Here is a 57,671-nt window from a genome sequence, read left to right as displayed (position 1 = left end):
TGGGTAAGAAAAAAGCCTCGGAAATGGAGAAGCAGAAGGAGTTTTTCCTTCACGGCGACGGAAAGACCATTCCGGGTGCAAAGAAAATGGGCTTCGATATGGCTATGGCCGAAGACCTGTTCGACAAACTGGCAAAGTTCGCCGGATACGGCTTCAACAAGTCGCACTCAGCGGCATACGCAATGGTCTCCTATCAGACCGCATATCTGAAAGCCAACTTCCCTGTGGAATACATGGCGGCCATCCTTTCATGCGAAATTGACAAGGGTGAAAAGATAGTAACCTTCACCGAAGAGTGCAAAAGCATGGGGATAGAGGTGCATCCGCCGGATATCAACAGATCCGGAGCATCGTTCGTCATCGACGGCAACACAATCCGGTTCGGTCTGGGAGCCATTAAAAACGTAGGCATGCACGCCATCGAAGCGGCACTTCAGGTGCGGGAAGAGGGCGGCGAGTTCAAAAACATATACGATTACTGCGCAAGGGTCGACCTGCGCCTGAGCAATAAAAAGGTGCTGGAATCACTGGTTAAGGCCGGAGCTTTCGACAGCACAGGCAAAAACCGCAGACAGAACCTTCAGGTGCTCGAAAAAGCTCTGGAAGAGGGACAGCGCAAGCAGAAAATGGAGCAGCAGGGGATAATCTCTCTGGAGTCCTTCCTTGAGGACGAGACCGAGAACGGGGAGCAGAGCTACTACTTTCCCGATGTGACCGAGATGCCCGAAAACGAGCTTCTTAAGATGGAGAAGGAGGTTCTGGATTTCTATATCTCAAACCACCCTCTCGCCGTCTACAACAATATACTTAAAACCTTCGCAGTTCCTCTGGCGGATGTGAAGACCCCTGATGCGTCCGGCGCATACGTTGTGGGCGGACTGGTGAAGGCAATAAAGAATATTTTCACCAAAAAAGGCGACAAGATGGCGTTCGTCACCATTGAGGATATGGACGGCGAGCTTGATGTAGTCGTATTCCCGAAGGTGTACGAGCAGGTCATAAGACATCTTGTGGCGGACAAGATCATAATCGTGGCGGGTAACGTCAACCACAAGGACGAGGAGATAACCATTCTGGCGGATGCCATTATGGATGTTCCTGAGGCCGTGGAAAAACTTACCGAGCGGGTGACGGTGAAGCTCACCAGTCTGGGCATGACCACAGAGATAATCAGTAAGCTGAAAACCATAATCAGAACCCACAAAGGGGACGTTCCGGTGTCGTTCTATCTGGAAAGACCCAAGACCTACGGTGTGTTCATCAACGCCGGAGAGGATTATAAGGTGAAGCCGGATTTCGATTTCTACAAGGAGATCGACGACCTCATCGGCAAGGGCAGATACGAGATCAAAGCGAAAGCATACGAACATAAAGAGCAGAAACCAAGTTTCTTTAAGAAACGCACGGGGGATTCGTGAGAAAAGCACTTACAATAGCAGGTTCGGATTCAGGCGGCGGAGCGGGCATTCAGGCGGATATCAAATCCATGAGCGCGAACGGCGTGTTCGCCATGAGCGTTATCACTGCGGTGACTGCTCAGAACACCACAGGCGTTCAGGGATATGTGGATATCCCGCTGGAATACATTGAAATGCAGATAGATTCCATCGTCACCGACTTAAGACCCGATGCCCTGAAAACCGGAATGCTCTCAAACCCCGACACTGTGGCTCTGGTGGCATACAAAATTGCGAAATATCATCTGGAAAAGGTCGTTGTCGACCCTGTTATGGTTGCAAAGGGCGGTTCGCCCCTTCTTCAGCAGGAGGCGGTGAACAACATGAAAAACCTGCTGTTCCCTCTGGCGGACATAATCACGCCTAACATTCCCGAGGCTGAATACATAACCGGAAAAAAGATTGTCAGCGGAGCGGACATGAAGGATGTGTGTCTGGAGCTGGCTGATTACGGAGTGCGCAGCGTTCTTTTGAAGGGCGGACATCTGGGCGGCGAAGAGGCCACAGACCTGTTCTTTGACGGAACGGATTTTCACACATTCACTTCAAAACGCATAGCTACTAAAAACACCCACGGCACAGGATGCACCATGGCCAGCGCAATTGCCGCCGGAATGGCAAAGGGGCTTTCGGTCTACGACAGTGTCGATGCGGCAAAAAAATATATACAGAAAGCCATTGAGGGTGCGGACGCACTGAAGATAGGTTCAGGTCACGGGCCGGTGGATCATTTCTGGATGATGCGGTAGAAAACTATCTGCCGAGGCGTTCCGCACATTTGCGGAGCGTCAGGGTAAGATCTTCCTTAACAACGGGCTTTTTGAGATATTCGAAAATGCCTATCTCCGCTGCCTTGTCAATGTAGGGTTTTTCATTGAATGCAGTGGTAATGACTATCACTGCTGAGGGGTTTTCATCGAGTATCCTTCTGGACATCTCTATTCCGTCCATAACAGGCATCTGAATGTCTGTTATGATTATGTCGGGTCGGTGTTCTCTGTACATCTCAAGGCCTTCTGCGCCGTCCTTTGCGGAGTAGATGGTGTCGAAACGTCTCTTCAGAAAACGCATAAGGCTCTCTCTGACGCTTGTGTCATCCTCAACATGCATCACAGAAAGATTCTTCAATAACTCAACGTCTTTGTTGTATTCTTCGTTCATGTTTCCCCTTGCTCCGTATATTTTATACCTACAAAATAAATCCCGCAATTAAAAATAAATTGTTCATCATCAGGAAAATCCAAAAACAAGTGGAAATTATGTACTTAAATTTATATATTTCCGAAAGACACATACAAACGGAGGTTTTCAAAATGAGTGACTGCAACTCAAACAGCTCCTGTTCTTCCTGCTCCTCGGCGGCGGGATGCAACACGGACGAGAAAAAACAGCATGCCAGAAAGCGGCTTGATGACAGGCTGTCGAAGATTAAATACAAGATAATGGTAATGAGCGGCAAGGGCGGTGTGGGTAAATCCACAGTAAGCGTGAGCCTCGCTTCCGCTCTGCATTCTCTGGGCTACAGCGTGGGTATCCTTGATGCCGACATCCACGGACCCAACATCCCCAAAATGTTCGGTCTGGCTCAGAAGGGTGTTCAGTCCGGCGAGAACGGACTCGTTCCCTTTGAGGCAGTGGACGGCCTTAAAGTCATGTCCGTCGGCTTCCTTCTGGAGAACGACAGCGATGCGATAATCTGGCGTGCACCCGTTAAACACGGAATGATCGAACAGTTCATCTCAGACGTTGACTGGGGCGATCTTGACTTCATCATTATCGACCTGCCCCCCGGCACAGGCGACGAGCCTCTCAGCGTTGCGCACACCATCGGTGCTGTTGACGGCGCTGTGATAGTTACAACTCCTCAGGAAGTTGCACTGCTTGATTCCAGAAAATCCGTGACCTTTGCCCATAAGCTGAAAATCCCGGTGCTGGGAATCGTGGAGAACATGAGCGGACTTGTCTGCCCCCATTGCAGCGGCACTGTCGACCTGTTCAAAACAGGTGGCGGCGAGCGCATGGCAACGGAGATGGAGGTTAATTTCCTCGGCAGAGTGCCCATAGACCCCATGGTGGTCATTCAGGGAGACACCGGAAAGCCTTATGTGCTTGAGGTGAAAGACACCCCCACGGCAAACGCTTTCAAAGAGATAGCTCTCAACGTTGCCAAACAGACAATAGCGAAATAACAGTGTCATCCTGAGCGAATGCGAAGGATCTGAAACTGAGATTCTTCATTGCATTCAGAATGACAGTATCTGATCTATAATTCTGAGGCCGCCCTGTGGCGGCCTCTTCTCTTTCCCTCTTGCCGTTTCCCCTTTCTCATTATATCCTTATCCAGCAGGTGAAATATGGGATACAGAACACTGAAACACTGTCTGGACGACCTTGAAAGACACGGACAGCTCAAAAGAATAGATGCTGAGATAGACCCCTGTCTTGAGATGGGAGTCATTCAGAGAAAAGTTTATGAAGCGGGCGGCCCCGCACTGCTCTTTACCAACGTAAAGGGATGCAGATTTCCCATGGCCGGAAACATATTCGGAACAATGGAGCGCACCAGGTTCATATTCAGAGACACTCTTGCGTCCATCGAAGCTATGGTTAAGGCAAAGACCGACCCCGCATATCTGTTCAGAAATCCTTCGAAACTGCTGAAACTTCCGGCGGCCGGGCTGAATATTCTGCCTAAGACGGTGAGCAGTGCGCCTGTTATGAAAAACCGCATCGCTCTGAAAGACCTGCCTCAGCTTGTGGGCTGGCAGAAGGACGGCGGGGCGTTCATAACCCTTCCGCAGGTCTATTCCGAATCACCCGTCAAGGGCGGGTTCAGAAACAGCAACCTCGGCATGTACCGTGTACAGATATCCGGCAACGACTATGCGCCGGATGAGGCAGGACTGCACTATCAGCTCCACAGAGGGCTTGGGATACATCACACCGAGGCACTGGCCAAAGGTGAGAGGCTTTATGTCAACGTCTTCATCGGCGGTGCGCCCTCAATGACAATTGCCGCTGTTATGCCTCTTCCTGAAGGCATGCCCGAAATATCTTTTGCGGGAGCACTGGGCGGACATCGCATACCTTTTTTCAGACCGGAGCAGGGCACAGCTGTCTATGCTGAGGCGGACTTTGTTATCTGCGGATACATAGACGGAACTCTGAAACCCGAAGGACCTTTCGGCGACCATGTGGGCTATTACAGCCTTAAACACGATTTTCCCGTGATGAAGGTCACCGGAGTTTTCCACAGGGACGGAGCGATTTTCCCCTTCACCACCGTGGGCAGACCTCCGCAGGAAGATACCAGCTTCGGCAATTTCATCCACGAGCTCACAGGCGAGCTTATCCCTGACGTTCTGCCGGGCGTGAAGGCTGTTCATGCGGTAGACCCCGCTGGGGTGCACCCTCTGCTGTTCGCCATCGGCTCGGAACGCTACACTCCGTACCAGAAGCAGGACGAACCGAAAGAGATACTCACTCAGGCCAACGCTATTCTGGGGCAGGGTCAGCTCTCCCTTGCGAAATATCTTTTTATTACGAACCATGCGGATAATCCCGCACTGGATATACATGACGCTGAAGAATTTTTTACCCATGTACTTGAGCGGGCTGACTGGCGCAGAGACCTGCATTTCCAGACCTCTGTGACCATAGATACGCTGGATTATACGGGGCACGGCCTGAACAAAGGGTCGAAGCTCACCGTGGCAGCCTGCGGAGAGAAAAAACGCACACTGCCCGACAGACTGCCTGAGAATATAAACCTGCCTGACGGTTTTGATGCTCCGAGGGTTGTCATGAACGGTGTTCTTGCCGTCCGTGCGCCGAAACACACTGCCCCCAGAGGGGAGTACGATCCTGCGATGATAAGATTCTGCGAATCTTTTGAGGCGGATAACCCTGTGAACGGTTTTCCGCTGATTGTGCTTGTGGACGACAGTGATTTTACGGCGGCAAATATAAATAATTTCCTCTGGGTAACGTTCACCCGCTCCAACCCGGCAACCGATGTCTACGGCATAGGGGCATTCACACATGCCAAACATTTCGGGTGTACAGGTTCAATGGTCATCGATGCCAGAGTGAAGGCATACCATCCCGAAGCGATGGAGATGGACGAAGAAGTAATTAAGAAGGTCGAAAACATGGCCGTCAGGGGCGGTGCACTTGAAGGGTTTTTCTGATATCAGTTTTGAGGTAAAGTTGCGGGGGGCGAATTCTCCGGGAATATTATGTAAAAAATAACGCCGTCCGGTGTGTTTTCGGCGTGCAGAGTACCGTTGAAATGGTTTTCGATGATAGTGCGTGACATATAAAGCCCTATACCGGAACCGTGCTTTTCCTGTTTTGTCGTAAAATAAGCCACAAAAATCTTTTTCAGGATATCCTCAGGGATTGCCGGCCCGTTGTTAAAGATTGATAAATAGTAGTTATTATCTTTTTTGTCGATATTGATGACTATCCTTCTTGCATCATTTTCAACGCTTAAAAGAGCATCTTTCGCATTGTTAATAATATTCAGAAGAACCTGTCTCAGCTCTGACATGAAACCGAAATACATATCGCTCGGGTCATCAGGGTTATTTTCGTAACTGCAATTCTGTATCGTTCTTATGTTGTAATGGCTAAGCTGCGGTTGAACCAGCCTTAGGGTTCTGGCGACCTCGTAATCCAGAGAAAAAATCTGCTTCTGCTTACCCGCAGAAAAAAAGTTTCTGAAATCGTCAATGGTTTTTGACATGTAGTCTACCAGCTCAGAATGCTGTTCATACAGTTCTTCACGTGTCTTTCCATAGTCTTCGCCGCTGTCCATATCATCAAGCATCTGCATAACAAGCCTGATATTGTTCAGGGGTTGTCTCCATTGGTGAGCAATAGCATTTATCATCTGTCCCATATCTGCAAACCGTTGCTGTTCGGCTATCATTTCCACATGCTGCCTGTTTTTTTCCACTTCCTGTTTAACCCTGTCCTGAAGTTCGCTGTTGAGCTGTTCCAACTGCTTTTTGATCTGTTCCTCGTGGGTACGGGCAGCTTTCATTTGGTTCATATTCTTTATTCTGCCGACAGTCAGATAGAACGCAAGCAGCATCATGGCCAAAGTTATTAAATGAACATACAGAGCATGCGGATGTGAAACAGCCCAGCCGTTAACGGGTTCTGCAACCATTCTCCATTTGCCGCTGGGGATGCTGATGCTCATATTGATAACATCGGTTTTGCTGAAAAGTTCCGGTTCACCATAGATGATATCTTCTTTGTTGCCAAATACATCATAACCTTTCAAAGCAAATTTGATGGGATTAGTGGAATTAGCCTTGCTGATGGATTCCATCATAAGGTTGAAATTTAATATAGAGGAAACCAGTCCCCAGAATACACCCTTATCATTGTACACAGGTACTCTGCCTACCAGTCCTTTTCCGCCCTGAATCAGATCCACTGGTCCGGCCAGAACAACTTTTCCTGTTTCCGCCGCCATCTTTGCTCTTTCCCACTGCCCCGGAATATTTCTATAATTCTTTCCAAGAAGTGCCTCATTTCCTTCCAGAGGATAAACATATTTGAATACAAAATCAGGCGACGCAGTAATATTTTTTAAATGTGCGTTTCTTTCAAATAACTCTTTTGCAAATCTATTGAAATCCGCTGTCGTAAGGTCAGGGTATATGGAAATGTATGATGCCATGGATTGTATCAGAAGCATACTGCTGGTGACTTCATATTCGAGCTTGGCTCGCAGTTCACCCATCTTTGAATAAACCTGAGCCTGCTGCAAAGAAATATATTGTTGGCGAAGACTTTTCTGGATCATGTAGTCACCAGTGAAAAGAATAAACATCACCAACACCAGCTCAATTATGAGATATCTGATAGTGTCCTCGATATGTTGTTTCTAATATTATACATCTTAATAAGTGATATGAGAAATAATTATTATACGGTTAAATCATTGTATTGTTCATCGTGCTAATAGAAATAAGAAAAGGGTACTGATTTCAGTACCCTTTTTTTGTTTATGCCTGGGACGGGAATCGAACCCGTACAGCCTTGCGACCGAGGGATTTTAAATCCCTTGTGTATTATTTTGATTTGTTTTTATCTGGATTATTATTCTTTTATATTCTATTTATTAACAGTGGTTTACTTCTGGGATGGCTTCGTAAAATTTATTGACTTTTCTATCCATTTTGGCATAATTTGCTATATCTGGTTAGAAAAATAGTTAGAAAAGTTAGACATCAAAAGAGGCTTAATATGGCTGTTATGGTTAAATGTTCACAGTGTCATGCAAAGGTATCTTTGAAGAATTCCACATGTAAATGCGGTAATGATCTGAAAAAGGACAAAAAGAAGCTTTACTACATTGTTTATACGTTTAATGGAAAAAAAGTTTGGGAACATGCAGGGCATAGCCTAAAATTTGCGAAAGAACTCGAAACAAAAAAGAAAAACGATCTTATTGACAGAAAGGTTGGGCAAGTCAATAAAGAACTTAAAAATATAGTCTTCAGTGACTTTATTGATAATCAATTCACACCTCACTACAGGCTGAAAAATAAAGCGTTTAAATCGGAAAAAAGCCGCTTTAAAGTTATTAAAGAACAATTAGGGGATATCCTGCTTAAAAGTGTAACTGAATATGATATTGATAAATTTCTTAAATATCTCCAACTGGAACGTAAAATCTCCAAGAGTACTATTAACAGGTATATTGCCACGGTTAAGCGGATGATGAACTATGCTATTGAGCTGAATATTATCGTAATTAACCCAATGAGACATATAAAACAGATGCCTGTTTCTAATGAGCGCACAAGATATTTGACAAATGAAGAGGTCGAAAGAGTGCTTACGGAATGCAGGAGAAGCAGAAATAAAAATTTATACTACATTGTCCAAGTTGCGTTGAAAACAGGAATGAGGTTCTCAGAAGTACTTACTCTGAAAGGTAAAAATGTGAGTTTGATAAATAGATCTATAATCATTGCTCAGCACAATACAAAAAATGGTAAGCAAAGATTTATCCCTATTAATGATGCCTTATATGACGTTCTGGTGGAATATTTTAATCAATGTGGCAGTATTGGAGACGAAGAGAAACTTTTTAAAAATAAAAGCATTCGTGGCGCATATGAAAATGCAATTAAAAGAGCAGAGATAAACGATTTTAATTTTCATGATCTCAGACACACTTTCGCCAGCCGTTTAGTCCAAAAAGAAGTCGGTCTTTATACCGTCTCAGAGCTTCTTGGCCATAGCAACATCACAGTTACAAAACGCTATGCCCACCTCAATCAGAAAAACCTTCGTGATGCCGTCGAAAAGCTTTAAATTATAGCCTTGTTGTAATTTTGGTCAAATTACCTTTAGTGCAATATTGATCAATGCCATCATTCGGAAAAATAAGTAGTCTATGGTATGTATGTCATTAACATCTATCTGAGTTAATTCAGCATGCCTTATATGGTATTGATTTCCAATCTCTGTTAATTGCTTAAACTCATTTTCAATAATGTACTTATTAAGATTATCTATTTTAACAATCCTATCTACAAGTTGATTTGCTGAATCCTTTTTATCACTTGGATTTATAATTGTTTTAATTCTTTCAAAAGCATCCCAAAGGTCTCGCAAAGCATATTTTCTATCATCAGTTTTAGGGCTAATAATTTGTGAGCATGCCTCAAGTAAATGTTTTTTAAGTTCGGTTTCAGTTTTTGATATATCAATCTTATTAATAAGATTTTGCATCCCTGTTTGTAGTTTTCTTTTAATACTGCCGTTTTGATCAAGATAAAAAACTACGCCATTTCTTTCAAAAAGTTGGTTAACTTCTTCTCTAAATTTATTTTTTGCATCTTCAGTTACAATTTCTTTGATATGATGGTGTTTCATATAATAGTGATAGTTTATTACTTCGTAATCCTTAATGTTATCATAAATGAACTGTAAAAAATCAATAATGGCATAATTGAGTTTTTCGTCTACTGATTCTGGCTTATTAAAAGCATTTGTTTTAATCAGTGAAAAAGATAAGTCTGGTATTATGCTTTGGATCCTTCTTATAAATTTGTTTTCATCGAAACCGCACACCACTCCATCTCCATCGCTGCATAGCATGCTAAAAGAAAAAGAAAGGTTATTTTTGTAACTTTCGTGTAGCTCTAACAATGTGTTGTATAAGTTATTAGATATATTCTCAGTAATAAGTTCCTTTTTCCCTTTTTCTTGATCACTGAAGAATTCTGTCATTTGATACCTCAATTATATTAGCTTTTATGAAATTATTGTAGCATGATGTGAAGATGATATGTTGGAATATTTTCTAAATTGTGAGGATTAATCATGGCTTATAGAAATGGAAATTACGCAGCTTTTTACGTCGCCGAACCATTTGTTGAAAGCACACTTGGAGCATATGCAACAAAAGACTTTCTTTATTATCAATTGTTGAGAGCTTGGAAAAGTACGGATTCTTCATTTCCATTTAATGATTCACATAACAAGACATACAACGTCCGAGATGATAGCGATTGGGAAACTACTTTGAAACCAAGGCTAAGAGAACGTCTGAGAAACTCAAAAAATATAGTGCTTTTCCTTAGTGCTAATACCGTAAATTCAAGGGCACTGAGAGAAGAAATTGACTACGGAATTAACAATCAAGAGCTACCGGTTATTGTAATATATCCAGAGTATGCAACTAAAGAGAGTCTTTTGACAAACGGGTATCTGAAAGATAGTGTAAAAAGTCTATGGGATAAGCTTCCTATCTTCAGAGACTCTATGAGTAAAGTTCCTACTCTCCATATTCATCTTGAAAAGAGTATAATTGAGAGAGCATTAAATAATACAAACTTTATGTTATCCACAAAAAGAGATGCAGATATTTATATATACAAATCTTAAGTTCGCTTAGCATAGGAATAGGGTAATCATGACAAAAGTAAGTTTTTTCGATAAGAGGGTTATTGGAAGTTTTCTTAAGGCCACTTCTGTTATAAGTACAATACTGTCGTTGGTTGTTCTTTTTGTTGATATCCCTGCTAATAATAAGACTATTTATGGATGGATTTTTCTTGTGCTATTAGTAGTGATTTATTTTATTATTTGGTTTAAATCGAATAATTTAAATAAGATTGATATTAATATTGAAGGAAGTGATGTGATCATTAAGGTGGGTGATCTTTTCCAGCAAGAAGGATTAAAAGCAATTGCATTCAATGAGTATTTTGATACCCAAGTTGATGATCAAGTAATAGCAGCTCATTCATTAAACGGAATATTCATCAATCAATATCTGGATGTTTCTGTCGCTGAATTTGATGAATATATCAACACATATAACCTTCAGAATAATCAAATATTAGGAACTATTCAAACAAGATCTCGAGGTAAAAAAGATCGTTTTCAAATAGGCACAATTTGCGTATATGAAGACTACTTGATAACAGCATTTTCTAAATTTGATAACAAAAATAAGGCAAGGCTTACAATGCCTGAGTATTTGGAGTTTTTAATTACATTTTGGGATAATGTTAATAATGTTTACGCTCAAAAAAGCGTATCTACTCCAATTTTTGGCTCTGGTATCACATGTATTGAAGGTCATAAGGCCATAAGTGATGAGGAGTTACTCAAAATTATGCTATGGACATTTCGAATTAGTGAGATGAGATTTAAATATCCAGCAAAGCTCAGTATCGTTATTCATAAAGATAAAATTGATAAAATAAATCTTCTTGATATTAAATATGCAAACAATATGATGTGAGCATATAATTGAGAGTAATTTAGTTATAAAATATAAAGATTATAAAATAACCCCTCTTTCGAGGGGCTATTTGTTAAAACTTCTCTAATTTAGAAGAGTTTTGATCAGTTTTGATGATTTGTAGCTCATCAAGGATCTTTTGTCGTTCCCAAAAGATATTGTCCAGTGATAGATCTGGTCTCATTTTAAACTCTTCCTGATTCACCGAGTAACTTTTAGGCTTTAAGGTTGTCATGCAGCCGGCAAAGTTGGGGAATTTTACATAGCACTGTAAATCAGGCAACTGCATAATCTGCGATGAGATGAACAGCGGTTCTCTGACTTTTTGCCTATGCATATTTACAGAGTTTCTTTCTGATGATCCGAACGTCATTCCGCTCAAAGCCTTGTGATATTCAGTATCGCCAATTTTGCGACTTAAGAAGTCGGCAGTGTCTGGGTCATTTACACCGAATATAGCATTTGTGCCGCAAGCATTGATAATAGTGTTTCTGAGGTCTTTGCCGTAGATATTATCTATCTGGCCGATATCTTGAATACCCAGAAAGACTGCACCTCCTTTACTTCGGGAGAGTGTCAAAAGCTCAACGATTCTCTGCATCTTCTGAAGAGTTCCAAACTCATCCAAAATAAAGAACAGCCTGTTATTTGGATCGTCAGGCATAGATATCAGGTTTCTGGCAACTGTATCTATGAACATTGTCAGAATCGGCTTAAGAGTCTCTTTTAGCTTATCATAATTGGAGATGAACAATATTCCTGATCCGTTTTTCACCCATTCTTCAATGCTGAATGAGTCGTTATCATCTTTGAAATATTCAAAGATTTTAGAATACAGGTGCATTGTTGACAGAACTGATCCTGTCTGTTTATTTGATGGGTCTGCTATGTGTGCCGCTCCTGCTGTGCCACCTTTGGTGTTTCGAAGAAGTTCTGCTAATTCTTCAGGCGACTTAGTCAGTGTGTTCCATAGAGTGGAATAATTCTTCTGGTTTGTCTGGAATAGGTGACTTACAACACCTGTAAATACATCCCTTGCCGCCAAATTAAAAAACGGCTGTGATGTATGGGCTTGCTCTGGAATCAGAGAGGCCGTCATAGATATGATATCCATAGGCGTTTTCATATCTGAAAAGATATCCCAGTTGATAGATCTGCTATCCAGAGGGTTAAATAGCAAATCTCTTTCAGGATCAAAGAATCTGCTGACGTAATCACCTTTAAAATCATAGATGATTGCCTTTTCTCCTCTTCTTCTGAGTTCTTCGATAAATGAGCTTGTCAGGACAGTTTTCCCTTTGCCTGTTGCTCCTACTATGAAGCAATGCTTCACCTCTGCCTTGATAGGCATCTTGACTTCTCCAAACGGTAAACTCAGTTGTTCCTTTCTAAGCTGCTTTCTCAACTCTTTTGGAGTGCTTAGTTGAGATCCTCTGGCGTACTCATCCTTTGATTGGCTCTTAGCTTTGTTGCTGAAGAACTTATGCAACGGAAAGAACAGCAGAAATACTAACAATGATTTTATCGCTACTGACCTTAGAGCCAATAAATCTGTCATGCCTTGCTCATAATAGACTGAAAACAGGTTATGAGCTGCGACTTCAATAACCTTGCCGTCATAGTTCAGGTGCATGGTAAAATTCGGAAATGTCTTTGCCAATGCGCCCGACAATAGCCACTTGTACATGTAATAGAGCTGATCCTTGTCATACGAGAAGTAGACGTAAGTTACCACTACTGCTACATACACAATTGCAAGAGCAGCGAGGATGAATAACATCATCCTCATTGACATTTTAAGGTTATGAAGCCACGCTTCAAAGCCTGTGTAATTATGATTTTCACTCATTACATGCTCCTTAGTTTTCCAGCAACTTTTTCATTTCTGCTGCTGTTTGTGGTGATGAAGTTGATAATAGATAAAGAGCTTTTTTGATCTTTACCATGTCGTCCCATTCGTTCCGGTTATGTTTGTTCACCATGATAGCCAGACCTTTGTTGACGTTGATTACCTCGTCAAAGATCTGTTTCAAAAGTGTGGTGTCATAATCGCCAGAAGCATTAATTTCAGATTCGATTTTTTTCATAAAATCCATTAATCTGGCCTCGAATGCTTTCTGTTTGCCGATGCTTCGGATTAGCTCTCTGATCGCTTCGCTGATAGTCATATTCTTTGACTCAGCGAAGGACTGGATAGCGGCATAATCCGCAAAACTGATCCTGAAAGTGATGTTCTTATACATCTGTCCTCCGTATTAATTTTGTCGTGCGTTGTCAGTGCATTGTCTGGCCAGACGTTTCAGCAATTTTTCGCACACTCTGTCATGCATTTTGCATTACAGAATTCTTTATTTAACTTACTTATATTCTTTAATTTTCTTCTGATTCTTCAAAGCAACATGGTTGCGTGAAGTATCCTCCTTTTCCGAGTCTTAAAATTCTATCTGGTTGTCAATTTCTGTTTCGTGGGTGTTGGTGTTCTCAAGCATGTCATGAAGCGATATTTCGTTTTCATGAATGCTTGCCCGATCTGCGAGTTTGTCAGCGTCATCGGTGTATATGTTTATGTCATCTGTGGCTCTGGTCATTGCCACGTAGAAGCTTTCAGAATTAATCATTTTGTCGTTAGATTCGGTGACATACTGGACAGTGTCGCATGTCTGCCCCTGAGCTTTGTGGACTGTCAGAGCGTACCCATAATCAAGGTAATTATAGTTTTCAGGTTTGAAATTAACTGAATCGCCGTTGTCTTTGTTGATTGAGAGAATACCGTTCTCATAGCTCTCTATTTGCCCTGTCTGCCCATTTTTGACATCAATAAGGTAATCATTCTTTTCGAAGACTATTTTGTCTCCTATGGCGAATTCTTTTGTCTGCTCTGTAAATGCTGAAATGTGGTTTCCGTGTTCCGATAGGTCGATTGATTCAGTGTAGCCTTTGGGATTTATGACATTAAGGCTGTTGTTTTCATGGTCTATAGATGAAATCTGCCATTCTGAGCCAGCTTTAAAATTATCAATGGCTGCTGTTATAAATATGCTCTGTCCAGCTTCATAGCTGTGTGAATTAAATTTATCGGTTTGGCTAATATTTATCTGTTCTCTGACAGTGAGTTCAAAACGGTGAGTGTTGCTATCTAATAGACGATCTCTAATATTAATATTCAATGTATCTTTAAGGTCATTCTTATGTGTCAGAAGCAAGGTATCCTTATTCGCCTGAATATTTGAAATATAGTCTTTAATAGCTTTGCTGGTGAAATCCGATTGTTCATGAATTTTGTCGTTGGCAGATAACGATGAAAAAGCTTGATGTACACCATTATCATTTATTCCCTGGTGGTAATCTTTAACCGATCCGACTATCTCTTGAGCAAGTGAGGTCTGTTGACGTAAATTCTCAGAGAGAACTACGTCTGCACCGAATTTGTCGATAGCGTCTTTGAAAATTTGCCCAGCCTGAATTGGCTGAAGCTGTTTTGTATCACCTATAAATATGACTCTGGTGTCAGTTTGTTGAGCATGTGCAATAATAGATGCGAATTGCTTAGATGAAATCATCGAAGCTTCATCAACGATAAGAAGTGATGCTTGATCAAGTTTAATATGCTGATCCCAGTTGTTCAGAAGGCTATGGAGTGTATGAGCCTGAATATTACCGCTAGTTTTTTCCTCAATTTCTGCGGCGGCTTTCCCTGTGAATGAGGCTCCGATAATCTTAACTTCAGATTCTTGCTGCAAGATGCTCGCAACCATATCCAGAGCATATGTTTTGCCCGTTCCTGCGTCTCCTTGAATAAATGAGAATCGTTTATCTGTAGTTGCAATATGCTCTACAAGTTGTTGTTGTCCAGCAGTCAATGAGGTGTTTTCAAGATACTGGCTCACCAGTTCAGCCGTCATATATGATTTGATACTCTTCTGGTTTTCAATAGTGTTTAGAATCGCTTTTTCTGTTTCTATTACATTGGCTGTTGTGTAGATCGCTTGCGGTAAATTGATTGTCCGAGCGCCTATTCTTGTTGGGACTTCTCCAACTTTTTGAATTTGTTCATTTGAAAGAGACTTTTGGAGCTCTATTTTGAAATCTTCAATAGTGCGTGAGCCAACATTTAGCTTGAGGTATGTTTCTGCGAACAGTTCTTTTGTAAAAGTGTTCTGGTTTTCTGTAATAAGATCCGCTGTCTTTTCTAATGTGTAGCTTTGAAGTTGCTGCTCAATGGAATTACAGACGGCTTGTTCTATGCTGTCTCGGCTGACCTGAGATTCCCACAGGTCTTTCAATTCTGCTGAGGTAATGGATTTGTCTTTTTCATCTCTGCTGGCCAAAATAGCTAAGTCTTTTAACTTCTGCTCTGAGGCTTCAGGATACTGTTCACGTAGTTTATCAATATTTTCATTCAGGTATTTTGTGACCTCATCTGACCTTTTAGAGAATTGATCAATCCACTCCTGTTTAAAGCCAGATATCTCAAATGACGATCCTCTGCGGTCTATACTATATCCAAGCTCAACAATATTTTGAGCCAAATGGTTCTGATAAACCTGATTGATAATGTTTTGAGAAATAAATAGGGATTCATTTGAGACTGCTTTCCATTCTCCGTTGGATTCTGTCATGTTCATAATTATTGCGTGTGTATGTAGCTGCGGATCATTGGCTCTGGATGTGGAATGCATAAATGTCGCGGCTACAACATTGCTAGTATTCTGATATTTTGTTTGACCATTCTCCGTGCTTCTTGAGGTAACAATGGTCTCAATATGTTTTATCGTGTCTCTGACAGCTTCTTGATGAGCTTTGAGTATTTCAGCGTGTCCGCCATGTAATGCATATATAGAGACGCTTTTAGGCGGTGAGAAGACAAAATCTATTCCAGCTCGGTGTTCACCATTTACTCCAAGTGCAACTAACCTTTGACCAGTCTCTGGATGCCTACCATCAAGTATTTTTACAAAGGTATCTTTCGATACTTGTCCATTTAGCCCCAGCTTTTCAGCACCTTGTCCTTGCCATTTTGAGTTGCCTTCAGGTTCTTTACTAAGGAGCGGGTCTTTTTCATAATAGTATTTTTCAGCGTTTGAAGCTGATATAGAACGAGCAAGGCTCATTAGCATTTCCTAACAGGTACTTTTTTACTTGCGAGCCAATTATTAATGTCATCTCTGTCAAATAAAAGGTTGCCGCCTTCCTTGATATGTGGAATTTGCTTTTTGTGTGTCATTTGATAAATGGTGCTAACAGCTTTGTGCAGGTATATTGCCACTTCCTCTACATTCATAGGTTTATCCATCGTAGCCTCCTGTTTTGTTTACCTAGACATAGCTTTTTTTATCTGATAAGAAAAGTTTGTTACTGGTCAGGTACCTGCACCTTTGGGAATGTACTGGGCAACTACCTCTCTAGGATGGGATTATGGCGAAAAAAAAATCTGTGCATATTGACGAAATTTATTACTCTCAGACGGAAAAAGAAGAAACGATTCTCTTTCTGAATAGTTTTTTATACTACGAAAGCGAACATAAAACTGGTAATGCCTCAACGACTCATTGTTATGTTAAGGAAACTATAAAAATGCTTAATGAGTCTAATGTTCTGAGATGTGATGACAGATTTTTCAAATATTTTAATAGAGATTCAGGTGATGATTGCAAGCGAGATGAGACAAAAGTACCTTCTAAAAGAAGTGCTGTAATTGCTTATTTTAAAGGATTAAACGAACGAATGATCAGCTATTTTGATGTAAATTATAACAGAAACCACAACTTCAAAATTTCGATTGAAGGGTTCTATGTCAAGGTTGGAAGAATTCCAAATATCGTTGAGGTTCTCAGAGACAAAGGACATCAAGAAAAACAGGCATCAAACAAGACAAGGTCTTCAGTAGTATTAGATTATCAAGACATCTTTGATATTTATAAATGGATTAACTTACTTCTTATTTTATTTTTGCCAATTAAGCATACCGTCCGTAGATTTAGTAATATTGAGCTTGTTTCAACATCTTTGGCTTTCCATCTGCTAGGCTATTTATCTGCTAAAAAATTATTTGAGAATGCATTCCAAAAGATATTGTCTTCGTATAATGTAAAAGAACTATTGGCAAGTGCAGGAAAAGATAAAAAGGAACAATTTCAACTGATGACTAATGGCTTGATAGATACTTTAAATATGCTAGTAGATATTAATAATATCTTGACGCTGTTATTAGCTATTATGCTTTCTACATTAATCTTTGTTATTGCTAATAAAATGTATAAATTTTCAAGAGCCACTTATGGTGGTCTTTTTTTTATTTTTTTAAATACATATTCAATAGTTTTATTTGTATTTGGACTTATTTCTTATCAGCTGTTATCACCAAACGGACACTTCAAAGTTCCAATAATGGTATTAAGTACAGCGTATTTTGTTATATATCCTGTTGCTTCTACAAAGTTTCTTCTCAATTTAAAGTTTAGAGAATCTATTGGAGCTTATGTCGTTCTTTTGTTTTTAGTTGGCATTTTTAGATATATTTTAAACATTGTTTTTTAGCTAATACAAAATCTGTAATTATTTAGCAGAAAAAACTGTGGTATTCAGTTGAAAAAAGGTCAAATAGCTTAAAAGATGGTAAAGCAAATAGCATGAGCAAAATGGAATGGACAGGTTTTTTGCAAGTGTTACAATTTTCATATGACAATCAAATATAACAAGCAGATTATACAAGAAAGATCGGCAGAGAGCCTTAGCAAGAGTGTATATGAAAATTGCTATTATTGCTTGACTTATTTGAAGTTAATCAATTCATTCGAGTTACTCCCATGATTCCAAATTTTAATTCTAATTATTTATTGCCAGAAGGTATTCATGAATGCTCTGGACTAGAGTTTATTGATTTCTTTTGTTTTAATGATTACAGAGAAAGCTTTAGAAAGTCGATCGCTGATATTTTTGATTGGGCTACAGAATCAGGTGCCATATTTATTATTTTTGGCGGCTCTTTTGTAACGAAGGCTCATGAACCAAATGATATTGACTGTTTAATTGTTTTTCGTGACGATACAAATTTGCCTCGTAGAAATGAAATGCTAACAATAGATGCGATGAAGATTGATATACAGGTATGTTCTATAAAATACCCTAATGTTATAGATAGTTTTCTTCATTTATTTATGACGAAAGCTTCTGGTGAAAAAGTTGGTGTTATACAGGTCAATCTTACTTCAACAAATAAAACATGGGAAATAAAGCATTATCCTTCTGACATTGAATATGAGATTATTCAACGGGCATATATAGGTAGGCATTTTATAGATCATTATGATTCCAATGGTGTCATTGTAACTATTCATGGTTTGATGACTGATGCCAAATGGAATAATGATCTTGCGCCGCTTATTTCATCTAAAAATTGGATCTTTGCCCCATATAGTTATACTGAAGATAATGGTATTGATTTACTCAGAAATAAAAAGAAAAGAGATAAAGTGGTTGATGAGTTTCGGGAATGGTTGTTTGCTCTTAATGGAATCTATAAAAAACCAATTTCAATAATAGCTCACTCATTTGGTACATATATTATTGCTGCTTATATTAGTGGCTTTAAAGATACTCCTCCAGTGTCACTGAATTGTTTAATATTAACAGGTAGTATCATAACGACAAATTTTGATTGGAATATTTATCGAGGTACACATGTTGCAAGGGTTTTAAATGAAAAATCTCCCAAGGATGAGTATGTTAAATGGATGCCTACAATTGATTGGTTGACAAAAGATGCGCTTTTTGGAACTTCAGGCGTTGATGGGTTTATTCATAAGTCAGAAATTCTTTTAGAAACAGATAATAATATTTTCAAACACAACAATGTGATCAAAAAAGATGTCATAGAAGGATATTGGCTTCCGTATCTTTATTTGAATAAAGATATTTGGTATACTGAATTCATTAAGAATCGTAAAAGAAATAAACAGGATATATAAATGATTTCTGACATCGGTATAATTAAAAGCCTTGTCGAGAATGGCGAAGGCTTGACTGTCGAGTTTAAAGAATCAAGAATAAGTCTGAACAAAGATGTGTATGACACAGTCTGTGCTTTTCTAAATCGCCATGGTGGAACGATACTTCTTGGCGTGGATGATAATAAGAATATTGTCGGCGTTGACAAGGATTGTGTCCAGGCAATCAAAGAAACTTTTGTTACTACAGTTAATAATCCCCAGAAGATAAATCCTCCAACATACCTTTCGGTTGATCCGGTTGAAATTGACGGCAAAACTGTACTTCACATATATGTTCCGGAAAGTTCTCAGGTACACAGGTGCGGAGCAAAAATATTTGACCGTAACGAAGATGGTGATCTGGACATTACAAACAATACTGACATGGTTTCCAGACTTTATCAACGTAAGCAGTCGTCTTATAGCGAAAACAAAATATTTCCATATACGGGGCTTGAGGATATTGAACTCAGCTTACTGGCAAAATGCCGTAAAACAGCTACTATCCGAAGAGGTGATCATCCTTGGAAAGATATGGACGATATGGATCTTCTGCAAAGTGCACAGTTATACCAGATCGACAGAGAGACAGGAAAAAGCGGGCTGACTCTTGCTGGGATATTATTGCTCGGAAAACATGCTTCTGTCTTGTCTGCCGTGCCGCATCACCGCACAGACCTGATACTCCGAAAAGTAAACTTAGACAGATACGATGACAGAGACCTTGTTGAAGTAAATCTTGTAGAAAGCTATGACAGGATTCTGGCTTTTATCGCAAAGCATCTCCCCGATCCGTTTTATCTCGAAGGTACAACAAACATCAGTCTCAGGGATACTATATTTCGAGAGGTGGCTTCAAACATTCTGATTCACAGGGAATATATGAATGCGTTTCCGGCAAAGTTGATCATTGAGAAAGGGCTGGTTCGCACCGAGAACAGCAACAGACCACATGGAATGGGCATAATCAATCCTGCATCTTTTACTCCTTATCCGAAAAATCCAGTTATCGCACGGTTCTTCAGGCAGATTGGTTTGGCTGATGAGCTTGGTTCCGGTGTTCGCAACCTTATGAAATATGGCAAAGCTTACGGCGGTGAGAATCCTGAGCTTATAGAAGGAGATATTTTCAAGATAATTATCAAAGTGCCTGAGTTTGGCGGTGGCAAAGATTCTGGAGATAGTGCCGGACAAGGCACTAAGCTGGCACTAAGTCGGCACCAAGTTAAAATATTAGAAATGTGTTTAACTGAAAGTAGTATATCAGATTTAATGTCTATTGAAGGTAGATCTGACAGAACTAAGTTTAGGAACCAAGTGCTTAAGCCTCTTATTACAGCAGGTCTACTTGAAATGACTGAACCGGATAAGCCAACAAGTAGTAAACAGAAGTATCGTGCCACAGAGAAAGGAAAGGAACGATTAACCACTTATAGATACTAGTAATTTTGTAAGTCTAATCCTAAATTGCATATGGCAAAGATATTTGGAGCTTACCATGAGTAATGATATAAATCATGATAAATACTATGCAAGAGTTTCTTATGAAAGATTAATATTACAAGCTCCACACGTGCCTTTTAATGGTCTTTGGGTAAAAGATAATCAATATTTTGCAGTATGCCCTTATCTCAACGAAAAAGAATACAATGTAAATGACAAAAAACTAACTGAATGGTTTGATAATGAATGCCGAATGGCATCATCTCCAATCTCGATCGTGCAAAAAGCACCGGATGATTCTCTGAGGGTTGAAGAGAGAAGCGTTACTGATTTAGCCTGCCTTAGAGGAGATCCTCTGACATTAGATGAGTTTATGAGAGAACTTATAGTTAATTTGCCAAAAAAGTTTCCAGAATTTAAGTTTGAGGTAAATGGACATAAACTTTCTGTTATTTTCAAAGAATCCTTAACACTAGAAGAGACTTGTGTTCTTGAAGAAACATGTAAAATGATAAACGAATCTCTTGATGTTATTATTAAAACAGACAATTTTACATCATCCTTAAATGATACCAATACAAAAACTTATAAAATTGATAACCCTATGATTCTGAAAACAAGTCGAGAACTTGGATGTCAGTGCAATAGTTTAATTAAAGAATATTATGAACAAGATGAAGATTTTTGGGCTGAAAATAGAAACAGTGTTTTTACAAAAAATGACCCGCAATCCTTTATCGATAAAAGCTATGCAATGGATGGGTCTGCATGTTTGATCGATGCAACATTTTTGCCACCTGATAATATGCGAACATATCTCACGTTATACAGAAGGCTAATAATTGTGATGCCTCTGGCAGAGAACCTGAGTGGATTTGTAAAAGCTTTAAATATTAATGAAAAAGAGCTTATTGAGTTGACTATAAGAGGAAGAGTACAATTTATACTGCCTCAGTCAATTGAAAGATATAATCAAGGATTTATTCTCCAATTAATGGAGGCATCACCCAGATCTTTAATTTTTACAAGAAGATTGGCTGCAATAACCATAAATGAGATGAAAAAAAAGATGCCGTTTATGTTTCCGACTATGGGCATAATTGAAAGGCGGAAGCTCTTAGAAGTATTAGTATCAATTTATGATGTATCTCCAAATCTTTTATTACAATCAATGATAAAAGTAATGGGGTTACAATTAAGTTTTTATGAATATGTAATAAATACGAGAGGCTCTATGGGGTTATTGTTGAATAATTTTGGTTCAATATTAGCTTATTATTACAATATGGCATATGGGATTGATAGAAACGATGAATTTGCTCTTGCGTGTGCTTCACTTGATATTGCGATTGGCTTAAAGGCTACAATCATTCCTGCATGTGATGAAGGATATTCTTCGTTTGATGCAACACAACTTTGTGCAAGTTGCTACACTGGAATAGAAGTTTTACCTAATAATGTTAATATAAAAAATCTCCAGTTACTTACCAATGGTCTATTTTGTATTGATAATGATGCTCCAGTATTAGAAGTTGACAGTTGTTTTTCACACAGAGATATTGATAGAGTTTCTAAAATTATTAAAGCAGTGAATTATAATGAAGTCCAATTCCATATTGATGAGATTAACAAAGAAGTGACAAAATTTGAGAAAGACAAAAAGCGGTTAAAACAATGGGATATTCTAGGGTTGCTCACGATTGCTGGCGGACTGGTAAATTTAAACAATCCAGAATCAACTATAATACCTATTTTTGCTTGGTTCTCGAATAGGTTATTAGAAAATGATAATATTGATAATGGTATATTGGATTGGGCTAAGGCTACAAACTCTTTTGTATCAAAAGAAGCTATTCTGGTAAGTCGTATTAGAAAGAATATTAAAAACATCTAATAGCAATCTGTTTAAGAAAAATAAAATCAGATATTGGAAACTTTCCGTTTTCAAAAAGAACGCATAGTTAGAAAAAACGTTAGAAATCTGCATAGTAGAAAAGCCCCAACTATTGCTGAGGCTTTCTAACTTATTGGTACTAAAATGCCTAGGACGGGAATCGAACCCGTACAGCCTTGCGACCGAGGGATTTTAAATCCCTTGCGTCTACCAGTTCCGCCACCCAGGCAAATCTATTCAGTTGTATAAAAACAATCCAGTTCTCTTGTTCCCCTCTTTGTCAAAGAGGGGCTAGGGGAGATTTACATTCGTCTTTAATCGAATCTATCCGAAAAAACTCAATTATGCCCATTAAGTACAGCGGTTTATATCAGCTTTACGGCTTAACGTCAAATAAATATCACCGATTTGTCGGTTTTTTCGGTTGCGATGCCCACCACAGAGGCATCCGGATAGCCCACGGAGCTCAGAACACGAACCATCGCCTCCGCCTCTTTCTCCGCCACGCCTATGAGCAGTCCGCCGGAAGTCTGCGGGTCGAAGAACAGCATATGGGAGTTGTCAGCCGCCGCAGAATAACCGCAGAAAGGCTTTACGAATTCCTCGTTTGCGTATGCCCCGCCGGGGATTATGAACTGCGATGCGTAATCCTTTGCGCCGTCCTGAAACGCAAAACATTTTGAATCGAAGTTTATAGTAACGCCCGAACCTTTTGCCATCTCGTATCCGTGGCCAGCCATTCCGAAGCCCGTTATGTCCGTGCATGCGGACACGTCAAACTGACGAAGAACTCCTGATGCGTTCCTGTTCGACAGAAGCATTGTATCGGCTACGGCTTTGATATGCTCATCGGAGGCTTTGCCCGCTTTCAGTGCGGTGGTGACCAGACCCACGCCGAGTTTTTTCGTATAGATGAGAGCGTCGCCCGCCCTCAGTCCGAAGTTTTTATATATCCTGCCGTCTTCAATTATACCTGTTACGGAGAAGCCCAGCTTTATCTCTTTGTCGGCAACAGTGTGTCCGCCGCAAAGTGCCGCCCCGGCCGCCGCACACTCATCCGCCGCACCCTGAAGCATGGCTTTTATGGAGTCTGCCTCCAGAGAACAGTTGAGAAGAAAAACACTGAGAGCCGTGAGCGGTCTGCCGCCCATTGCATAAACGTCGCTTAATGAGTTGAGAGCCGAAACACGGCCGAAAAGGTATGGATCGTCCAGAACGGGCGTAATGAAATCAACGGTCTGCACCAGATATGAACCGTTTCCGAGATCGAACACAGCGGCATCATCACCCGTTTCAAAACCCACAAGGAGGTTTGAAGGGCGGAAGAGTTTCAGATCGGAAAGTATTGCCGCCAGGTCGCCCGGACCCGTCTTGGCTGCTCAGCCGGCAGCTTTGGCGTATTCGGTCAGACGTTTTACGTCCATCGTTTCCTCCGTGGTCTAAACAAAAAAGGCACGCAGGCCGTAAAGCCAGCGTGCCTTTAACATCGTCAGGTAAATGTTATTTATGAAGCTCTTTGCAGGCCTGATAAATATATTTGAACAGCTCGGGAGTGTCCGCTTCGTCAAGGCATGAGAACGCAAGGCGCAGGTCTGTGCTGCTTGCGGAGATGGTTCCGATGCCGTACTGGTTCAGCAGGTAAATGCGGAGTTCCTCTGCGTCAACGTTCTTCAGCTTAAGGCACATAAAGTAGCCTGAGTTGAAGGGATAGGGGACAAATTCATCAGAGAAGTTATTGTCGGCCAGAACTTTTTTGAAGCTCAGTGCACGGCCTTTCATTATTTTGACCTTCTCTGCACGCTGTTCGTCGAACTTGGGATCGTTCAGCGCCTTCAGCACGATGGACTGAGAGGGGTGCGGGCAGTTAGAGATGGTTCCTCTGATAAGTCCGGTGAGTTTTTTCTCCAGAGCGGCCATCATGCCGGACTGGTCGCCGCCTGCGGTTGCGCCGAAGGTTACGAAGCCCACACGGAAACCCCATACGAAGTGTTCTTTCGTTGCGCCGTCCAGTTTAACGGGGAGCAGGTTTTTGCTGCGGCCCACAAGAAGGCTGAACACTGATTCGGGGTAAACATCGTCCTCATAGAACAGGCCGAAGTATGCGTCATCGGTGATAACAACAACTTTTGAGCCCGCTTCAGCTATTTCCACAAGTCCGTCGGCGATGGCGTGTGCCTCGCTGACAGTGGGTGCGTAGCCTGAGGGGTTGTTGGGGAAGTTGAGGATAACCACAACTTTGCCCTTGATGCGTGCTGTCTCTCTGCATTTTTCAAGCATAGCCTCAACGTTGAAGCCGCCTTTATCGTTGAATGTTGCGAAAGTTGCTATTTCAGCTCCGCCGATGGTGACGAAGGTGAGACGGTAGTTGCCCCAGAACTTGTCGGGCAGAACGAGGGTGTCGCCCCTCTCAAGGAACATATCACCCATCAGCTTAAGACCGTGTGTCAGCGCATTTGTGACAACGGGGTTGCTTATCTGCTTTCCGGCCAGAGTGGGGTTGTCCTTAAGTATCTTTTCCGCCCATCTTTTTCTCAGTTCGGGCTTGCCGGACGAAGGGGCATAGGTGAAAAGATCGGGAGCGGACATATCGTTGAAATATTTGTAAACGCTGTCCAGATACATGGGGCCTTTTTTGTCCGTAGCGATACCGATCGTCACGTTGAACTTGTGGGCTTTCTCCTTTGCTTCTGCGGACTGCGTGATGATACCTTTGGGCATGAAAAGGTTTTTGCCCAGATCGGAGAGCATCTCCAATACTATGGGGCTGTCTTTTGCAATTTGTTCATTAAGCTCTTTGGCTAATGGATTCATGATAAATATACCTCCCTTTGGAAAAGGCAAAAGTATCCTATTATACTTACTTGACTTTGTTTTTCAAAGGTAAATGTTATAATAATACTTATAGTGACAAAAAAAGCGGAGGTATTTATGAGCCAGTCTATGCAGAAAGCCCTGAAAACAGCCTATGAGGCCGAAAAAGAAGGCCTTAGGAGCTACCTTAAGTTTGCAAAGGAGACAACTGTTGCCAGCGGAAAGAACATGTTTCTCCAGCTTGCTCTGGACGAAGTTGACCACATGGACATGATCGAAAAGTACATGGACAACCTTCTGGCCGGAAAAAAGTTTGAGCCGGTTAAAGTGCCCAAGGCCAGAATCTCCGAGTTTATGCCCAAAGTTTCCGATGCATCCAGAACGAAAACAGAGAAATCCACCGTCAGCGATGAGACCGCTCTCAAGATAGCTCTGGCTCACGAAGAAAAGGCCTGCGCCTTCTATAAAGAAGAGGCGGAGAAGACTGAAGATGCTGAGCTGAAAGCATTTTTCCTTAAGCTGTCCGAGGTCGAGATGAAACACAGAGACATCATTCAGGCAGAGCTTGACTTCATGGCTCAGGACGGATTCTGGTTTGATGCAATGGAATTTTCCCTCGAAAAATAATTTGAAAAAATCTTCTGATAAGTAGTTGACAAAGGGGGCGGATATTGATATATTCTCCCCCTGTTGAAGATAATCCCTGATAGCTCAATCGGCAGAGCAATTGACTGTTAATCAATAGGTTACTGGTTCAAGTCCAGTTCAGGGAGTTTAAGAAGGCCTTCTTAACGAAGGCCTTTTTTGTTGTTCATTTTTAATCGATTTTCTCAGAAATTTTTTATGTCAGCACTATGTGAGCATGGGATTCATTGTTCGGGTTAATGCGAACGCAATGCTAGAAAACACATCAATTGACATTTCCTGAAGAGCGGGCTACTGCACAATGTTATAACTTAGTCTGCTTGTCCGACACTGACATCGTTTAAACGGGCGTATTCAGGAGCATTACCATATAGTTCAGAATTATCCTGTTTTTTAACATTATCAGCACGACCATTGTAAACCAGAGTGATGCTTCCGCTGCCGTCTTTCATGGTCAGGGTTTTAACTCTTGTGCCGCCTTCGTTTCGTGATTCGGTGATATCATATTCATCCACTGATATACCATTGAGGTCAATCACAGTGTCATCCGTTACGCCTTCAACTATGTCGTTTCCGTCGCCTTTGCTGTATTTGATGACATCCTGAACTTTTGCGTCTTTCTCGAAAATTGAGTGGTAGAGTTTTATATAGTCGTCGCCTGTGCCTCCGGAGATAATGCCGGAAGCTGTGATAGTGTCATTTCCCGCCCCGCCGTCTACGATTGTATTAGTTGAGGCATTAACGGTTATAATATCATCACCATCTCCACCATCTATGATTGCATTGGCAGAATGTTCAACATTTATGACATCATTTCCCTGATCTCCATTCAATACGATTTTGTTTGAATTGAGAATACTTATTGAGTCATCTCCCATGCCACTGTTTACAACGACTCCGCTTGACTCATGAATTTCTGTATAGTCGCTTCCTGTTCCACTGTTTAAAACAACATCGCTTGAAGAGCTTATTGTTTCAATATCATTACCTGCTCCGCTGTTGATTACAGCGTCACTTGTTTTCACAAAAAAGATTCGATCATCCCCATTACCTGCATTAGCGATAACATTATTGGAATTCAAAACCCCTATACCATCGTTGCTTCCACCGCTGTTGATGATCACATTTTTTGATCCAGACACAGATAAGCGATCACTATTGTCTCCGGTGCTGGAAATAACATTATCACTGCTGAAAATATCAATATCTCTGCTGCCTTTTGTTACATTTAGAACAATATTTTTGCTGTGAGAAATCGATATACTCTGTTCATTACCTTCATAGTAAACAATTTCTGCATCACGTATTGAGGCATGAGTACCGTCATGACTGATACTGAGCCATTCGCCCTGCTTACTGAATTCATCAGAAATTTTTGCAGCCTGAGTTAATGTATCAGAAGTGAGCACCTTGTTTTCCACGTTATCGAACACACCGCGGACAGCATTCATGAAACTGCTTTCGCTTGCGAAGGAGTCGAATATGTTTTTCTGTATGTTGCCGAACATGTTGTAGATGTTTGAAGTATTGGTGATTGATGGGGTATATTTGTCTGTGGTCGGTGTTGCAGGCGTTCTCTCAGATGTCGTCTGCTGTATGTTAAAAAAGCTGTAGTTCTGGCTGTTGTCCAATCCTGAGATTATCACGATTCTCTCATGAGGTTGGCATCTTTAAATATAATCTGAGATGGAAGAAAGCTGATTGATTCTTTAGTTGGTGTCCAGCCCATTTGTTTGCCGACTGCCACGGCGTTTGCGTGCATTTCTGCGAGATGTTTATCTGATGCAAACGTCATACTACCGCTTCCGTCTTTCATGGTTATTTTCATTTCCTCAAGTCCGGTATCCTCATTGATGTACTGTGATATCTCAACATCATTGATTGACAGCGTATTCATGTCTACAATAGTATCTTCCCCTCGAGTATTGATAATATCGTTACCATCGCCTTTTTGGTAATGAATTGTACTTGCAGTATTATCAAAAGATGAGCGTAATGTAATATAGTCGTTTCCGGTTCCTCCGGAAATGATACCACTTGCATCTATTGTATCATCCCCTTCATCACCGCTAATAATTCCACTTCCAGTAATTACATCATCGCCGTCTCCACCGCTTATGAGACCTGATGCAGATATTTCATCATTACCATTTCCGCCATCCACAATTACTGATGTGTTTGAGCGTATGAAATCATCCCCATCGCCGCCGTTGAGTATTATCGATCCAGAGCCTGACTTTATTATTATTGTATCATTCCCTTTGCCGGCATCCACAATGGTGGAAGATTGATCCCGCCAACTGTTTTCGATTTCTACAGTATCATCCCCGTCCCCTGCAGAAATGTTGACATTTGATGAATATGCAATTTCAATTTTGTCATTACCACCTCCGGCAGAAATATTGACATTCGATGAATTAAATATTTCAATTTGATCATTACCGTCTCCGGCAGAAGCATTGACATCTGATGAGTGCACTACTCCAATTTTGTCATTTCCGGATCCGCTGTTTATTTTAGCATTTGCTGTTAATGCTGCTTTAATGCTGTCATCCCCGTTCCCGCTTTCAATATATGCGTTTTCTGAGGATTCAATGTAAATCTTGTCGTTTCCGCCACCGCTGTCTATTATTGCAGAGCTGGTGTACCACATATTATATGTGTCGTTCCCGTTCCCACTGACGGAAACAACTCTTCGGCTTCCATAAATCGCTGTCTTATTATTTCCTTCCCCAGCATCATAAACAACGTTTTCGCTTCCTACGATACTGACGTTACCGCTGCCATTTCCATCGTTGTAATAAGCATTTTTGGCACCTGAAATAAGTGTCCTTCCATCTTCAGTTTTCAAAAGCCATGAACCTTCTTTCTGAAATTCTTCTGATTCTGCTGCGGCCTCAACTATATCTCTGGTTGTTAAAGCTGTATTCTCCAAGTTGTCGAGCACGACCCGGATTGTATCCATGAAGCTGCTTGCACCTGCTAAGGAATTGAATGTGTTTTTATGTAGGTTGCCGAACATGTTGTAGTTGTTTGAAGTATTGGTGGTTGAAGGTGTATATTTGTCTGTAGCTGATGTTGCAGGCGTTCTTTCAGAGGTCGTCTGCTGTATGTTAAGAAAGCTGTAGTTCTGGCTGTTGCCTGCGCCTGAAATTATCATGCAGCACCTAAATTAAGAACGTATGTGAAATAAATATCGTCTATATGTGGATTTTCTTAACATAAATCACAGGGGATAATGTGGGAAAGGGTGAGCTTTCCAGTTAATTAAACAAAATGCGTATTTTCTGTTTGCGCTCGCTTTATAATATTCTTCTCCCCTGCAAAAACCACACTTTATGCCGTTCTCAACCAAATTTATGCTATGATTTTATGATATGTGTGAAGGAGATGTTTATGCCAGTGGAACCGTCTGCAATCGGAAGACTGGACAAGCAGGATCTTGTGAAATGTCTGGACGTCATAAACAGGTGCCTCAAGATAGCCACCGAAGAGGAATATCACAGGGTCATCATGGATTTTGCCTCGTGGATGGGTTTCAGATACGTTCTGTATGCCTACACGAACGCAACCTATGCCAACGGATACAAGATTGATATCGTTAATCTTTCAAATCCTGAAGAGTGGATGGATGAATACCGCAGGGAGAACTTCCTGCTGTGCGACCCTGTCAGGATAGAGATGGAAAAAAGGCTGGCGATGAACGCTAATCTGTCATTTATATTATGGGACAGCTATGACAGAGCCTTAAGCGACAGGGAGAAGTATCTCGTAAGGCGGCGCAAACATTACGGCCTTGAGTACGGCTGTTCTGTTTATGACGATTCGGAGAACCGGGATTTCGCATTTCTTGTTTCGTTTGCCGACAAAAAGAAAAAACCTGATGCCCGCACCGAGATGATGTGCAGGATGGTTGTTTCCCATATGATGATATGCAGGAAAAAGCTGGATATGCTGACTCTTTTCAACGGCATGACGGCGAAGGAGAAGGCGGTTTCCGAGTGGCTGGTTAAGGGGAAGACAAACTGGGAGATTGCTCATATAATGGGTATCAGCGAAAATACTGTAAAATTTCATCTTAAGAATATATTTGTGAAACTCAGTGTATCCAACAGACAGCAGGCGGTCACCGCCCTTATGATTGCGAAGTACCTCAGCGTTTAGGAGGAGAGATGTTAAAGTTAAAACTTACCGCAGTTCTGGCACTTGCCATGTTTCTGGCTGCCTGCGGAGGAGGCGGGGGAGATTCGTCCTCTTCCGGCAGTAAGGTTTTCAATATAGATTACTATCCGGCAGAATGTTCCGAGGCGGCGCAGACCGAGTTTGTTTATAAAGCGATGCACGATGTTTACTACTGGGCGGATACCTCTCCGGTTCTGGACTACAAAGCATACGACTCCCAGTATGACCTTATCTATGCCATGCGCAACAGCAAGGACGTTTTCAGCACCATCTACACCAAGCAGTTTATAAATGATTACTATTCAGGTTCAAACATAGGCCTTGGGCTGAATACAATAACCGACGGCACAGGACTTTACATAAGAATGGTCTACCCCGACTCGCCTGCGGATCTGGCCGGACTTGAAAGAGGAAACAGAATTATGAGTGTGAACGGATATTCCGCAGAGCAGATGCTGGCCAGCAGTGCAGTGTCCGATGCGGCTTTCGGTCCCTCAACGGCAGGATATTCTGTCACCATAGACTATCTGGATAATTCTAACGTCAGTAAGACGGCGGTGGTAAGCAAGGCCGAATATTATGCGGATTCCGCACCCGTCTATGACATCTTCACCAACTCCGGCAATGGCAAAAAGATAGGCTATCTTTTTTATAATTCCTTTAACGAGAATACCTCGGATACAACAGCCGCCATGGAGGCCTTCAGGACGGCGGGGGTGAGTGAACTGGTAATTGACCTGCGGTATAACGGAGGCGGGCTGGTTAAAACAGCGCAATATATCGGCAGTTTCATCGGCGGCAGTGGTCTCAGCGGACTTACAATGCTTAAGATGATATTCAATAACAAGTACTCCGGCATGAACAGCAAGGTCTCTTTTGCCGATCCTGTCTATGCTCTGGATGTCGACAAGGTTGTTTTTCTGGTGACGGGAGCCACAGCTTCGGCCAGCGAACTGGTGATAAACGGACTTAAACCTTTTAAAGACGTATATCTGATAGGCTCGAATACCTATGGCAAGCCTGTGGGTTCCCATTATATAGGCTATTGCGATAAATACCTTTCCGCCGTGACATTTGAAAACAAGAACACGCTGGACGAGGGCGGATATTTCAGCGGCATCTCCGCTGACTGCCGTAAGTATGAAAACGTTGATTCTCTGGGGCAGTTCGGCAGTGAGGATGAAAAATTTTTGGGCGCAGCTCTGAATTATCTCCAGACCGGAGGATGCGTTTCCGAACCTGCATCGATGGCTAAAATTAAGGTGGCCGAAAAGGAGATTCATGCTCCATGGGATGAAAAAATTATAAAATAAGGTTTTTGATGTAATTTTCCTATGTTCAAACGGAATTTTTTGCAGTATGTATTAATTGTAAGTTTTATTACAATTGTTACATACATAAAGGAGTTGCCGAATGAAAGGACAGACATCCAAGATCGAAAGTATTTATCAGCAGGTCATCGACAGAAACCCCGGCGAGACCGAGTTCCACCAGGCGGTGCGTGAGGTTCTTGACAGCCTTGAGCCCGTTATCATGAAATACCCCAAATATGCAGACCACAGGATCATCGAGCGTATCTGCGAACCCGAAAGACAGATCATCTTCCGTGTTCCGTGGACAGACGACAAAGGAAACATACACATCAACAGAGGTTTCCGTGTGGAGTTCAACTCCGCTCTGGGACCCTACAAAGGCGGACTCCGTTTCCACGAATCCGTTTATCTGGGTATCATAAAATTCCTCGGCTTCGAGCAGATATTTAAAAACGCACTTACAGGCATGCCCATCGGCGGCGGAAAGGGCGGTTCCGACTTCAACCCCAAAGGCAGAAGCGATGCTGAAATAATGAGATTCTGCCAGAGCTTTATGACTGAGCTTTACAGACACCTCGGCGAATACACTGACGTTCCCGCAGGCGACATCGGCGTGGGCGGACGTGAGATAGGCTATATGTTCGGCCAGTATAAGAGAATAACAAACCGCTACGAAGCGGGCGTTCTCACTGGCAAAGGCCTTTCATGGGGAGGTTCACTGGTGCGCACAGAGGCAACAGGCTACGGTGCGGTTTACTTCGTGAACGAGATGCTTAAAACCAAAAAGGACAGCTTCGAAGGTAAGACATGCGTTGTTTCCGGTTCGGGCAACGTTGCTATCTACACTGTTGAAAAGATAAACCATCTGGGCGGCAAGGTTGTGGCCATGTCCGACTCCAACGGTTACATATATGACAAAAGAGGCGTAGATCTCAGCCTCGTCAAACAGCTGAAAGAGGTTGAGCGCCGCAGAATTAAAGACTATTGCGATACATACAAGGGCGCAACCTATGTTGAAGGCGGAAACATCTGGGAAGTTCCCTGTCAGGTGGCAATGCCCTCTGCAACTCAGAACGAGCTTGACGAGAAAGATGCTGAAATGCTGGTTAAAAACGGCTGTATAGCTGTCGGTGAGGGTGCGAACATGCCCACAACTCCCGAAGGCACAAAAGTGTTCCTTAACGCCGGCGTTCTTTTCGGACCCGGAAAAGCTGCGAACGCAGGCGGTGTTGCAACATCCGCTCTGGAAATGCAGCAGAACGCAAGCCGTGATTCCTGGACGTTCGAGTACACTGAAAAACGCCTGCACGAGATCATGATCGGAATCCACAAGGCATGCTATGAGCAGTCTGCCGAGTTCGGTCAGCCCGGTAACTATATCCTCGGCGCTAACATTGCATCATTCCGCAAGGTAGCTGATGCGATGATCTCTCAGGGACTTATATAACAAAACAATAAGGGCGGCCGATTGGCCGCCCTTTTTTATAACTTTGAGTGTGCATCTCTCAGCATTCTTTCCGTTGTCTCCCAGTCCACACATTTGTCGGTGACCGACACGCCGTATTTAAGGCATGAGAGGTCCTCCGGAATGTTCTGGTTTCCGGCAAAAAGGTTACTTTCTATCATAACCCCTTTGATATCAGTCTGTCCGGCCTTGACCTGAGCTACGATGCTTTCAAGAACCATCGGCTGCTTTTCGTGATCCTTGTATGAGTTGGCATGGCTACAGTCAACCATGATGGCTGACGGCAGTTTCTCCTTTTTCAGAAGCTCCACTGTCTCTTCAATATTCTCTTTGTAATAGTTGGGCGAGTTGTTGCCGCCTCTGAGAACAATGTGGATGTCGGGGTTGCCTGCAGTCTGAACTATGGCGGTTACGCCGTCGTTGTTTATTCCAAGGAAGCTGTGGGGTCTGCATGAAGAAGCCATCGCATCGGTAGCTATTTTCAGTCCGCCGTCCGTTCCGTTCTTAAATCCTACGGGGAAAGACAGGCCGCTTGCCATCTCTCTGTGAGTCTGCGATTCTGTCGTTCTTGCGCCTATGGCTCCCCAGCTGATCATATCTGAAAGATAGTGGGGTGTGATGGGGTCGAGCATTTCGCATGCGATGGGGAGCTGTTTCTCCGTGATGGTGCATAGCAGGTTTCTCGCAATGCCCAAGCCTTTGGATATCATGTGCGTGCCGTTCAGGTCGGGGTCGTTTATAAGGCCTTTCCAGCCCACGGTGGTTCTGGGCTTTTCAAAGTAAACACGCATTATGATGAAGAGTTTGTCCGAAAGCTCGTCCGAGAGTTTTTTAAGTCTGTCCGCATATTCCAGAGCGGCCTTTGTGTCGTGGATGGAGCAGGGGCCGACAACAACCATAAGCCTGCTGTCTCTTCCGTGCAGAATATTCCGTATGGTCTCTCTGGATTCCTTAACAAACGCTGCGCCCTTCACCGGGAGCGGAAAAACCTGTTTCAGGTTGTTCGGCGATATGAGCGGTGTGAGCGCAAGAACATTTAAGTTATAAGTCTTAACCATTGTCTATCCTCTATGCTATTTATTTCGCTTAGTAACTTTTAATAATATATAATGTAACTTTATTTAGCAGATTAATCAAAAGTTTTTTGATCCTCTGTCCGTATTTTTTTGTCAGATAGTGCTATGCAACATAAACTAATATATACCCGTGCGGAGTGGAAGGAAGCGATATTTTGCGGTGCACGGATTTAATATTGATTCACGGATATAAAAAGGCGGAAAATTATTTTTAATATCCTATTAAATAGTGTATACTCTTTTAATAAGCAGGTATTGAATGGATAATTATTTATTTAAAAACAGGTCCGGATTGCATTTCTTTCTGTTGTCGGCAGGTTTTGCCTGTGCGTATATTTTTCTGGATTATCTCTCCGACACAAAATTCGCTCATAACGATTTTGCGAGGGAGTTTTCCGAAAGGTCTCTTGCGTCTGTGCTTTTTTTGTTTTTCGCCTTTGTCGTATGGCGAACCATGAAGCGGATGAAGAGTGTCGAGGAAAAGGCGCTGGAGCATGACAGAAAATATAAGACCTATATCAGCAACTCGCCCGACCCCATAATTGTCTGCGACAGAACCGGAAAAATAGTTGAGTCGAACCCCGCCATGGAATCCATCTCCGGATATACCTCCGATGAACTTCATAAGATGCTTATTCAGAACATGTGGAGCAAGGACAGCGTTAAAGAGGGCTACTCCGCTCTGGCAAAAATGCTGACAGCTGATGCGCTGGACGTTACACTTAAATTCCTTAAGAAATGCGGTGCGGAATATTATCTTTCCTGCCATGCGGTGAGGGTTGCGGAGGACAGGTTTCTGGTCATGTGCAGGGATATGACCTCATACGTTCTTATGGACAACCACATCCGCCACATCCACAACGAACTGAAAGAGAAGGTTGAAGAGGAGCTGAAAAAACGTCACAGGCAGGAGCATCTTATAGAGAATCAGAAAAAAGTTGCGGACATGAGCAAGCTTTTAAGCGCAATTGCCCACCAGTGGCGTCAGCCGCTGAACATTCTTGCTCTGTACAACATCGACCTGCAGGATTCATACGCCGCAGGAGAGCTGAACGATAAATATATTGAAGACTACAACCGTGTTGTCTCATCCACAATAGAGAACATGTCCGGCATAATAGACGATTTCCGGCTTTTCTTTGCTCCGGACAGCCCAGGCAAAGAGTTCAACATAGTCTCCGAGCTTACCGACGTTATGAACATTCTCCATGCGCAGATAAATTATCTTGGAATAGACACTCGTTTTTTATGCAAATGCAGCAAAAGAGACCAGATGTGTTCGAGTGTTCTTGCCTGTCCTGACTGTTCCTACAGGGATGTTTATGTCAAAGGCGAGCAGGACAGGTTCCGCCACGTTATTCTTAATCTGATATACAACTGCATCGATTCCATAAACGAAAAGGCTGTGGGTACTCCCAGATACAGAGGAAAAATATCCGTTACAGCGGCCAGAAGCGACGGAAGCATAAAGGTTGTTGTTGCCGATAACGGAACGGGCATAAAAGGGGATATCATGGACAAGGTTTTCGAGCCTTACTTTACAACGAAGGAAGAGGGCAAGGGAGCCGGAATAGGGCTGTTCATGGCCAGAGCAGTCATAAAAGAGCATATGCACGGGGATATTGAGCTTAGAAACACTGCCGAGGGCGCATCAGCTGAGCTGAACCTGCCTGTTTTCAGTACGACTATTCAATGACCTTTACGATGTGAACCGTGTTTCCGGTGTCGCTGTAGAAAAGACCGTCCACCAGATTGTCGGTTATGAATATACCACGCCCGTTGTACTCTTTCGTTTCAATGCGGAAGAGGTTCCCGTCAAAACTGTTGAACTTGAATATCTCCGGCACGTTGAAACCCGTGCCCGTATCGCTTATCTCCACCGTAAGCAGTCTGTTGCCGCTGGCTTTATTCACCGAAATGTGCGAAAGGATGCTTATCTCCTTATTGTAATAGTCGGAGGTCTCTTCTGTGCGCTGCTCGATGAACTCATCATAAATTCCGCTTCTGATAAGCTCCTGTTTCTGCCTGAAACTGATGCCGAGGCTTCCGTGTTCCAGAGCGTTCATGAGCATCTCGTTCACTGCGAACTCAAATGTGGATATTTCTGAATGGTCAATCTGCTGAGCCTCCATAAACGCACTGATTTTTTCTGCGGCCAGACTCAGCTGGCTTGTGCTGGATCTGACTCTGAAACTTTCGGATGCTGTTATTTCCGAAGGCTCGCTGCTTATGAAATAGAAGGTGATGTCATCCTCGTTGTGAGTGACATCTGAGTTAACCATTTTCAGGAGGTGTTTTTTTGTAGCGGCTTTGCGGAAGGCTTCCGGCAGACGTTCGTTGTAGAGCGATCCGTCACGGGTGAAAGATTCGGTGAGTCCGTCGGAATATATCAGCAGCTTGTCCACGTCTTTAAGGCTGAAATCCGTTACCTCCTTAACCGCCATGAACCGCATTATGGGCATGTTCGGCGTGCGGAGTTTCTGCACGGTGCCGTCCTTCATACAGGCCAGAATGGGCGGCATGCCGAAACTGGAAACGGAGATAGTGTCGGTGTTGGTGTCTATCATGGCAAAGACTGCGCACAGGGCTTCGTCCTCCATCAGTCTGTCACGGATGTAGTGGAGAAACGAACTGAGCATTTTAGACATCTCAAAGTCATTCTTGATTATGGAGAGTTCGACTGCGTGGTTTATGAATGAACTGGACTGAAGAGCGGTCACCGATGCGGACAGCCCTTTGCCCATTGCGTCTATTATGTATAAAAAGTAGCGGCCGTCCTTCAGGTTCATGTTTCCGTAGATATCGCCGCTCATGATATCCAGCGGCTTGAAATAGGTCTCGAAAAAGAACCTGCTGCCTTTGGTTCCGGAAACTTCATCCTTTATCACCAGCATCTGCTTTCTGAATGCCGCAGTCTGCTGGGTGGAGTGATACCGCTCCTGATATTTCAAAAGCTCCAGTTCCTTTTGCCTGTTTATGGAGCTTGCTGAGACGGGGTAGAAGATGAGAATGCTGCCTGTGGTGTCTTCGTTGTCACGGGTCACGGTGAGCGTTGAAGACAGGATAAGTTCCCTGCCTTTGCAGGTGGTGTGGGGCTGTTCGTCGCACCTTTCGTTGCAGTTTGAGTAGGGGTGCATCAGAAATATTTCGTTCAGTGTTCTGCTGTTCAGGTCTGCGGAGGTCAATTCAAGAATGGCTTTTGCGGCGTTGTTTGCAAAAGAGACCTTTCCGGCGGCATCGAACACTATTATGCCGTGCTCCACACACTCCGCCAGTTCCTTCATCCGTCCCACCGCCCTGTGCATAAGCGAAGCGTATTTACTGCTTTTGGCCTTTATCAGCTGTTTGATTCCGCTGTGCATTGAGCTGTCGGTGAAAAAATTGTTTATGCCCGCTTCGGCGAACCGCCGCAGGTCGGAACTGCCGGAAAGATATACGGCTGTTTTTGGTGCATCGGGGGAGAGGTTGAGATTTTTTATATAGGCCAGACATTCATCGTCGGTACCTTCAGCATCGAATACCACCGCATCGACATCGCCTGCCTTAAGCCTGTTTATGAGCTTTTGCGTTCCGCTTATCTGCTCATATTCGGCAACCATGCGGCAGAAGGGGTCGGATATATCACAAAAGTTGACCTTTGAATTGTATATAACGATTCTGTTCATGGCTACTGTATATATTATATGACGGGAGCAAAAAAATACAGGTTTATTCCTAACTCTCTTTTATAATCCCGCAAAATGTATTATTATTGATCTATGAAACTTGAAGAAGCATTTAAAACAATAATATCTTTGATCCCCGACGCAAAGTCGGAAGAAGTGCCCCTGATAGCTGCGGCCGGGCGGGTGCTTGCGGCGGATGTGGTTGCGGAACATGACTACCCCGAGGCGGATGTTTCCCGTATGGACGGCTATGCTGTCGGACAGGGAAGCGAAGGCGCATGTCTTGTGGTCAATGAGATCTCTGCGGCCGATTCCTATGAAAAACCTCTGGGCAAGGGCGAATGCGTCCGTGTTGCCACAGGTGCGAAGGTTCCTTCGAACACAGAGTTCGTTGTGCCCTTTGAAAATGCCCACAGAAGCGGTGAAAACGTCACTTACCATCAGGGTGAGGACAGAAAGAAGCATATCACCCATGCGGGCAGCGATATAAGAAAAGGGGATGTGATCGCCCGTAAAGGCATGCGTGTGGACATCAGAATGATGGAAATATTCGCAAGCATGCGTATTCCCTCTCTGCCTTGTGCAAAGGCTCCTCTGGTTGGGGTTATCTCCACCGGCTCAGAGCTGACAGAGGACTTTACGAAACCCGGCACAGTGAACAGCAACTTCTATCACATGGCCGGTCTTCTGCGCATTTTTGATGTTGATATGAAATATTTCGGCGTTGTGCCGGACGACGAGGGCGAGCTGTCGAAAACAATGAAACAGGCCGCTCTGGAATGTGATATGGTCATAACTTTCGGCGGAACAGGTTTCTCAAGATATGACCTGCTGAAACTCACAGTCCTTGAGGCAGGCGGCGAAATTCCCGTTGAGGGAGTGCGCATAGGCCCCGGAAAAACATTCCGTTTCGGACTGCTGGGCGGAAGACCCCTCTTCATGTTCCCCGGTTCACCTGCGGCGGCGATAGCCTGTTCCGAGGTGTTTCTGGTGCAGGCCATCCGTAAATGGCACGGTCTTAAGACAGGCTGCATAAAGGCTGTCAGCGGATTCACCATGAAGAAAAAGAAAGGATTTTCAAAACTTGTCAGAACATGGCTCAGATTCAGCGAAGACGGACACGCAATCGTCGATCAGGGCGGAGTGGGTTTTCCCTGTGTTTCTGTTATCAGCGAAGAGGCTGAGATGATGCACGAAGGCGAATTAGTCGACGTGTGGCTGGCAAGCAAGATGCTGATATAACTCCAGTGCTTTCGCTTCCGCTTCGGTGAGAAGCCTGAGAGCTTTGTTGAAATCATCTGCGGACACGGTGAAAACGCCGTGTCCGTATACCGTAACACGTTCGTTATCTTTCATTTCAGGGGGCAGGGTGTTCACCATTGCTCTGGGACCGTTGCCGACCTCGCCCGCAACAACGGGCATATCCCCTATGAATCTTTTTTTTGTGCATGCATAGTGGCATCTGCCTCTGTTTTCGCATTCGTCTGCGCACAGCATGGACATTATCACCGAAAAGCGTGGGTGCGCATGCAGAATGACCCTGTTGCCGGTCAGCTCGTATATTCTGCGGTGTGACGCAAGTTCGCTGGATGCTGTCAGTCCTGTGCATGAGGATTCGTCCATGGGGCATACGTCTATTTCGCCCTCAAGTTCGTCCAGACTGCTCCCCGTGCGGCTTATATAAATGTTATTTTCGCTGAACGCCGATATATTTCCGAAAAATGAATCCACCAGCCCCATATCCACAGTGACCTTCGCCGCCTGAACCATTGCGTTCATTATGGTTCCGTCGGTGCGGAAAATATCTTTGTTCAGTTCCGGCAGAGATCGGGCAGGAAATTTTTCTATGTACTGTTTTATCAGTGAGGCTGTAAGTGCTCTGTCGTAAGGTTTTTTGAGCAGTGCGGCTTCGCCTGCATCAGCAAAATACTTCACGAATCCGCTGAAAATCACAGAGCTTGCGAATATGAAGGCCTGTTCCGCTCCGAACGCCGCCGAGGTAACTATTCCACGTTCTCGCACAAAGACAGCCTTTCGCCGCCTCAGAGCATTGGATATTTCGTCAGCATTCAGCCCGTCAATGACAGGTACCGTATGCAGAAAAGTTCTGGTCTCGGAATCGTTCGGGGCGAACTCTCCGCCCTTTGCCGCTTCGTTCAGGGCTGTCATAAAGGGTTCTGAGGGCTTTACAAAGAGCAGACAGGGAGTTTTCAGAAGCTCTGCGGCTCTTAAAAGCTCTGCATCTGCTTCACAGCCGTAAACCGATACCGTATCTTCTGTTACGATGTAACAGGCTTTGTCGGATAATTTCTGGTTTTTCAGTTTTCCCAGATATTTATGGAAGAGATTCATCATATCTCTCCCTCCTTTAACAAAGGAGGGTTGGGGTGGATTTTCTTAATAACGAATGTAAATCCCTCCTGCCTCCCTTTGTCAAAGGGAGGTTCAGAATCGGGAAAAGAAAGGTTATATGTTTCAAGAGGGCAAATCATAAGATCCCCCTTATTCTGTGATATTTTTTAAGTTCCGCATCAAACTCCGCCTGCTGCTGAGGGGTAAGCAGTCCTTCCGGCAGACGGTCGTCCGCGGGTGTGAAACCCATGCGGCGGATCAGCTCTGTTTCGTTCATGAAAATCGTATTTCCGCACTCCGAAAGACGTGCCGCTGTGGTGTCCAGAGTTTTCGCAAACTCCTCCAGCGAGACAGAGAAGAGAGCGTATCGGCAGACCGGCAGAGAATCCGCCGCCGCCTTGGCATTTTCGTATGCAACATTTATCACAGCCTTGCCCATGGCTGTGTGTCTGTCGGTGGGCACAGGCTTTCTGAGAATTTCGTGGGTGATGGCCATTGCGGTTGTCCAGTCGGCTCCGTTTGGTGAGGTCGCATAGCCCAGTGCCGTTCCCTGTGCGCCCTGAGGAGCAAACGACGGCAGAGGAACCCCTTTGACGGAGAGCTTTGATATTCCCTGCCCGAACTCTTTCGGCAGGTTCTTCAGCAGTTCTGCCGCAGGAATTTTTGTGCCGCTCTCTGCGATGCAGTGGCAGGCGGTTATCATGTCGATGCCTTCGTTCAGGCAGTGATTGTAAATTTCGGTGATTTTTTCAAACGGTACGCCGATGCTTAACAGCATTGCCATTTCATCGTATTCTGGTATGCGCAGTCCGTTCTTCTTTTTGCGGCAGGCTATGGTGCATGAACCGCATGAGACGGATTCCGTCTCTCCGAATGCGCCTGCGTTATGTTTAGCGTCTGGCTTCGGCAGTCCGAAAAAGCCGCTGGGTAAAAGATCCCTTGCGTGGGCTAGGTCGTAGAGGGCCGCAGTTCCGAAACGGCCGATGCCCAGTCTGCCCGTCAGGGAGGGAGAGGCATTTATAAGTCTTTCGATGTCCTCGTATGCGCCCGTGTGCGGAGCTTCGGGTTCATCGGCAGTCTTTACCGACACCGACAGGAGATTCATTGAGTGCATCAGGGTTCCGGTGGAACCTCTGTGGGTTTTGAAAAAACCGTCTGCAATAATCCCGCAGTAGAGGATATCCCTGTTCGCTCCGGCCTTAACGGTGGAAAAGCCTTCGGGGGCTTTTTCCTCAAACGATACGGTTTCGCCTATCACCAGATGAACAGCGTCGGATGATTTACCCTTTATCAGAAGACCGTCGTATCCCGCCTTTTTAAGGGAGGTTGCGAATTTTCCGCCGAAATCCGAACGGAAAAGCCCTCCCGTCATGGTGTCTTTATGCATAACGGCACATCTGGCGGTGGTCTGATATCCGGAACCGGTCAGCGGCCCTGTGCAGAAGATTATGGGATCGTTGTAGAAATATTTGGAAAGGAGCCAGCCGCAGAGTCCTCTGCCGCCGAGATATGTTTCATATACGGAATCGTCCGGACAGATTATGTCCCATGTGCGTGAACTGAGGCAGACGGAGAGTATCTTTCCGGTGTGGGGGCTCATTTCAGAATTGCTTTCAGATTCTTTTCATAGGGCGGTTTAACGATGCCCTTTTCTGTTATGAAACCTGTCACGAGGTATGACGGCGTAACATCGAAAGCGGGGTTAAGCACCTGAATGTCAACGGGAGCGGTACGCTTTTCGCCGAAGAAGCAGACCTCGTCCTTGCCCCTCTGCTCGATCTCTATATCGTGTCCGCAGGCGGACTGGATGTCTAACGTGGAGGTAGGTATTGCCACATAGAAAGGAATACCGAAATGTTTCGCCATGATGGCCACTCCAAGCGTGCCTATCTTGTTTGCAGTGTCGCCGTTTGCGGCAACCCTGTCCGCTCCGACTATCACAAGCTGAATCCTGCCGGAAGCCATCACCGAGGCGGCCATGTCATCGCATATCAGGGTGACGTCGATACCTGCCCGCTGGAGCTCCCATGCGGTGAGTTTTGAACCCTGACACAGGGGGCGTGTTTCGTCGGCGTAGACCTTGAAACGTTTTTTCTGCTCCTGTGCCAGATACATGGGCGCAGTGGCCGTGCCGAGACGAGATGTTGCCAGCGAGCCTGCATTGCAGTGGGTCAGTATGCCGAATCCTTCCTGAATGAGGTCTCTGCCGTGCTCGCCTATCTGGCGGCAGGTTATCAGATCTTCCTGATGTATCTTTGTGGCTTCATCCAGTATCTCGCCGTACATCTGTTCGGTGGTGAACTGGACGCAACCGTACAGTCTTTTCATGACACGCTTTATGGCCCAGCTGAGGTTTACTGCGGTGGGGCGTGCGGAGTTGAGATATTTCGCATCGTTTCCTAGGTTCTGCATGAACATGTTGGGGGAATCGTTAAGATATTTCTGGGCGCAGATGCAGAGTCCGTATGCTCCGGCGACACCTATTGCGGGTGCTCCGCGAACCTGAAGGGTCTTTATGGCGACGTATACGTCGTCGATGTTGCGCAGGGGCACTTCGATGAACTGTTCCGGAAGCTTGGTCTGGTCGATGACATAAAGGATGTCCTCAACCCATCTTAATGTGTACGGAAGCGATTCAAAACTCATTGTGTCCCTCGGCTTTCAGCAGTGCCCTTTTCATATCCAGACCGCTGGAAAATCCGCCTATCTTTCCTCCCGCCGCCAGAACACGGTGGCAGGGAACTATGATGAGAAACCTGTTTTTTGACATTGCGGTTCCAACCGCCCTGAACGCATCCGGATGTCCGGCAAGCTGTGCCAGCTCTCCGTATGTAACTGTCACCCCGAAGGGTATCAATGCCAGAGCACGGTAGACAGACAGCGAGAATGGTGTCGTCCACGAGAAATCAAGGTCATCCAGAGCTTCTATCAGCATAGGCTGTTTGGAGCAGTCTTTCAGGTATTCTGCCATATAGAGGAACCTTTCCGCAAGGGGCTTTTTCGCAAGTGTGTCGGGGCGTGAAGATGCTATGTCATAGACTCTGTCTTCGTCAAAGGTTATGAAAAGGTCGTAACCCGCTGAGCATCTTACACTGTCCCAGAACTGCATCTTATTCTCCGTTAAGGAAATATGTGTCCCAGTCCTTGAGGACGGGATCATATCCGTTATTACGGATCATATCACAAAATTCCGCTACAGTCCTTGTGTCCTCCACCTGAAACTGTTTTCCGTCGTGCTCTTTTGCGTAGCCGCCGGGCTCTGTTTTCGATCCGGCACTCATGTGTGTGACTCCCAGCTTAAGCAGTCTGTCACGAAACTCAGCGGATTCCCTTGTGGAAACGTTTATTCCCAGATCATGCTGAAACAGCCTGTGGGCAAGGATCATCTGAACATAGCCGACGTCGTCGACTATTTCGAAGGGCTTGAAATTGCCCGATGCCTTGCGTATTCTGGGGAAAGAGATGGAGACGTGTGTCTTCCAGTGATTTTTCATTATGTATCTGGAGTGCAGTCCCAGAAAGAACTGATCGGTGCGGAACTCTTCCAGTCCCATTAGTGCGCCCATTCCTATTGTGCGGAAACCCGCCTCGGCTCCACGCTCTGGGCCGCCGAGCCTCCAGCCGAAATCCCTTTTCTTTCCTGCGGGGTGCACGTCGGCATATTTTTCACGGTTGTAGGTCTCCTGAAACATGGTGAGGCCGTCGACACCGTTCTTATACATCAGGGTATAATCTTCCACCGACATGGGGTAGACCTCTATGCAGACAGAGCTGAACTTGTCCTTCATGAGGTTTACTGAGTTTATGAGATAGTCCGTCCCGACCTTAACAGGGGATTCACCTGTCACCAGAAGTACGTGGCGGATGCCCATGTTGTGGATTATCTCCGCTTCCTGCTTTATCTGCTCATCGGTGAGTATCACTCTGGGGATCTCGTTATGACGGTTGAAACCGCAATAACGGCAGGAGTTTGAGCACTCGTTGGAGAGATAGAGCGGTGCGTATATCTTTATTGTCTTGCCGAAACGCTGAACTGTTATGCGGTATGCCTTCTGCGCCATCTCCTCCAGATAGGGGAGAGCCGCAGGGGAGAGAAGAGCCGCAAAGTCCTCTTCGTCCAGTCTGTCACGTCCGAGGGCAAACTCGACGTCCGCCGCAGTGCGTGAGTGGATATAGTCTCTGGTATCGTTAAAATTATATTGATCAAGTTCCTGTTCAAAACTCATTATTCGTTCCTTAAGAATCCTGTGAGGGGGCTTGATGCCTCAGCGTGGTCTCGGGTGCCGGGCATGCCTGCGGCACGGGCTGTAACTGCGGCTTCAACGCCCAGTTTAAATGACTGCGCCATCATAACGGGGTCTTTTGCGGTGGCAATGGCAGTGTTCACCAGAACGCTGTCGGCTCCCATCTCAATTGCCAGAGCGGCATGGGAGGGTGCGCCTATACCCGCATCAACGACCACCGGCACCTTTGCCTGTTCAATGATTATGCGCAGGTTATCGATGGTCTTTATCCCTTTGTTGCTGCCTATGGGTGCTCCGAGGGGCATAACGGTGACAGTGCCTATCTCCTCCAGACGCTTGCAGAGAACTGGGTCAGCGTTTATGTAGGGCAGAACCTTGAAGCCTTCTTTGACAAGTATCTGTGCGGCTTTAAAGGTTTCGATGGGGTCGGGCAGAAGATAATAGGGGTCGGGAGTGACCTCCAGCTTTATCCAGGGTTCGCATCCTGCGGCACGGGCTATGCGGGCGAGGCGAACGGCTTCTGCGGCATCCCTTGCGCCGGATGTGTTGGGAAGCAGAAGGTATTTTGAAGGGTCTATTTGTTTCAGGATATCATCCTGAGGATTGTTTATATCCACACGGCGAAGAGCAACGGTGACTATCTCCGCACCGCTCGCCTCAATGGCATCCGCCATCACTTTTGCATTGGGAAATTTGCCTGTGCCTACCATGAGTCTGCTTCTGAACGTTCGTCCAGCGATAACAAGTTCATTTTTGAACATGACTGTACTCCGATTGTTGGATAAGATTGTAAGACCCTTGCCAGTGGGTCTTAAGTTTGGGGTAGGCAAGAAATATAATAATATCAGACAGGAAAAAGTCAATTTCTTTTACCGTGTCATCATCTTTGAAACAGCTAAATCAGAGACTCTTCGCTAATGCTCAGAGTGACGGGCGTATGATGCGGATAAAAAAAGCCGGAGCAAAACTCCGGCTTTGATTATTTCAATTTCGACAGAATGCCCAGTGCGGCAGTCATGCAGACCCTTATTTCTGGATCTGCTTCATGACCTCTTCCACAAAGTTCTCCTGCTTTTTTTCGATGCCTTCTCCAAGTTCGAATCTGGTGTATGTAACGATCTTTGCGCCGTTAGCGGCAACCAGTTTTTCGATTGTTGTGTCGGGATCTTTAACGAAAGGCTGGCTTACGAGGCAAACTTCTTTCAGAAGTTTAGCCACCTGACCTTCAACGATCTTGGGGATCATGTTTTCGGGTTTGCCCTGTTCCTGCAGTTTCGCAGTGTAGATCTCTTTTTCTTTCTCAACGAAAGCAGCGTCAACGAAGCTGGAATCAAGATATTTGGGGTTGCTTGCAGCGATGTGCAGGCAGATGTCTTTAGCAAGCTCAGTTGAGCCGCCTTCCAGTTTAACAACAACGCCTATCTTGCCGCCGCCGTGGATGTATGTAGCCACGGTGCCGCCGTCGAGACGAGCGAAACGTCTGATGCTGAGTTTTTCGCCGATTTTAGCGACCATGCTGTTGAGGTATGCTTCAACAGTTTCGCCGTTTTTAGCTGTAACAGCCATGAAAGCATCGATGTCTGCGGGGTTTGCATCTGCAACCAGTTCAGCCATCTCCGCAGCATAAGCTGTGAAGTTATCGTTTTTGGCAACGAAGTCGGTTTCGGAGTTAACTTCAATGATAACGCCGACGCCGTCTTTAACTGTGGCAGCAACGATACCTTCGGCCGCAATTCTGTCAGCTTTTTTAGCCGCAGCGGCAAGGCCTTTTTTGCGGAGATATTCTATTGCGCCGTCAAGGTCGCCGTCAGCTTCTGACAGTGCCTTTTTGCAGTCGAGCATTCCTGCTCCTGTTTTTTCGCGAAGTTCTTTTACGAGTGCAGCTGTGATTTCTGCCATTTGATTACTCCTCTTCCTTGTCCACGGGGATATCTGCAAGCAGCTGGTCAACGGGGATATCCTCGCCGCCGTCCTCTTCAGCCTGACCGATGTTCTCTTCGTCGAGTATCTGTCTGCCTTCGATGATGGCATCAGCTATGCGGCCTGCGATAAGCTGGCAAGCACGGATAGCGTCGTCGTTTCCGGGAATGGGCATATCAACCTGATCGGGGTCACAGTTTGTATCCACGATAGCTATTATCGGGATGTCAAGTTTGTGAGCTTCGGCTACAGCGTTCTGCTCCATTTTGATGTCGATGATGAACATAACATCGGGGATAGACTGCATGTCTTTGATACCGCCGAGGTTCTTAGTGAGTTTATCAAGCTCTTTTCTGAGTTTGGAAACTTCTTTTTTGGTGTATTTGTTAACGAAGCCTGTTTCGAACATCTCTTCAAGTTCTTTCAGTCTTGCCACTCTTGTGCGGATAGTCTGGAAGTTTGTAAGAGTACCGCCGAGCCAGCGCTCGTTCATGTAATGAGCGTTGCATTTTTCAGCGGCCTGTTTGATGGCTTCCTGAGCCTGTTTCTTTGTTCCTACGAAAAGGAAGTTGCTGCCCTGACGAGCTGCGTCTCTTGCAAATTCGTATGCAGTGTTGAAGCACTGAACAGTCTTCTGAAGGTCAAGAATGTAGATACCGTTTCTTGCGCCGAAGACGTATTTGGACATTTTCGGGTTCCAGCGTTTTGTCTGGTGTCCGAAGTGAACACCTGCCTCAAGCAGGCTTTTCATTGAAATATAGGACATTAATTTCTCCCGGAGACCTCAGGTCTCGCAATTTGTTATTCTTGCGCCCCGCAAAACCGCCACCCGAAAGGATTTCGGGCACTCGGCGATTTTATACGCTATACGGGCGTGCAAAATGGGTGTTCTTTATATCAGGCGGCATACAAAAAAGCAAGTTTTTTTTGATTTGTAAAAATGTACGGTACTGTTTATTATGAGATCTGCACATAAAGGGGGAAAGTATGTTTCCGAGTCTTTTCAAAATAGGTCCTTTTGACTTAAGGGTATACAGCCTTATGTATATCGCTGCTCTTCTTGTGGGCATTTTCATGGTAAAGCGGAAGGCCGACAGGCTTAACCTTAAGCCCACGGATATGGAGAATGCCGTCATTATATGTTTTATGTCGGGCATAATCGGCGCCCGTATGTATTATGTTGCGCTCCGCTGGGACTACTACAACGGTAATTTCTTTGAAATGATAGCCATATGGCATGGCGGCCTCGCCATCCACGGCGGAATCATAGGCGCACTCATCGGTCTTTATTTCTTCACGAAGTTCAAGAAGGCCAGTTTCATAGGCCTGGCAGACAGCATGGTTCCCTGGCTTATGTTCGGTCAGTGTATCGGGCGTATAGGAAACCTTGCAAACGGCGAGGCGCACGGCGTGCCGACTGTGGTTCCTCTGTCTGTGATATTCGGAGTTGAGAACAGGTTCAAAGAGTTCTGGTCAGCCGTCTGCTCCCAGACGGGCTTAAGCCCCACGCCCGAGAGTATTTCGGGGTTGATGAGCAAACTGCCTGCGCAGGTGACTTTCGACAATAAGGTATATACCCTCAAAGAATACGTTCCGTGGGGAATGAGCTTCGGAAATTATCCCCGAACGCCCGCATATGCCGACTTCGGTGCGCTTCCCGTGCATCCGACGTTCATCTATGAAATGCTGCTTAATTTCATCTGTTTTGTTCCATTATATATAATGTGGCGAAAATCCGAAAACATAGGAACCGGACGTCTGCTCGGTTACTATCTGATATTCTACGGTCTGATAAGGGCTTTCGTGACGTTTTTCAGAGCCGACGACCTTATGGTAGGATATCTCCGTGCACCGCATATCATTAGTATTGTGATGGTTATTGTGGGTGTGGTGATAATTAACCGCAAAAAAATGCTGAAAAGTGCTTAAAACCGCAAATAATCGCTAAAAATGTGGTAGCATCTTATACGGGAAGATAGGAATTTTTTTCAGGAGGAGACGTTATGCGTCGATTTGTGTTCACCGCAGGGCTGATGATGGCTGCCGCTTTTTGCCCTGCCGTGGTCAATGCTTATGACTATCCTGTCATAGGGGACTACAACAGTGCTTATCAAAAGGTATTTGATGCCATAAAGGCCGGAAAGTGCAGGTCAATGGAGAGCGAGCTGAAGGCTCTTTCCGCATCCGAAGGCATATCCGGCAGTATCTACAGATCCATATGCTTTTTTGAAAATAATCAGCCCAAAGAGGGTTTTCTTGGCCTGACCCTGATGCTGGAAAATCAGGAATACGACGAAATAGTCTATGTTACAAACACTCAGATAAACAAGGGCAACACCGATCCGGTACTCCTTAAGTTCAGAGGCCTCGCCTATTTTAACATCGGCGACATGAACGGCGCCCTTGCGGATATAACGGCTTACACCGACAAAACAGGCGATGTCAGCATGAGGCTGACCCTTGTTGATATCTATATGTCCATGAACGATCTGGACAGAGCGGAAGCAGAACTTGAAAAAGCCCCGAAAGAGGACGGATATTACTCCAGAAAGGGCAAGCTGCTCTACAGAAAAGGTGATTTCTCAGGCGCACTGGCAAATTTCAGAATGGTTTCTCCGGCGGACGCCGAGAGATACACTCAGGCTCAGTCGCTTATAGCGGATATATGCCTCATCAGCGGCAGGTTCCAGTGTGTTTATGAAGCGGTAGCAAACTTTAAGGGTGAGACAGCCGCAGGGGATGCAAAGGAAAAGCTGGAAAAGGTCAGATCCTATCAGCGTCCTTTCAGCATCTATGCCGGACTGACCGAGGAGTATGACGACAACGTGAGATCGGAGAACGAGGATATAGGCTCCTCCGGCGTATCCAGTTTCAGGACGGCGATGGTTCTTGATGCGAAATACAATCTCTATCCTCTGTGGGCGGACAAGTTCTCAGCAGGTCTGATGAACTACAGGTCTTTCAATATGAAAAAAGGTTTAAGCTCCTTCGACCTGGAGATGCACAAGGCATATGTCCAGTTCACCCGCAGTACGGATACAGCATCTTTCACCCCGAAACTTACCGCAGGGATACTCTCTCTGGGAAACAGCAAATATTATGAGAGCTTCGGAGCCGAACTGGCCTCAAACCTGAAGCTGGGCGAATACGGCCTTAACGTTCCCGTTAAGTTTGAAAAGCGAAGCTATGTCGCCTCGCCCGACCCCAGAGCCGACAAGGACGGATACGTGTACGGCATTTCCGGCGAACTCTCCAGAACGCTGGCGGACAAGTACATTGTTTCACTAGGGCTTGGTGTTGATGTTGAAAATACCGACGGCGAAGACAAGGACAACACGGCATATACTTTATCCGTGGGAACTCTGGCTGCACTCACAAAATCATTCACTCTCAGCGTGAGCGCCGACTATACCTATTCAGATTTCTATAACTCGGCGATAGACGACAGAAACAGACCCGGACTTGCCATAATCCGTGAGGACAAGGCTTGGAACCTCGGTCTTAAAGGAATATACAGGCTTACGAACTCAATGTTCGTCAGCGGCGGAGTGACCTACTCCGATGTCAACTCCAATGTCGATGAATACACCTATGACAAGACAGTGTTCGACATCGGCATAAGCTATACTTACTGATCTCCTGAAGGTGTGCCATGAAAAGGATTACGGCGTTATTTGTTGCGGTTATGATGGTGAGCTCTCAGGTCTTTGCGGCATCCGTTGCGGGTACTGTAAAGGTGGTGAAGGGCGGTGTTGATGTTGTAAAAGCTCAGGCGGTTATGGGCAAGGTCGCAAAGGAGGGGCTGAATCTTTCCTTTGACGATATCCTCAGAACCAAAAGAAAAGGCTATGCCGAAGTGAGCTTTGTTGACGGAAGCGATATAAAAGTATTCGAAAAATCCCGTCTGCTCCTGCTGGGTCAGGACAGAACAAAAGACGGATTCAATGCAGAGATACAGAAAGGCAAAGTGCTCTTCAAAGTTGAGAAGATGCACGAGGTTGCCGGAGATTTCAGAATAAAGACCAGCAATGCGGTTATAGGCGTTAAGGGTACCGTGGTCGCAGGCATGGTGGATCCGACCGGAACTACAGTTGAATGTATAAGCGGACTGGTGGTTGTGGGGCCTCCCCTTCTCCCTCCTCCTCCCCCTGCTCCGGTACCGGTGGCCCCGCCTGCGTTTGGTTCTCAGCCGGGTGGTCTTGCTATAGCACCGCCCCCCCCCACCCCCTCCTGTTGCACCGCCCCCCGGTTTTGCTTCCGGACAGCCGGAACCGCAGGCTCCTGCGGGAGTTCTTAGCGGCGGCGGGACAGCACCTCTTAATACAGGCGGTTCAGGATTTAATAGCGGCAGCGGCCTTGGCGGCGGCCTTGGTGCAGGAGGCCTTGGCGGAGGAGGTCTTGGAGGAGGCCTTGGCGGAGGTTTTGGAGGCGGCGTAATAACAATTGGCCCCGGACAGGGAGTGTTCATCTCCTCAACCGGAGCACCGTCGCAGGTTTATGACATCTCCACAAATTCGAGAATATTTACGAGTCCTCCTGTTGCCCAGAGCAACTCCGGCGGCGATACAGTCCAGAGCGAGGAATCGGCTTTCCAGCAGGCCGGAAGCGATGAAGCCGCTCAGGCGGAAGATACAGGTCAGTCCCAGACTGCCCAGAGAATAGAATCGTCATTACAGGATTCAGGCCAGCAGCAGGACAATGCCGGACAGGGTACAGCCGGACAGCCGGCTCAGTCGGCGGCGGACACGGCGGCACAGGCAGCCGCGCAGGCGGCATCACAGGCGGCGGCAGCGCAGGCGGCGGCACAGGCAGCGGCGGCGCAGGCAGCGGCGGCGGCACAGGCGGCGGCGGCACAGGCCGCAGCACAGGCAGCGGCACAGGCGGCAGCGCAGGCAGCGGCACAGGCGGCTGCTCAGGCTCAGGCTGACGCAATAAGAAAAGATCAGGAAGCGAAAGCACAGACAGCAGCGGCTCAGGCAGCCGAAGCAGCTCTCGCAACAAGCACATACAGCCTTGAGGCAAAAGCCGCATACGATGCGGCACAAGAGGCGGCAGCGCTGGCAGCGGCACAGGCGGCGGCGGCTATAGTTAAAAAGCAGGAGGCCGAAACGGCTCTCTCCAGAGCAGAAGCTGAAGCACAGGCGGCAAAAGCGGCGGCTGAAGCGGCCAACACTGCGGCACAGGCGGCGGCACAGGCGGCAGTGACAGCTGCACAGACCGCAGCACAGAAAGCGCAGGCGGCGCAGGCGGCAGCACAGGCGGCTGTAGCAGCGGCGCAGACAGCAGCACAGAAAGCGGCATCAGCGGCTCAGTATACAGCATCGGCGGCGGCACAGGCGGCAGCTCAGGCAGCGGCAGTATCTGCGGCACAGGCGGCGGTTAACGCACAGGCCACTCAGGCAAGCTCAACTTCCGCATCCGGCTCGGCGTCTCAGGCGGGAATATCCTCCGCACAGGCACAGGCAGCGGCGGCGGCGGCACTGGCAGCGGCACAGGCGGCAGCGGCTGAGGCACAATCTCAGGAGCAGGCACTGGCAACAGCCCAGGCGGCACTGGCAGCAGCTCAGGCAGCGGCACAGACTGCGGCAACGCAGAGCACTGCGGCGCAGGCGGCGGCAACCCAGATGCAGACATTGCTGACCCAGTCCTCAGATGCGGCAGCAGCAGCGGCAGCTCAGAAAACAGCTGCGGAAGCAGCGCTTCTGGCCACGAAGCAGGCCTCAGGAGACGGAGTTGCCAATGCTCAGGCAGCCAAAACAGCTGCGGAAGCGGCGTTAGCGGCGGCACAGGCGGCATCTCAGCAGACAACGGCGCAGCTTGCAGCGGCAAATGCGGCAGCTCAGGCAGCGGCAGCGGCGGCAGCGCAGGCGGCTCAGGCGGCAGCGACAGCGGCGGCGGCGGCACAGTCCGAGCAGGTTGCCCAGTCCACATCAACTCAGGTTCAGGCGGCGGCGGCACAGGCTCAGTCGGTCGCTCAGGCGGCAGCAACAGCAGCGGCTGATGCCGTAAGCAAAGCAACTGCGGCACAGGCAGCGCAGGCGGCAGCACAGGCAGCAGCACAGGCGGCGGTTCTTGCAGCAAATGAAGCCGTTGCGGAAGCGGCAGCACAGACAGCAGCTATGGAAGCGGTGAACAACGCACTCTCAGCAGCTGCGAGTGCGGCAAATTATGCAGACTATAAAAACGGCCTTGCAATGCAGGCCATGACGGATACACAAGTTGCATCGGAGGCTGCACATTCTGCGGCAGATGCGGCAGAGGCGGCAAAAACAGCCGCTCAGCAGGCTCTCGAAATAGCCGAAACACATCTTGAACAGGCACAGGCGGCAGTAGCGGCGGCACTGGCGGCTGCAACAGCGGCAGCGGAAGCGGCCAGCAATGCGGCCGGACTGGCGGCGTCGAAAGCTGCGGAAGCATATCAGGCGGCTCAGCAGGCACTCGGCTATGCGAACACTGCACAGTCAGCGGCTCAGACAGCCGCACAGAAAGCTGCGGAGCACGAGCTGTTCGCTCAGCTTCAGGTGATAGCCCAGTCGGTGCTCACGGCAGCAAACACTGCGGCAGGAGATGCTCAGAGTGCAGGTCAGGCGAGTGATTATGCAGCATCGGCGGCGACCACAGCAGCCGGATACAACTCTCAGGCGCAGCAGTCACTGGCAGATGTTCTGGCGATAGCTCAGGCTGCGGCGGCCGAAGCGGAGTCTCAGGCAGCGGCACTGGCGGCGGCAAATTCGGCTCTTGAAGCGGCAAATGCGGCTCTGGCTCAGTCGGTTGTTCATAAGCAGGCTGCAGAAAACGCATACGGTCAGCTTTCAGATCATCTGACTGATCTCGGCACTGCGGCTTCTCAGGCAGAAGCGGCAAAAACAGCGGCACAGGACGCACTGTCCCTTGCCACAGCCACATCTGTTCTGACGGGTTCAACAGTTATGACGGATCTTGCGGCGGCTCAGGCAGCGGCGCAGACTGCAAGCCAGCAGGCACAGACTTCTGTTTCGGCAGCGTCTTCGGCGTATGCTCTGGCTGTTCTTAAAGCTCAGGCGGCAAATTCAGCGGTTGAATCTGCACAGGCAGCTGCGGATCTGGCTGCTCTTGCGGCTGAACAGGCGGCAGCGGCGGCGGATTCCGAGTCTGTGGCACAGAGTATATCCGATTCGGCTGCACAGGCGCTTGCAGACGCTCTGGCGGCTGTTCAGGCGGCCATGACGGCGGCCACGAACGCAAGCGCAGCATCCTCCAATGCGGCGACACAGCTTGCGGCGGCGCAGGCAGCGGCAGAGGCGGCAAGGCTTGCTGCTGAAGCGGCGGCGGATATAAAGGTCTACGGAAAGGTCAGAATTAATATAGTGTTCAGATAAAAAGAGAGGCGGGGCAAAACCCCGCCTTTTTTGTTCAGACGATTGTGAGTGAATCCGTTCCGGTTTTCAGTTTTTTGTCCCTGAGCAGCAGGGGTGCGAATCTTGCCCCTGTGTAGAGCGGCTTGTCCGTTGTGGCGCAGTATTGGGCAATGTATGAGAAGACCGATGCGGACTCGGCCACAACAATGTCGGCCTTAACAGCTTCTTTAACGTCCGCAATGGAAAACCCGTACCTGCATGCAAAATTCACCGTTTCTGTGTCCTTATGGAAAAAAGCCATGCATGGGATGATCTTTTCATTAAGGGATTTGCTCATCTGCTTTTCCGCTATCTCTTTGTAGTTTTCAACGTCCTTTTCGTAAAGATACGCCGGAAGACAGACAGAGGCGAAACGGCTGCCCTGCCATCTGCGGAAATTAAGGGTAAAAGTGATGTTGCCGTAGAAAGAATCGTTTATGAGGTTCTGTATCTCCTTATGTTCAAGGAGGAAGATATCGTTTCTGTCGGTGAGCATTCTGTCTTCAACCAGTCTGTCTGCTGTGGTCAGCAGAACACTGCGTATCTTTGAGGCAAGGCCTGAGAGTGACAGATATACCCTGTCGGCATCATCCAGCGCCTTGTGCGTCTGCTCAAGCAGAGCTGTGTACTTCACTTTAGAGAGCATGAGACGCTTGATGGACGACAGTGAGCCGTAAAACCCGTCCGCATCCTCAGCGGCAAGTTCAACAGGTTCAAGCCGTACAGGCTCGAAAGCCGGATCCAGTCGGGGCATTATCTCTCCTTCATATCTCAGTAGCCCGCCCTTTCTCGTCTTATATATATGACGCATGGCATCTTCGTGTCCAAGCCCGGTTGCTTTTGCAAACCCGGTGAAAGCGTGCCACATACCTGCTACAGCAATTTCCCAGGCCATTACGCCCAGCATAGGCACTTCGAGAAACTCGTTGTTGAACAGAGCCGCTTCGTCAAGGCTGTCTGTGACCCTGTCTATATCATCAATTGTGTTTTTAAGTTCATCCTCGGCCAGTTTCAGAACAGATATTTTTGGAACTTCCATCACAGGTTTTTTTATGGACTTATATATTGACGGCAGATAATTCAGATAGAAAAAATCCGGCTTGGTGTAAAACGCCGACATTATGGTCTCAATATTTTTGGAATTCATGAGAACTCTGCCGAAAATTGTCTTAACCGACGGCGAATGGGTCTTGATGTCAGCACTCATGAAGAGCGGGGAGAAGACGTCGGGCATCGCTTCGAACAGCGAATAGGCGTAGGGGCTGAGAATCTCTCCGAACATTGATGCGAAGGGCGACCTTGCAAAGAGGTACTTTTCGCTGATGGAGGATGAGCGTCCCAGCGATTCCTCAACGGGTGTCAGCGGGAATCTGATGGTGAAATCCCTTGAATCATAAGCCAGCTTTGTATAGCTTCCCTCTTCGGCAGCGCATACGAAGAAGCTGTCATCATCAAAACACACCTGAACTGAGGCAGGTTTGCGCAGACAGCGTTCAACATCGGAAAGCATCTGTGCCAGCTCGTTCATCTTCCTGTCGGGGATCATGCACTTGCCTTTTATGTTGCGCAGATTGTCCTTGAACACGCCTTTAATAATGACTGTTTCCCAGTCTTCGCCCTTAACGTGGTAAAACCCGAAGTTGCCCTTATAAGAGGGCAGGGCGGTTATGTCGGCCTGTTTCTCAGGGGCGGTTTTGATCCCTGCGCTGGATATTGAATTCAGTATTTCTTCCATGAGCGGATTATGAATGTAAATAGCGTGTTGTCAATATTATTTGTTGAAACGGCACTTTGTTGCGGGTAAAATAGAGCGGGGTGAAGTTATGAATACTGTTATTTTTAATGCTGCGGTGAAATCCGACGGCAATTCTGCGTTTATAGCGGATGCGTTGTTCAAAAAGTATGAAGGAAGCAGGCTCATTGAGCTGTCCTCTCTGAAATTTGAACACGAATACGAGAATAAATTCAGGGAAGCTCCGGCTTTCCGTCCCGAAATGGTGGAGGAAGGACTCAGAGAATCTTTCGAAACCCTTCTTAAAAGCGACCTTATCATATTCATATCTCCCAACTATTTCAGCTTCATCAGCGGAACGGCGAAGATGTTTCTGGACAGGTTCCATGTCCTGCTGAACAAAAGCGGCCGCCCGACCTTTGAGGGAACGAAGAAATTCTTCTTCATCCTCACTCAGGGCTCTCCCAACAGAAGCCACGGTCAGCCCACTCTGGACTGGATGAAAGGCTTCTGCAATATATTCGGCTTCAAATTCTACGGCATAGTTGTCCCCTCATGCAGCTACTCCAACACGGACGCAGCAAGGGTCAAGATGGACGAGATATCTATGTCGCTCAGTATGTTTATATAAGGAGTGAATAATGGCAGTCAGCTACAGAGAACTGGGGCTTGTGAACACAAAGGAGATGTTCGCAAAGGCAATGGCAGGAAAATATGCCGTGCCGGCCTATAACTTTAATAACCTTGAACAGCTTCAGGCGATAATCACCGCCTGTGTTCAGACGAAATCTCCTGTTATCCTTCAGGTTTCAAAAGGCGCAAGGGACTATGCGAATGCAACCATGCTCCGCTACATGGCCATGGGCGCAGTCGCCTATGCAAAAGAGCTGGGCTGTGAGATACCGATAGCTCTCCACCTTGACCACGGCGACACCTTCGAAACATGCAAGAGCTGCGTGGACTTCGGTTTCTCCAGCGTCATGATCGACGGCTCTCACCATTCTTTCGAGGATAACGTTGCCCTTACAAAGAAAGTGGTTGAGTACGCCCGCCAGTTCGATGTGACTGTTGAAGGCGAGCTTGGTGTTCTGGCAGGTATAGAGGATGAGGTATCCGCAGAGCACTCAACGTACACCAACCCTGATCAGGTGGTTGAGTTCGTTGAGAGAACAGGCGTGGATTCACTTGCCATATCTATAGGTACGTCCCACGGAGCATATAAGTTCAAAGTTAAGCCCGGTGAATCAGTTCCTCCTCTCCGTTTCGATATCCTTGAGGAGTGTGAGCGCAGAATACCCGGTTTCCCCATAGTTCTCCACGGCGCATCCAGTGTCCTTCCCGCTTATGTTGAAATGATCAACCAGTACGGCGGAAAGATGGACAATGCTGTCGGTATACCCGAAGAACAGCTTCGCAAGGCCGCCGCAAGCGCAGTCTGCAAGATAAATATCGACTCCGACGGACGACTGGCATTCACTGCCAAGATAAGGGAGTTTATGGCGCAGAACCCGTCTAAGTTCGATCCCAGAGAGTATCTGAAACCCGCAAGAGCGGAACTTGTTAAAATGTATGCCGCCAAGAACGAGAATGTTCTCGGTTCGGCAGGTAGAGCTTAATAATATAAAGATGAGACTGCTTCGGGCTTAACCCTCGCAGAGACATGCATTTGTCTTTGCGAGCCCATATGGGCGAAGCAATCTCATTTCTTAACTATTAGCTATTTACGTAGCTGTTAAAAAATAATCGCAAAAAAGTAAAATAAGTGATTGACTTACTCTGCCGGATTGGTTATAACTCACCTCCGCCTGAGAGCGACACCCTGAACGGGAAAGAGCAGGAAGGCGAAAATGTTGTTAGAAAACTGATTTTTCAGACTTGGTTCCGAAGGCGAAATATCCGGTTTTGAATAACTTGAAAAAAGCCTGAGAAAAAAGTTGAAAAAAGATGTTGACAACGGTGAACGGATTTGATAGATTCACCAGCCCGATGAAAGCCGAAAGGTTTTGAAAGGGACTTGAAAGAAAGATGTTAGATTTTAAAAAAAAGAGATTGACAACGGTGAGCAGATTTGATAGATTCACCAGCCGCTTGAAAGAGCGGGAAGCTCGAAAGGCCGGACGGAAGGAAAAAGAAAGTTGAAAAAAACTTCTTGACTTTCGAAAGGGAATCGGGTAAGTTAATCCTCCCCTGCAAAGGGGTTTTAAATTCTCCGGAGCCGCAAGGTTCCCATGATGTTTGACAACAGAATAAGGTCGATATGTGATAAAAAGATTTATACAGAGTTCGGATGGAGAGTTTGATCCTGGCTCAGAACGAACGCTGGC

The 57,671-nt window shown here is 45.6% G+C and carries 45 protein-coding genes, 2 tRNA genes and 1 pseudogene (1 of these 48 running past the window's edge); 24 read left to right on the top strand and 24 right to left on the bottom strand.

Annotated elements, in window-relative coordinates:
• Together dnaE and thiD are read left to right on the top strand one after the other, a co-directional pair.
• A protein-coding gene (gene dnaE, locus C8D98_RS00250) for a DNA polymerase III subunit alpha (RefSeq protein ID WP_132870947.1) crosses the window boundary here: on the top strand, nucleotides 1–1,418 show its final stretch. It extends 2,119 nt beyond the left edge of the window; the window shows 1,418 of its 3,537 coding nt (coding positions 2,120–3,537); its start codon lies off the left edge, out of view; it ends in the stop codon at nucleotides 1,416–1,418.
• On the top strand, nucleotides 1,415–2,206 hold the full coding sequence (gene thiD / locus C8D98_RS00245; protein WP_132870945.1) for a bifunctional hydroxymethylpyrimidine kinase/phosphomethylpyrimidine kinase: 792 nt from the start codon (nucleotides 1,415–1,417) through the stop codon (nucleotides 2,204–2,206). Before dnaE ends, thiD begins: the two co-directional genes overlap by 4 nt.
• Before the next feature lie 4 nt (nucleotides 2,207–2,210).
• On the opposite strand, the gene C8D98_RS00240 is transcribed toward thiD, so the two are convergent.
• Nucleotides 2,211–2,618 (bottom strand): response regulator, encoded by a 408-nt coding sequence (locus tag C8D98_RS00240; RefSeq protein ID WP_132870943.1) that lies wholly within the window; start codon nucleotides 2,616–2,618, stop codon nucleotides 2,211–2,213.
• A 152-nt stretch (nucleotides 2,619–2,770) separates the two neighbouring features.
• Here C8D98_RS00240 and C8D98_RS00235 point away from each other — a divergent pair, with 152 nt between their 5' ends.
• Together C8D98_RS00235 and C8D98_RS00230 are read left to right on the top strand one after the other, a co-directional pair.
• Nucleotides 2,771–3,646: an Mrp/NBP35 family ATP-binding protein gene (locus C8D98_RS00235; RefSeq protein ID WP_132870941.1), complete on the top strand. Its 876-nt coding sequence runs from the start codon at nucleotides 2,771–2,773 to the stop codon at nucleotides 3,644–3,646.
• Nucleotides 3,647–3,811: 165 nt separating this feature from the next.
• Nucleotides 3,812–5,647, top strand: coding sequence for a UbiD family decarboxylase (locus C8D98_RS00230; protein ID WP_132870939.1), 1,836 nt, complete (start codon nucleotides 3,812–3,814; stop codon nucleotides 5,645–5,647).
• 2 nt (nucleotides 5,648–5,649) lie between these two features.
• Here the strand turns inward: C8D98_RS00230 and C8D98_RS00225 are convergent, their stop codons facing one another.
• Complete coding sequence (locus C8D98_RS00225; protein WP_132870937.1) at nucleotides 5,650–7,305, bottom strand: sensor histidine kinase; 1,656 nt, start codon at nucleotides 7,303–7,305, stop codon at nucleotides 5,650–5,652.
• A gap of 416 nt (nucleotides 7,306–7,721) precedes the next feature.
• Here C8D98_RS00225 and C8D98_RS00220 point away from each other — a divergent pair, with 416 nt between their 5' ends.
• Nucleotides 7,722–8,798: a tyrosine-type recombinase/integrase gene (locus C8D98_RS00220; protein ID WP_132870935.1), complete on the top strand. Its 1,077-nt coding sequence runs from the start codon at nucleotides 7,722–7,724 to the stop codon at nucleotides 8,796–8,798.
• Nucleotides 8,799–8,822: 24 nt separating this feature from the next.
• On the opposite strand, the gene C8D98_RS00215 is transcribed toward C8D98_RS00220, so the two are convergent.
• A complete protein-coding gene (locus C8D98_RS00215; RefSeq protein ID WP_132870933.1) occupies nucleotides 8,823–9,719 on the bottom strand; it encodes a hypothetical protein in 897 nt (298 codons plus the stop codon).
• A gap of 93 nt (nucleotides 9,720–9,812) precedes the next feature.
• Here C8D98_RS00215 and C8D98_RS00210 point away from each other — a divergent pair, with 93 nt between their 5' ends.
• Nucleotides 9,813–10,376 carry a TIR domain-containing protein gene (locus C8D98_RS00210; protein ID WP_132870931.1) on the top strand — a complete coding sequence of 188 codons (564 nt, stop codon included), beginning with the start codon at nucleotides 9,813–9,815 and terminating at the stop codon, nucleotides 10,374–10,376.
• Nucleotides 10,377–10,404: 28 nt separating this feature from the next.
• A complete protein-coding gene (locus C8D98_RS00205; protein ID WP_132870930.1) occupies nucleotides 10,405–11,241 on the top strand; it encodes a macro domain-containing protein in 837 nt (278 codons plus the stop codon).
• A 73-nt stretch (nucleotides 11,242–11,314) separates the two neighbouring features.
• Here the strand turns inward: C8D98_RS00205 and C8D98_RS00200 are convergent, their stop codons facing one another.
• The 4 genes from C8D98_RS00200 to C8D98_RS00185 form a co-directional block, all read right to left on the bottom strand.
• Complete coding sequence (locus tag C8D98_RS00200) at nucleotides 11,315–13,090, bottom strand: type IV secretion system DNA-binding domain-containing protein (protein ID WP_132870928.1); 1,776 nt, start codon at nucleotides 13,088–13,090, stop codon at nucleotides 11,315–11,317.
• A gap of 10 nt (nucleotides 13,091–13,100) precedes the next feature.
• Nucleotides 13,101–13,484 carry a hypothetical protein gene (locus C8D98_RS00195; protein ID WP_132870926.1) on the bottom strand — a complete coding sequence of 128 codons (384 nt, stop codon included), beginning with the start codon at nucleotides 13,482–13,484 and terminating at the stop codon, nucleotides 13,101–13,103.
• A 189-nt stretch (nucleotides 13,485–13,673) separates the two neighbouring features.
• A complete protein-coding gene (gene mobF, locus C8D98_RS00190) occupies nucleotides 13,674–16,352 on the bottom strand; it encodes a MobF family relaxase (RefSeq protein WP_165871129.1) in 2,679 nt (892 codons plus the stop codon).
• Nucleotides 16,352–16,534 (bottom strand): helix-turn-helix domain-containing protein, encoded by a 183-nt coding sequence (locus C8D98_RS00185; RefSeq protein ID WP_132870923.1) that lies wholly within the window; start codon nucleotides 16,532–16,534, stop codon nucleotides 16,352–16,354. The genes mobF and C8D98_RS00185 overlap by 1 nt, the downstream gene beginning before the upstream one ends.
• Nucleotides 16,535–16,656: 122 nt before the next feature.
• Between C8D98_RS00185 and C8D98_RS00180 the strand changes: the two genes are divergently transcribed.
• The 4 genes from C8D98_RS00180 to C8D98_RS00165 all read left to right on the top strand — a co-directional run bounded on the left by C8D98_RS00180 (nucleotide 16,657) and on the right by C8D98_RS00165 (nucleotide 22,566).
• Nucleotides 16,657–17,778 (top strand): hypothetical protein, encoded by a 1,122-nt coding sequence (locus C8D98_RS00180; RefSeq protein WP_132870921.1) that lies wholly within the window; start codon nucleotides 16,657–16,659, stop codon nucleotides 17,776–17,778.
• 269 nt (nucleotides 17,779–18,047) lie between these two features.
• Complete coding sequence (locus C8D98_RS00175) at nucleotides 18,048–19,208, top strand: DUF6932 family protein (RefSeq protein ID WP_165871128.1); 1,161 nt, start codon at nucleotides 18,048–18,050, stop codon at nucleotides 19,206–19,208.
• The gene (locus tag C8D98_RS00170) at nucleotides 19,209–20,672 is read left to right on the top strand and encodes an RNA/DNA-binding domain-containing protein (RefSeq protein ID WP_132870917.1); all 1,464 of its coding nucleotides are present in this window, start codon (nucleotides 19,209–19,211) and stop codon (nucleotides 20,670–20,672) included.
• A 55-nt stretch (nucleotides 20,673–20,727) separates the two neighbouring features.
• The gene (locus C8D98_RS00165) at nucleotides 20,728–22,566 is read left to right on the top strand and encodes a hypothetical protein (protein WP_132870915.1); all 1,839 of its coding nucleotides are present in this window, start codon (nucleotides 20,728–20,730) and stop codon (nucleotides 22,564–22,566) included.
• Between the two features lie 145 nt (nucleotides 22,567–22,711).
• Here the strand turns inward: C8D98_RS00165 and C8D98_RS00160 are convergent.
• From C8D98_RS00160 to C8D98_RS00150, 3 genes and pseudogenes are all read right to left on the bottom strand, one after another.
• A tRNA-Leu gene (locus C8D98_RS00160) sits at nucleotides 22,712–22,795 on the bottom strand.
• Between the two features lie 160 nt (nucleotides 22,796–22,955).
• Nucleotides 22,956–23,933: pseudogene (gene selD / locus C8D98_RS00155) on the bottom strand (selenide, water dikinase SelD); the annotation flags it as partial.
• Nucleotides 23,934–24,066: 133 nt separating this feature from the next.
• Nucleotides 24,067–25,377 carry an aminotransferase class I/II-fold pyridoxal phosphate-dependent enzyme gene (locus C8D98_RS00150; protein WP_132870911.1) on the bottom strand — a complete coding sequence of 437 codons (1,311 nt, stop codon included), beginning with the start codon at nucleotides 25,375–25,377 and terminating at the stop codon, nucleotides 24,067–24,069.
• Between the two features lie 117 nt (nucleotides 25,378–25,494).
• On the opposite strand from C8D98_RS00150, the gene C8D98_RS00145 reads away from it, so the two are divergent.
• The gene (locus C8D98_RS00145; RefSeq protein WP_132870909.1) at nucleotides 25,495–26,004 is read left to right on the top strand and encodes a ferritin family protein; all 510 of its coding nucleotides are present in this window, start codon (nucleotides 25,495–25,497) and stop codon (nucleotides 26,002–26,004) included.
• Nucleotides 26,005–26,077: 73 nt separating this feature from the next.
• Nucleotides 26,078–26,150 (top strand) — tRNA-Asn (locus C8D98_RS00140).
• Between the two features lie 183 nt (nucleotides 26,151–26,333).
• On the opposite strand, the gene C8D98_RS00135 is transcribed toward C8D98_RS00140, so the two are convergent.
• The gene (locus C8D98_RS00135) at nucleotides 26,334–27,668 is read right to left on the bottom strand and encodes a hypothetical protein (RefSeq protein ID WP_165871127.1); all 1,335 of its coding nucleotides are present in this window, start codon (nucleotides 27,666–27,668) and stop codon (nucleotides 26,334–26,336) included.
• Nucleotides 27,665–29,182, bottom strand: coding sequence for a calcium-binding protein (locus C8D98_RS00130; RefSeq protein ID WP_132870905.1), 1,518 nt, complete (start codon nucleotides 29,180–29,182; stop codon nucleotides 27,665–27,667). The genes C8D98_RS00135 and C8D98_RS00130 overlap by 4 nt, the downstream gene beginning before the upstream one ends.
• A 236-nt stretch (nucleotides 29,183–29,418) precedes the next feature.
• Here C8D98_RS00130 and C8D98_RS00125 point away from each other — a divergent pair, with 236 nt between their 5' ends.
• The 3 genes from C8D98_RS00125 to gdhA all read left to right on the top strand — a co-directional run bounded on the left by C8D98_RS00125 (nucleotide 29,419) and on the right by gdhA (nucleotide 32,964).
• On the top strand, nucleotides 29,419–30,186 hold the full coding sequence (locus tag C8D98_RS00125; RefSeq protein ID WP_165871126.1) for a helix-turn-helix transcriptional regulator: 768 nt from the start codon (nucleotides 29,419–29,421) through the stop codon (nucleotides 30,184–30,186).
• A gap of 8 nt (nucleotides 30,187–30,194) precedes the next feature.
• The gene (locus C8D98_RS00120; RefSeq protein WP_132870901.1) at nucleotides 30,195–31,517 is read left to right on the top strand and encodes a S41 family peptidase; all 1,323 of its coding nucleotides are present in this window, start codon (nucleotides 30,195–30,197) and stop codon (nucleotides 31,515–31,517) included.
• A 100-nt stretch (nucleotides 31,518–31,617) separates the two neighbouring features.
• Complete coding sequence (gdhA, locus tag C8D98_RS00115) at nucleotides 31,618–32,964, top strand: NADP-specific glutamate dehydrogenase (protein WP_132870899.1); 1,347 nt, start codon at nucleotides 31,618–31,620, stop codon at nucleotides 32,962–32,964.
• A gap of 35 nt (nucleotides 32,965–32,999) precedes the next feature.
• Here gdhA and C8D98_RS00110 read toward each other — a convergent pair whose 3' ends face one another.
• A complete protein-coding gene (locus tag C8D98_RS00110; RefSeq protein ID WP_132870897.1) occupies nucleotides 33,000–34,040 on the bottom strand; it encodes a 3-deoxy-7-phosphoheptulonate synthase in 1,041 nt (346 codons plus the stop codon).
• A 277-nt stretch (nucleotides 34,041–34,317) separates the two neighbouring features.
• On the opposite strand from C8D98_RS00110, the gene C8D98_RS00105 reads away from it, so the two are divergent.
• The gene (locus C8D98_RS00105; RefSeq protein ID WP_132870895.1) at nucleotides 34,318–35,754 is read left to right on the top strand and encodes a PAS domain-containing sensor histidine kinase; all 1,437 of its coding nucleotides are present in this window, start codon (nucleotides 34,318–34,320) and stop codon (nucleotides 35,752–35,754) included.
• Here the strand turns inward: C8D98_RS00105 and C8D98_RS00100 are convergent.
• A complete protein-coding gene (locus C8D98_RS00100; RefSeq protein WP_132870893.1) occupies nucleotides 35,744–37,723 on the bottom strand; it encodes an ATP-binding SpoIIE family protein phosphatase in 1,980 nt (659 codons plus the stop codon). The genes C8D98_RS00105 and C8D98_RS00100 overlap by 11 nt on opposite strands.
• A gap of 93 nt (nucleotides 37,724–37,816) precedes the next feature.
• On the opposite strand from C8D98_RS00100, the gene C8D98_RS00095 reads away from it, so the two are divergent.
• Nucleotides 37,817–38,965, top strand: coding sequence for a molybdopterin molybdotransferase MoeA (locus C8D98_RS00095; RefSeq protein WP_132870891.1), 1,149 nt, complete (start codon nucleotides 37,817–37,819; stop codon nucleotides 38,963–38,965).
• Here C8D98_RS00095 and C8D98_RS00090 read toward each other — a convergent pair.
• The 8 genes from C8D98_RS00090 to rpsB all read right to left on the bottom strand — a co-directional run bounded on the left by C8D98_RS00090 (nucleotide 38,927) and on the right by rpsB (nucleotide 47,005).
• Nucleotides 38,927–40,078: a class II aldolase/adducin family protein gene (locus C8D98_RS00090; protein WP_132870889.1), complete on the bottom strand. Its 1,152-nt coding sequence runs from the start codon at nucleotides 40,076–40,078 to the stop codon at nucleotides 38,927–38,929. The two genes, C8D98_RS00095 and C8D98_RS00090, sit on opposite strands and share 39 nt — an antisense overlap.
• 133 nt (nucleotides 40,079–40,211) lie before the next feature.
• Nucleotides 40,212–41,675 carry an aldehyde ferredoxin oxidoreductase C-terminal domain-containing protein gene (locus tag C8D98_RS00085; RefSeq protein ID WP_132870887.1) on the bottom strand — a complete coding sequence of 488 codons (1,464 nt, stop codon included), beginning with the start codon at nucleotides 41,673–41,675 and terminating at the stop codon, nucleotides 40,212–40,214.
• The gene (gene mtnA / locus C8D98_RS00080; RefSeq protein ID WP_132870885.1) at nucleotides 41,672–42,721 is read right to left on the bottom strand and encodes an S-methyl-5-thioribose-1-phosphate isomerase; all 1,050 of its coding nucleotides are present in this window, start codon (nucleotides 42,719–42,721) and stop codon (nucleotides 41,672–41,674) included. Before mtnA ends, C8D98_RS00085 begins: the two co-directional genes overlap by 4 nt.
• Nucleotides 42,711–43,184 (bottom strand): methylated-DNA--[protein]-cysteine S-methyltransferase, encoded by a 474-nt coding sequence (locus tag C8D98_RS00075; RefSeq protein ID WP_165871124.1) that lies wholly within the window; start codon nucleotides 43,182–43,184, stop codon nucleotides 42,711–42,713. Before C8D98_RS00075 ends, mtnA begins: the two co-directional genes overlap by 11 nt.
• 1 nt (nucleotide 43,185) lies before the next feature.
• Complete coding sequence (thiH, locus tag C8D98_RS00070) at nucleotides 43,186–44,301, bottom strand: 2-iminoacetate synthase ThiH (RefSeq protein ID WP_132870881.1); 1,116 nt, start codon at nucleotides 44,299–44,301, stop codon at nucleotides 43,186–43,188.
• Nucleotides 44,301–45,080, bottom strand: a complete 780-nt coding sequence (locus C8D98_RS00065; RefSeq protein WP_132870879.1) for a thiazole synthase — start codon at nucleotides 45,078–45,080, stop codon at nucleotides 44,301–44,303. The genes thiH and C8D98_RS00065 overlap by 1 nt, the downstream gene beginning before the upstream one ends.
• Nucleotides 45,081–45,345: 265 nt before the next feature.
• Nucleotides 45,346–46,218: a translation elongation factor Ts gene (gene tsf, locus C8D98_RS00060; protein ID WP_132870877.1), complete on the bottom strand. Its 873-nt coding sequence runs from the start codon at nucleotides 46,216–46,218 to the stop codon at nucleotides 45,346–45,348.
• A gap of 4 nt (nucleotides 46,219–46,222) precedes the next feature.
• Entirely contained in the window at nucleotides 46,223–47,005 is a 783-nt protein-coding gene (rpsB, locus tag C8D98_RS00055; protein WP_132870875.1) for a 30S ribosomal protein S2, read from the bottom strand.
• A gap of 221 nt (nucleotides 47,006–47,226) precedes the next feature.
• Between rpsB and lgt the strand changes: the two genes are divergently transcribed.
• The 4 genes from lgt (at nucleotide 47,227) to C8D98_RS13665 (ending at nucleotide 53,597) form a co-directional block, all read left to right on the top strand.
• Complete coding sequence (gene lgt / locus C8D98_RS00050; RefSeq protein ID WP_132870873.1) at nucleotides 47,227–48,168, top strand: prolipoprotein diacylglyceryl transferase; 942 nt, start codon at nucleotides 47,227–47,229, stop codon at nucleotides 48,166–48,168.
• Between the two features lie 74 nt (nucleotides 48,169–48,242).
• Entirely contained in the window at nucleotides 48,243–49,874 is a 1,632-nt protein-coding gene (locus tag C8D98_RS00045) for a surface lipoprotein assembly modifier (protein ID WP_132870871.1), read from the top strand.
• A gap of 17 nt (nucleotides 49,875–49,891) precedes the next feature.
• Complete coding sequence (locus tag C8D98_RS00040; protein ID WP_132870869.1) at nucleotides 49,892–50,536, top strand: FecR domain-containing protein; 645 nt, start codon at nucleotides 49,892–49,894, stop codon at nucleotides 50,534–50,536.
• Between the two features lie 163 nt (nucleotides 50,537–50,699).
• Nucleotides 50,700–53,597, top strand: a complete 2,898-nt coding sequence (locus tag C8D98_RS13665; protein ID WP_165871123.1) for a hypothetical protein — start codon at nucleotides 50,700–50,702, stop codon at nucleotides 53,595–53,597.
• 34 nt (nucleotides 53,598–53,631) lie between these two features.
• On the opposite strand, the gene C8D98_RS00030 is transcribed toward C8D98_RS13665, so the two are convergent.
• Entirely contained in the window at nucleotides 53,632–55,350 is a 1,719-nt protein-coding gene (locus C8D98_RS00030; RefSeq protein WP_132870867.1) for a hypothetical protein, read from the bottom strand.
• An 88-nt stretch (nucleotides 55,351–55,438) separates the two neighbouring features.
• Between C8D98_RS00030 and C8D98_RS00025 the strand changes: the two genes are divergently transcribed.
• Nucleotides 55,439–55,978, top strand: coding sequence for a flavodoxin family protein (locus C8D98_RS00025; RefSeq protein ID WP_132870865.1), 540 nt, complete (start codon nucleotides 55,439–55,441; stop codon nucleotides 55,976–55,978).
• A 10-nt stretch (nucleotides 55,979–55,988) separates the two neighbouring features.
• On the top strand, nucleotides 55,989–56,963 hold the full coding sequence (locus tag C8D98_RS00020) for a class II fructose-bisphosphate aldolase (RefSeq protein WP_132870863.1): 975 nt from the start codon (nucleotides 55,989–55,991) through the stop codon (nucleotides 56,961–56,963).
• Nucleotides 56,964–57,200: 237 nt separating this feature from the next.
• On the opposite strand, the gene C8D98_RS13785 is transcribed toward C8D98_RS00020, so the two are convergent.
• Nucleotides 57,201–57,671: hypothetical protein (locus C8D98_RS13785; RefSeq protein WP_207891217.1), on the bottom strand; the 471-nt coding region annotated here is incomplete at its 5' end.

It is taken from the genome of Seleniivibrio woodruffii, assembly GCF_004339245.1.
Taxonomy (GTDB): domain Bacteria; phylum Chrysiogenota; class Deferribacteres; order Deferribacterales; family Geovibrionaceae; genus Seleniivibrio; species Seleniivibrio woodruffii.
The sequence above is the reverse complement of the archived record's forward strand: the minus strand, read 5'-3'. Positions and strand labels throughout refer to the sequence as shown.

What these genes read in the sequence shown, in the direction of transcription:
- C8D98_RS00240 (WP_132870943.1), bottom strand. Translation starts at nt 2,618, where the DNA reads ATGAACGAAGAATACAACAAAGACGTTGAGTTATTGAAGAATCTTTCT.
- C8D98_RS00235 (WP_132870941.1), top strand. Translation starts at nt 2,771, where the DNA reads ATGAGTGACTGCAACTCAAACAGCTCCTGTTCTTCCTGCTCCTCGGCG.
- C8D98_RS00230 (WP_132870939.1), top strand. Translation starts at nt 3,812, where the DNA reads ATGGGATACAGAACACTGAAACACTGTCTGGACGACCTTGAAAGACAC.
- C8D98_RS00225 (WP_132870937.1), bottom strand. Translation starts at nt 7,305, where the DNA reads ATGTTTATTCTTTTCACTGGTGACTACATGATCCAGAAAAGTCTTCGC.
- C8D98_RS00220 (WP_132870935.1), top strand. Translation starts at nt 7,722, where the DNA reads ATGGCTGTTATGGTTAAATGTTCACAGTGTCATGCAAAGGTATCTTTG.
- C8D98_RS00215 (WP_132870933.1), bottom strand. Translation starts at nt 9,719, where the DNA reads ATGACAGAATTCTTCAGTGATCAAGAAAAAGGGAAAAAGGAACTTATT.
- C8D98_RS00210 (WP_132870931.1), top strand. Translation starts at nt 9,813, where the DNA reads ATGGCTTATAGAAATGGAAATTACGCAGCTTTTTACGTCGCCGAACCA.
- C8D98_RS00205 (WP_132870930.1), top strand. Translation starts at nt 10,405, where the DNA reads ATGACAAAAGTAAGTTTTTTCGATAAGAGGGTTATTGGAAGTTTTCTT.
- C8D98_RS00200 (WP_132870928.1), bottom strand. Translation starts at nt 13,090, where the DNA reads ATGAGTGAAAATCATAATTACACAGGCTTTGAAGCGTGGCTTCATAAC.
- C8D98_RS00195 (WP_132870926.1), bottom strand. Translation starts at nt 13,484, where the DNA reads ATGTATAAGAACATCACTTTCAGGATCAGTTTTGCGGATTATGCCGCT.
- mobF (WP_165871129.1), bottom strand. Translation starts at nt 16,352, where the DNA reads ATGAGCCTTGCTCGTTCTATATCAGCTTCAAACGCTGAAAAATACTAT.
- C8D98_RS00185 (WP_132870923.1), bottom strand. Translation starts at nt 16,534, where the DNA reads ATGGATAAACCTATGAATGTAGAGGAAGTGGCAATATACCTGCACAAA.
- C8D98_RS00180 (WP_132870921.1), top strand. Translation starts at nt 16,657, where the DNA reads ATGGCGAAAAAAAAATCTGTGCATATTGACGAAATTTATTACTCTCAG.
- C8D98_RS00175 (WP_165871128.1), top strand. Translation starts at nt 18,048, where the DNA reads ATGATTCCAAATTTTAATTCTAATTATTTATTGCCAGAAGGTATTCAT.
- C8D98_RS00170 (WP_132870917.1), top strand. Translation starts at nt 19,209, where the DNA reads ATGATTTCTGACATCGGTATAATTAAAAGCCTTGTCGAGAATGGCGAA.
- C8D98_RS00165 (WP_132870915.1), top strand. Translation starts at nt 20,728, where the DNA reads ATGAGTAATGATATAAATCATGATAAATACTATGCAAGAGTTTCTTAT.
- C8D98_RS00150 (WP_132870911.1), bottom strand. Translation starts at nt 25,377, where the DNA reads ATGAATCCATTAGCCAAAGAGCTTAATGAACAAATTGCAAAAGACAGC.
- C8D98_RS00145 (WP_132870909.1), top strand. Translation starts at nt 25,495, where the DNA reads ATGAGCCAGTCTATGCAGAAAGCCCTGAAAACAGCCTATGAGGCCGAA.
- C8D98_RS00130 (WP_132870905.1), bottom strand. Translation starts at nt 29,182, where the DNA reads ATGATAATTTCAGGCGCAGGCAACAGCCAGAACTACAGCTTTCTTAAC.
- C8D98_RS00125 (WP_165871126.1), top strand. Translation starts at nt 29,419, where the DNA reads ATGCCAGTGGAACCGTCTGCAATCGGAAGACTGGACAAGCAGGATCTT.
- C8D98_RS00120 (WP_132870901.1), top strand. Translation starts at nt 30,195, where the DNA reads ATGTTAAAGTTAAAACTTACCGCAGTTCTGGCACTTGCCATGTTTCTG.
- gdhA (WP_132870899.1), top strand. Translation starts at nt 31,618, where the DNA reads ATGAAAGGACAGACATCCAAGATCGAAAGTATTTATCAGCAGGTCATC.
- C8D98_RS00110 (WP_132870897.1), bottom strand. Translation starts at nt 34,040, where the DNA reads ATGGTTAAGACTTATAACTTAAATGTTCTTGCGCTCACACCGCTCATA.
- C8D98_RS00105 (WP_132870895.1), top strand. Translation starts at nt 34,318, where the DNA reads ATGGATAATTATTTATTTAAAAACAGGTCCGGATTGCATTTCTTTCTG.
- C8D98_RS00100 (WP_132870893.1), bottom strand. Translation starts at nt 37,723, where the DNA reads ATGAACAGAATCGTTATATACAATTCAAAGGTCAACTTTTGTGATATA.
- C8D98_RS00095 (WP_132870891.1), top strand. Translation starts at nt 37,817, where the DNA reads ATGAAACTTGAAGAAGCATTTAAAACAATAATATCTTTGATCCCCGAC.
- C8D98_RS00090 (WP_132870889.1), bottom strand. Translation starts at nt 40,078, where the DNA reads ATGATGAATCTCTTCCATAAATATCTGGGAAAACTGAAAAACCAGAAA.
- C8D98_RS00085 (WP_132870887.1), bottom strand. Translation starts at nt 41,675, where the DNA reads ATGAGCCCCCACACCGGAAAGATACTCTCCGTCTGCCTCAGTTCACGC.
- mtnA (WP_132870885.1), bottom strand. Translation starts at nt 42,721, where the DNA reads ATGAGTTTTGAATCGCTTCCGTACACATTAAGATGGGTTGAGGACATC.
- C8D98_RS00075 (WP_165871124.1), bottom strand. Translation starts at nt 43,184, where the DNA reads ATGCAGTTCTGGGACAGTGTAAGATGCTCAGCGGGTTACGACCTTTTC.
- thiH (WP_132870881.1), bottom strand. Translation starts at nt 44,301, where the DNA reads ATGAGTTTTGAACAGGAACTTGATCAATATAATTTTAACGATACCAGA.
- C8D98_RS00065 (WP_132870879.1), bottom strand. Translation starts at nt 45,080, where the DNA reads ATGTTCAAAAATGAACTTGTTATCGCTGGACGAACGTTCAGAAGCAGA.
- tsf (WP_132870877.1), bottom strand. Translation starts at nt 46,218, where the DNA reads ATGGCAGAAATCACAGCTGCACTCGTAAAAGAACTTCGCGAAAAAACA.
- rpsB (WP_132870875.1), bottom strand. Translation starts at nt 47,005, where the DNA reads ATGTCCTATATTTCAATGAAAAGCCTGCTTGAGGCAGGTGTTCACTTC.
- lgt (WP_132870873.1), top strand. Translation starts at nt 47,227, where the DNA reads ATGTTTCCGAGTCTTTTCAAAATAGGTCCTTTTGACTTAAGGGTATAC.
- C8D98_RS00045 (WP_132870871.1), top strand. Translation starts at nt 48,243, where the DNA reads ATGCGTCGATTTGTGTTCACCGCAGGGCTGATGATGGCTGCCGCTTTT.
- C8D98_RS00040 (WP_132870869.1), top strand. Translation starts at nt 49,892, where the DNA reads ATGAAAAGGATTACGGCGTTATTTGTTGCGGTTATGATGGTGAGCTCT.
- C8D98_RS00030 (WP_132870867.1), bottom strand. Translation starts at nt 55,350, where the DNA reads ATGGAAGAAATACTGAATTCAATATCCAGCGCAGGGATCAAAACCGCC.
- C8D98_RS00025 (WP_132870865.1), top strand. Translation starts at nt 55,439, where the DNA reads ATGAATACTGTTATTTTTAATGCTGCGGTGAAATCCGACGGCAATTCT.
- C8D98_RS00020 (WP_132870863.1), top strand. Translation starts at nt 55,989, where the DNA reads ATGGCAGTCAGCTACAGAGAACTGGGGCTTGTGAACACAAAGGAGATG.